Genomic DNA, 54,686 nt, shown 5'->3' on the forward strand with positions numbered 1-54,686 from the left:
CAGGGCGTGATCTTCGTGCTTTGCGTGCTGCTCTTCCGAGAAGGCATCCTCGGCGTCATCGCCAAATGGATCAAGAAACCGCTCTGAGCGGCGGCTTCAACGCGCCAGCAGGAACGCCGCCAACGCCGCCCGGTCAGCCTCGCCGAGGCCGACGGGCGGACTCATCCAGCCTCCGGGCACAACCGCATCGGGATCGGCGAGATAAGCCTTGAGGCGCTCGGCATCCCAGCGCAGGCCCTTCTCGCGCATAGCAGTGAAGCCGGGCGAGTAGTCGAAGCCGGCGGCCGCGCCGAGGAGCCGACCGGAGAGCCCGTCGAGCGTCGGACCGGCCATGCGCACCCTGCCCGGCTCGAGCGCGTGGCAGGAGCGGCAGCCCTGAAACAAGGCCTCGCCGCGCTTCAATTCGTCGGCTGCCGCGCCCGTACCGCCGGCCAGCGCGAGGACGGCCAGAACGGCGAATCCCAGCCTCACGCGGGCTTCACGGTCTGGATCCGGACCAGCCGATCGGTGCCGCTCTCCCCGCCCCAGGCTTCGCCGGAGCGCCCGTCCATCTGGCGGACATTGGCGCCGGCCCGATCGCTCGGGAAGCTGTGGAAGCTCTCGGTCAACGGGTCGAAGCGGAGGATGGCGTTGGCGGCGAAATCGGTGAGCCAGACCTTGTCGGCATCATCGACATAGACCGAATAGGTGCGCGGCCTGTCGCCCGGCAGCTTCCAGACCTTCCAGCTACCGCTCTCGGTATCATAGGAAGAAACCTGGCCGGAATTCCATTCGCTGACCCAGATCCGGTTCTTCGAATCCGACCAGACCCGCCGCGCACCCTGCCCTTCCGTCGGCGGATCGACCACGGTGAAGGACGTGGTCTCGGTATCGACCCGCGCAATGTAGTTGCCGGCGAGCGAAGCGAACCAGATCTCGCCGGAGGGCGTGCGCGTCATGCCATAGGGGCCAGCGCCGCGCGGGGCGTCGAACACCTCCATCTTGCCGGAATTGGGATCGAGCCGGCCGATGATGCCGTTCTGGCCGCTGAACCAGAGAACACCCTTCTTGTCGAAGACCGGGGTGTTGAGATTGGCGCGCTCGCGGCCCGCCGGCAGCGGGAACAGTCGGACCTCATGGCTCTTGTCGTCGATCCGGGCGATGGCGTTCTGTCCGCCCTCGGTGACCCAGGCGGCGCCGTCCGGGCCGCGCACCACGCCATGCGGCGCCGCGCCCTCACCGAGCGAAATCACCTTGATCTGGCTGTTGCGCGGGTCGAAGCGCCCCAGCGTGCCGTTGCGCTGGCCACAAACCCAGAGCGTGCCGTCACCGGCATCGGTGACATCGCGCGAGCCCTTGATCCCGGGCACGTCGAAATAGGTCACGATGAAGGGATTGCCCGGCCGAGGCTGCTCGGTTGCCTGCGCGCGCAGGATCAGGCCGGGAGCAGCGAGGCCAGCAAGACCGACTTTCAGGAACGAACGGCGCAGCATCGGCTTCTCCTTTCGTCGGCGGCAGGCCGGAGCATCCGGCCATCGGCCCTTGGCCTAAACCGACAAGTTGGTGAAACTTGGCTCGCCGCGCCGCGGTTCCCTCAGAGCTGCCGCTGGACCGAGGCCGGCAAGGTCGAGACCCGCGCCATCTCGCCGCCGAGGAACGCCTCGGGCGCCGCGAGATAGTCGCAGGCCATCGCCATGGCATCGACGCCCCAGAAGATCTCACCGTCGATCAGCAGGCTCGGCACGCCGAATATGCCCGCCGCGACCGCCTCCTCGGTATTCTGGCGCAGGCTGTCCTTGACGTTCTGGTAGCCGATCGCCTGGACGGCGTCGGGCTGACCGCCGGCAATCGCGACCAGACCGAGCACTTGCGGGGCGTTGGCGTCGCGCCCCTCGGCCCAGACCAGCCGGAAGGCCTCCGCGACCGCGTGCTCGTCCCCCTCGAGCGCGGTCAGCAGGCGCAGCATGGCGAGCGGGTTGAACGGATGGCTCGGCGGGAAGCGGAAGGGCACGCCCATGGCCTCGGCGAGATGGGTGGCGAGACGATAGGTGTGTACGCGCTTGGGCGCGATCTCGGCCGGACCGAGCTGGCCCCAGGCCTTGAGCACCGCGCCGAAGACGATCGGCTTCAGCACGACCGGGCGGTAGGCACGGATGTCGTCGAGCTTCGTCAACGCAAGATGCGCGAAGGGCGAGATGATGTCGAAGTACCAGATGGCGGGCTTGGTCACGGGGCTCACTTGATCAGCTTGGCTGCGGCACGGAAATGCGGATGCTCGGCGGTGCGCAGCCATTCGAACACCACCATCTCGGTGGTGACGATCTCGGCGCCATGGCGCTCCATGCGGCGCAGCGCCACCTCCTTGCTCTCGGGTGCGCGCGAGCCGATCGCATCCTGCACCACGACGACGCGGCGCTTGCGGGCCAGCAGGGAGAGCACGGTCTGGCCGACGCAGACATGGGCCTCGCAGCCGCAGATTATCAGTTCCTCCTCGCCTGCAAGGGTCGCGAGAAAGGCCGGCGCGCCACAGGAATCGAAGCTCATCTTGGCGATCACGGGACCTGCCCCGGCGAGCTCGGGGACGGTCGTCCCGAGGCCGGCCGGGTTCTGCTCGGTCATCAGCACGGGCACGCCGAGCAGGCCGGCGGCGTCGACGAGGCGGCGGGCATTGGCGACGAGGCGGGCCCCGTCATGGATCGCCGGCATCAGCCTTGCCTGGAAATCGACGATAACGAGGCGGGAACGGCCGGCATCGATCAGGCTCATCGTCATCGGGCTCCACGCTGGAGCCGGTCCAGCTCCGTTTCGACATGGCGCTCCATCAGCGCGCGCGGCGGCGTTCCAAACATCCGGATGCGCCGCGTATGCGCCAGGAGGAGCACGCCGGAAGCATGGGCGAAGGCATCGGCCATGATCAAGTCTGCAAGCTCCGGATTCGCACCGAGCTCGCGCGCCGCCTCACGGATCGGCGCCAGGCTCGCCTCCAACGCCTCGTTCAGCGTCCGATCGCGTTCGCGGCCGAGGCCGTGCGGGCGCATGCCGCCGCGAAACAGGTAGAAGCCGAGATCGAGATCGCGCGGGTTCTCGGCATAGAAATCGAAGAAGGCGAGCGCGGCCGCGCGGAAACGCTGCGGCAGGGTCGCCGCGCCTGCGACCGCGGCGTCGACGAAGGCGGTCAGCGCCGCAAGCGACTGGCCGAGCACCTCGGCATAGAGCGCCTCCTTCGAGTCGAAATGGAAATACAGTGCCGCCGGGGTGTAGCCGGCTTCGGCCGCGATCGCCCGCAGGGACGCACCGTCGAGACCGTCACGCTCGAAGATCGTCCTCGCTGCGGTCAGGATCAGGCCGCGCTTGAGATCGGTCGCGGCATAGCGGCCGCGCTTTCGTCCCGTCGCCTCCTCCCCCACCCTGGAACTCCTCAAAAAGACCGCTTGACGAAAATCTAACACCGTTCAATTTTGTCGGCAACAACCTGCTGGAGGACGACGCCATGCTGATGGATGCAGCCGCCTATCGCGAGTCGCTGCGCAGCTACCGCCCGCGGGTCTTCGTCAGCGGGCAGAGCGTGAGCTCCGTCGCCGACGAGCCCATGCTGGCACCGGGAATCAACGCGGTCGGCGTCACCTACGACCTCGCCCATGACGAGACCCACCGGCCGATCATGACCGCGCTGCAGCCGAGCTCGGGCAAGACCGTCAACCGCATGCTGCATGTCGACGCCTCGTCCAGCGATCTGCTCGCCAAGCTCGAGGCGGTGCGCCTGGTCTGCAAGATCTCCGGCTGCGCCCAGCGCTATCTGACGCATGACGCCTTCGGCGGCATCCTGCAGGCGACGACGCGGGCCGACGCCAACCACGGCACGGATTACGGCCAGCGCTTCCTCGCCTATCTGCACGATACGCAGAACCGCGACCTGACGATCGGCGTCGCCATGACCGACGCCAAGGGCGACCGCTCGAAGCGGCCGGGCGCGCAGGCGAACCGCGATGCCTACGTCCACATCAAGGAACGGCGGAAGGACGGCATCGTCATCCGCGGCACCAAGGCGATCGTCACCGGCGCGCCGTATATGCACGAATTCCTGGTGATGCCCTGCCGGACCCATGCCCCGGGCGACGAGGCTTTCGCGCTGTGCTGCGCCGTGCCCTGCGATGCGGAAGGCGTCACCATCGTCGCCCGCCCGGCAGGCAGGCCGGGCGATCCGGCCGCGAAATTCTCGGCGAAATACGGACAGTCGACAGGCGCGGTGATGTTCGACGACGTCTTCGTGCCGTGGGACCGGGTCTTCATGGCCGGCGAGATCGAGGAGGCCGGCTATCTCACCACCAGCTATGCCAGCCATCATCGCCATAGCTGCATCGGGGCGCGCGCCGGCTTCGGCGACCTGCTGATCGGCGCCGGAGCGCTGATGATCGAGGCGAACGGGCTCGATGCCGACCGCCATTCCCATATCCGCGAGCAGATGGTCGAGCTGATCACCATCACCGAGAGCTTTTTCGCCTGTGGCGTTGCGGCATCCGTCTACTGCCAGAAGGACGCGTCGGGCGTCGCCATGCCGGACGCCGTGTTCTCGAACATCGGCAAGCTGCTGCTGGCCACCAAGATCTACGACATGCACCGCATCGCCCATTACGTCTCGGGCGGGCTGATCGTCGCCCTGCCCGGGCCGGACGAGGACCACAACCCCGAGACGGCCGGCTCCCTCGCCGCCGTGCTGACCGGACGGCCGGACGTGCCCTATGAGCAGCGGGCGGAGGTGGCGCGCTTCATCGAGGACCTGACCGTCTCGAAGGAGGCCGGCTGGTATTCGGTGATCTCGCTGCATGGCGGCGGCTCGCCCGAGGCGATGAAGCGCGAGATCTGGCGCAATTATCCCGTCATGGAAAAGGTCGAGCTGGTCGAAAGCCTGCTCGACCGCGGCGCCCTCGCCGACGGCTCGCGCACCTCCAAGCAGCCCGGCCGCTGCTGCGTCACGGGCTGCGAGGTGCCGGAACGCATGACGACGCAGGAGGCGGCGGAATAGCGCCCGTACCGTCATGGTCGGGCCTGTCCCGACCATCCCCGTCTTCCCTTCATCCGCGTCGCAAGACGTGGATGCTCGGCACGAGGCCGAGCAGGACGAAAGAGCCCTTCATGACCGCTCACAGCAGCGCCACCCATCAGGTCCTCAACCAGGCCCGGCCGGCGACCGGCTGGAACGCCTTCTCCGGCGATACGGTGCTGCAGGGCGTCGTCGCGCGTCTGGTGCCCTGGGCCACGGGCAAGGCCGGCGCTCTCGGCGCCCTCGCCGGCGATGCCGATACGCAGGATCTCGCACGTCTCGCCAATCGGCACGGGCCGGAACTCAGGACCCATGACCGCTACGGCAACCGCATCGACTGGATCGAGTTCCACCCGGCCTGGCACGAGTTGATGGGTCTCGCCTTCGCCCATGAGGTGCCTTCGCTCGCCTGGACGACGAAGCAGGCCAATGGCCACACCGCGCGGGCGGTGATGTCCTATCTCTGGAACCAGGTCGAGCACGGCGTCGGCTGCCCGACCGGCATGACCTATGCCGCCTATCCCGGCCTCGCCCAGCCGGAATTCGCGCTCTGGCGCGAGAAGATCACCTCGGGCCGCTATGACGAGCGCCCACTCCCGGTGGCGCAGAAGGCCGGCGCCAGCATCGGCTACGCGATGACCGAGAAGCAGGGCGGCTCGGATCTGCGCCAGACCCAGACGACCGCGCGCTTTCTCGAAGACACGCCGGAGGGCCGGGTCTATCTGATCACCGGGCACAAATGGTTCTTCTCGGTGCCGCAATCGGACGGGTTCTTCACCCTGGCGCAGACCGAGAGCGGCGTCTCCTGCCTGTTCTGCCCGGGCTTCCTGCCCGATGGCAGCCGCAACCGGCTGCAGATCCAGCGCCTGAAGGACAAGGCCGGAAACCGCTCGAACGCCTCCTCCGAGGTCGAATTCCGCGAGTGCCTCGGCTGGCTGGTCGGCGCGGAAGGCGCCGGCATCAAGGAGATCCTCTCCCACGCCCATCTCACCCGGCTCGACTTCGCCGTCGGCTCGGCCGGGCTGATGCGGCAGGCGCTGACTTTGGCGCTGAACCACACCCAGTCCCGCCGGGGCTTCGGCTCCTCGCTCGCCGAGCAGCCGATGATGAGCAATATCCTCGCCGATCTCGCCATCGACTCTGAGGCCTCGACGCTGATGGCCTTCCGCATCGCCGCCGCGACCGATGCGATGGAGACGAACGAGCAGGAACGCCATCTCGCCCGCGTCTCGACGCCGCTGGCAAAATTCTGGAACTGCAAGCGCGCCGCCGCCTTCGTCGTCGAGGCGCTGGAATGCCATGGCGGCAACGGCTTCATCGAGGAGAACCCGATGGCGCGGCTCTATCGCGAGGCGCCGCTGAACGCGATCTGGGAGGGCACCTCGAACATGATGTGCATGGACGTGCTGCGCTCCTTCAACCGCGACCCGCGCACCAAGGAGGCCTTCATGGAAGAGGTCGGCAGCGCGCGGGGCGCCGATCGCGCGCTCGACCGCTGGCTCGACCGGCTCGGCACGGAAGTCGCCAAGCCACGCAATGATGACGGCCATGGCCGCCGGCTCGCCAATCTGATGGCCTATGCGCTGCAGGCCTCCGAACTGAGGAAACATGCCGACGAGGCGGTGTTCGAGACCTTCTGCCGCTCACGACTCGACGCCGACTGGGGCTATGTCTTCGGCACGCTAGAGCCCTCGCCGGAACTGGCGGGCATCGTCCAGCGCGCGACGGTGGCGCGGATGTAGCGCGACGGCCGCCCTGTCATTGCGAGCGGAGCGAAGCAATCCAGCCGACGCATCGCGACCCCTGGATTGCTTCGGAGCTTCACTCCCCGCAGTGACGGCAGCGACCGTCACAGCTTTCGAAAATCGCGCGCCCCAAGTCCATCCTCACGAGGAGGCGGACACCCTACCAACCCTATGCGCGCGTTCCGTGGAGCGCCGTCCTCAGGCGGCGCAGCAGGCGTGGGCCCGTGCCGGCTCCTCGTATTCGTCATGGCGCTTGACGAAGCTGAGCGTCGACGTCTCGTTGCGGCCCCTGGGCGCGCGGTCGAGTATCATCAGCGTCGAGACCAGATCCTCGAGGCCGCGGGCATAGGAGGAGTAGGTGTGGAACACCTCTCCCTGCTCGCCGCGACTGAAGGCGCTCATGCCCGGCAGCTCGTCGAAGGCCTGCTCCGAGGGCGTCTGCGTGAAATTGTACGCGACGCTGCCGCTCGCCAATTCCTCCTTGGTGAAGGAGACGTGGAAATCGGCATTGAAGTCGCCGCCGAAAGACGAGACCCAGGGGAAATTCCAGCCCATCCGCTTCTCATAGGCCTCGATCCTGGCGAGCGGCGCCCGCGAGACCGCGACCAGCGTGACATCATGATTGTTGAGATGCGGCAGGGTCCCGTCGAAATGATCGGCCATGAAGGAGCAACCCGGGCAGCCGGCCTCCCAGTCCGGCCCGAACATGAAATGGTAGATCATGAGCTGACTGCGGCCATCGAACAGTTCCGCCAGGCTGCGCCGTCCGGAAGGCGTGTCGAAGGCGTAGTCCTTCTCGACCCTGACCCAGGGCAGAGCCAAGCGCTCGGCATTGATCGCGTCGCGCAGCCGGGTGAACTCCTTCTCTCGCCGCAGAAGCGCGCGGCGGGCTTCCAGCCATTCGGCCTTAGAGGCAAGCTGATGATGCTGCACGGTTTTCTCCCTTCAGCGCTGCGCCCCTGTTCTTGACTTAAAGAGTTGATATCAACATAATTGCACAATGTCAAAATCAGCCCTCATGCCAGCGGAATCGCCGGTCCCGTTCACGACCACGCTGCATGTGCGCGATCACTGCCTGTGCCTGCATATGCAGCGCGCAGCGCGGGCGCTGGCCCGGCTGTTCGACGAGGCCCTGCGGCCACTTGGGCTGACCAACCAGCAATTTTCCCTGCTGATGTCGCTGAACCGGCCGGAACCACCGCCGATCGGCCCCGTCGCCAGCTTGCTCGGCATGGACCGCACGACCCTGACCGCTGCACTGAAGCCGCTCGAGCGGCGCGGCCTCGTGACGATCTCTCCCGGTGACAAAGACCGCCGCAGCCGCCTTCTGGCAATTACCCCGGAGGGACTTGCGCTGCTGGCAGAGGCGATGCCGATCTGGCAGCGCACGCATGATACCGTCGATGCCCGCCTCACCGAGATCGAACCGGCCAAGCTCCGACAGGCGCTTATCGCCGTGTCATAGCCGCGCCACATCGCCCCGCCCCACTGGCCGTTCCCGCCGACGCCGGTCCCGAACCCAGAACGAAGCCGCCAAGGAGCACGCAATGCCTCAGATGATCTTCGTCAACCTGCCAGTGAAGGACCTCGCCAAGTCGATGGCCTTCTTCGAAGCACTCGGCTTCTCGTTCAACCCGCAGTTCAGCGACGAGACCGGCGCCTGCATGGTGATCAGCGACACCATCTTCGCCATGCTGCTGAGCCATGAAAAATTCGCCGGCTTCTCGCCGAAGCCGATCGCCGACACGGACAAGACGACGGAGGTGCTGATCGCGCTTTCACGCGACGATCGCGAGGCTGTCGACGCCATCGTCGAGGCGGCGCTCGCGGCCGGTGGCAGCACTTTCAGCGAGCCGCAGGATCACGGTTTCATGTATGGCCGCGCCTTCCGCGACCTCGATGGCCATGTCTGGGAGGCGTTCTGGATGGATCCAGCCGCAGTAAAGGCCGAGTAGCGCCCTTCGACGAGCGCCGCCGGCCTCACCCCTGCGCGGCCAGCACGGGCGCGGCGCTATGCTGCGACGCCATGTAGTCGTCGAGCGCCCGGCGCTGCTCGGCCGAGAGCCGCAGGCCGAGCTTGCTGCGCCGGAACAGCACGTCCTCGGCGGTTACCGCCCATTCCTGCGCCATCAGCCAATCGACCTCGCGTTCCGTCAGCTCGGCGCCGAAATTCCGGCCGAGATCGGCCATCGAGGCGGCACCTTCCAGCAGGCGCTCAGTGCGAGTGCCATAGGCACGCGCCAGTCGGCATGCCAGCGGCCTAGCGAGCCAGGGCCGCGCCGTGCAGCTCCGCTCGACCAAAGCCTCGAAGCCCTGGACCGGGAAATCGCCGCCGGGAAGCGGCGCCCCGGCAGTCCAGGGCGCGGAGCGAAGCGCCGGCACGGCTGCGGCGAGCTTTTCGACCGCCGCCTCTGCCAGGCGGCGCGAGGTCGTGATCTTGCCGCCGAAGACCGAGAGCAGCGGGGCGGAGCCCGCCGGCTCGTCGAGCTTCAGCACATAATCGCGCGTCGCCTCCTGGGCCTTGCTGGCGCCATCATCATAGAGCGGCCGCACCCCGGAATAGGTCCAGACCACGTCCTCGCGCCGGATCTGCTTGCGGAAGTACTCGCCAGCAGCGGCACAGAGATAGGCGATCTCCTCCTCACTGGCGGCGACCTTGGCCGGATCGGCGTGATAATCCCGATCGGTGGTGCCGATCAGGCTGAAATCGCCCTCATAGGGGATCGCGAAGATGATGCGGCCATCGGCATTCTGGAAGATGTAGCAGCGGTCGTGCTCGAACAGGCGCGGCACGACGATATGGCTGCCCTGGACCAGCCTGACCGCGGCAGACTGCTCGCTCGGGGCGATGCCGTTGAGCACCTCGGCCACCCAGGGCCCGGCGGCGTTGACCAGGGTCCGGGCCGCCGTCTGCGCCCTCATTCCATCCGCAGCCTCGGTCTCGACCAGCCAGTGATCGCCCTGGCGGCGCGCGCCGATGACGCGGGTCCGCGTCTGGATCTGCGCACCGTGCTCGGCCGCATCGCGGGCGTTGAGCACGACGAGGCGCGCATCGTCGACCCAGCAATCGGAATATTCGAAGCCGCGGCTGAAGCGCGGCTGCAGCGGCCTGCCGGCCTCGTCTCGCCGCAGATCGAGCGAACGCGTCGCGGGCAGGAGTTTGCGGCCGCCGAGATGGTCGTAAAGGAAGAGGCCGAGCCGCAGCAGCCACCAGGGCCGCAGGCCTTCGTGATGCGGCAGGACGAAGCGTAGCGGGCGCACGATATGCGGTGCGGCGCGCCAGATCACCTCGCGCTCGGTGAGCGCCTCGCGCACCAGCCGGAACTCGTAATGCTCAAGATAGCGCAGGCCGCCATGGATCAGCTTGGTCGAGGCCGAGGAGGTGGCGCCGGCAAGGTCGCCCTGCTCGAACAGGACGACCGAGGCACCGCGGCCAGCAGCATCGCGGGCGATCCCGCAACCATTCACGCCACCGCCGATGATGGCGACATCGCAGACCGGAGTCGACACGATTACCCTCCCGGCAGGGAGCTTCGGACCCCGCCCGCATCAGGATAGATAATGCGCGCTTTGTTTGCGTGCAATGCAAAAGCGAAATCAAAAGCGAAACTTCAACCTTGCGTCTAGAAGCTCTCCGACATGAAGCGCGTTCCGATCAAACCCCAAGATCATTCCGGCCGGAGCCCTCGGGTCCGGCCTCTGGCCAGCCCAAGGATAAACTCCGCGGAATGCCGGAAACCACCGTAAGGCAGCAGCGCTCTATGATGGATTCCGGAGCTGCGCGGCTTCGCAGCTTGTCCTGAATGACGACAGGTCAAGGCGAAGCTTGCTCTAGGACGAGGCCTTGGTGGCAGTCTCGACCAGCTCGACCCCCTCGCTGCGGCAGAGCTCGCGCAGCGGCTCGGCTTCCAGACGGTCGGTGACGAAGACGTCGACATCGCGCAGATGGGCGATGCGAACGGGAGCCGAGCGCTCGAATTTGGTGCTGTCGGCGACGAGCAGGCATTGCCGGGCGTTCTCGATGATCGCCTGCGAAACCCTGACCTCGCGATAGTCGAAATCCAGCAGGGCGCCTTCCTCGTCGATGGCCGAGGTGCCGATCACGGCATAATCGACCTTGAACTGGCGGATCAGGTCGATCGCCGCCGCTCCGATGACCCCGCCATCCGAGCGCCGGACCGGGCCGCCCGCAACGATCACCTCGATGCGCGGATGCGGATAGAGCAGCGTCGCGACATGCAGGTTGTTGGTGATCACGAGGAGGCCCTGATGGTCGGTCAGCGCGCGGGCGACCTCCTCGGTGGTCGTGCCGATATTGATGAAGAGCGAGGCGTCATTGGGGATCAGTGCCGCGGCCGCGCGGCCGATCGCCGCCTTTTCCTCGCCGGCGATGAAGCGGCGCGCCTCATAGGCGAGGTTCTCGACACTGGAGGCGACGACCGCACCGCCATGGACGCGCGACATCACGCGCTGCTCGCAGAGCTGGTTGAGATCCTTGCGGATGGTCTGGACGCTGACCTCGTAGCGCGACGCCAGTTCCTCGACGCTGACCCGGCCCTGGCTGCGCGCCAGCGTCACGATCTCGCGCTGGCGCGGCGTCAGGCTTTCCATGGGCGAGGCTCCTTCGGGATCGCGCCAAGCTGACGGGACCGGGGGCTCGCGTCAATCGCCGCCCCGCCGCCGACGACGAGACGGGAAACCTGTCAAAAGACATGCTGGTTTGACAAGCAATGCTGTAGCGGTCGAACTGGACGAGAATAGCCCCAGCGATTGAAAGCGCGCACGTGCCGACACAGGTAGACAAGGATGCGCGCCTCATGCGCGCGGTGCTCGCGGCATCGGATGACTGCATCAAGGTGCTCGATCTCGAGGGCAGGCTCACCTTCATGAGCGAAGGCGGTCAGCGTGTCATGGAGGTCACGGACTTCGAGGCGATCCGCGGCTGCGCCTGGCCAGACTTCTGGGACGATGCCGGTGCGGCCGAGACCAGGGCGGCGATCGCAGCGGCGCGCGGCGGCAAGAGTTATCGCTTCCAGGGCCCGGCGAACACCGCCGCCGGCAATCTGCGCTATTGGGACGTCCAAGTCTCGCCGATCATCGGGCCGGACGGCAGACCGGAGGCCATTCTCTCGGTCTCGCGCGACATCACCGAACTCAGGGCCAGCGAAGAGCGCTATCGCTTGCTCGCCGGCGAACTCAACCACCGCATCAAGAACTTGCTCGCCATGGTGCAGAGCATCGTCAACCAGACCTTGCGCCAGGGCGACGAGCCGATCGAGACCGCCAAGCCCCGCCTGCTCGACCGCCTGCGAGCGCTGGGCACGGCGCAGGACCTCTTGCTGTCGGCGAGCCGGCATGGCGCCGACCTGAAACAGCTCGTCGAAGTCGTGCTGGCGCCCCATCGCTTCGGCGCGCGCATCGCGATTGCCGGCCCGGCCGTCGCGTTGTCGCCGAAATGCGCCCTGGCCATGGCGCTGGCCACCCACGAGCTTGGCACCAACGCCATCAAATACGGCGCGCTATCCCATGAAGCCGGCCGCGTCGAGATAGCCTGGCAGCTCGAGGCCGGAGACATGCTGTTTCGCTGGCAGGAGCGCGGCGGCCCGCTGGTCGCACCGCCGACCCGGCGCGGCTTCGGCTCGCAGATGATCGAGAAGGCACTCGGCAGCTATCTTGGCGGCACGGCCCAGACCGATTATGCGGCCGAAGGCATCGTGTTGTCGCTGCGGGCGCCGCTTTCTGGCCTGGCGGAAACCTAGCGCCGCCACGGCAGCCGCGAGCCCGTGCAGCCGCACCGCAAAGCCGCTATCCTCGCCTCGCCGGAAACTGGCCCGGTGGGAGGATGGTGGAAGAACGATGACGGGAACGCGGCGCCGCAGCATCACCCTCCTGTCGGCAGTCGCGCTGTTCGGCCTTGCCTGCGTGCTCTCCTCGCTCTTGCTGCGCCAGCAGGCCGCGGCCGAACTCGCCAAAGCTGGGCAGACCCTGCATCGCCTGATCTCGCAGCGGGCCGACCAGCACGACGCGCATCTGACCAGCCTCTCCGCCCTGGTCCAGGCCGCCGACCCCGCGCCGATCGCGACGGTCGAGCAGGTCGCCGCCAGCATCACGCGCTTCTATCCGCGCATCGTCGGGATCGACGTCGTCGATCTCGCCACCACGCCGCCGGCTTCGCTGCTCGATGTGACCGACCCGGCCATCGTCGCAGCCGAAGCGGCACAGGCCTCCGGCGCGACAGTGCGGACCCGCGCCATCGACGACGGGACGAAGCTGCTCCTGGTCAAGCGCGCCCTGACGGATGGCGTCGGTCACTATGCCATCGCGCTCGTCATCGACATCGCCCGGCTTGCAGCCAGCGACGTGGCACTGCCGGAGGGCACCAGCGCCGAGCTCGGGCTCGCGGAGCACGCGCAGGCAGGCAGGAAGGCCGCCTTCAGCGCCGATATTGCCAGCCGGACCCAGCCACTGCGGCTCAGCCTGGCTACCACGGCGCCGAGATGGCCGACACCGCCGCCGGCCTTTCTCATCGTCGCGGCCCTGCTGACCGCGCTCGGCGCGCTGCTCGTCGACCGGCTGCTCGAAGCCCGGGCCCGGGCGAGCGAAGCCGCGCGCAAAGCCGCCCTGGCAGCTCAGGATGCAAGGCTCGCCCATGCCGGCCGGGTCAACGCCATGGGCGAGCTCGCCTCCGGCATCGCCCATGAGCTGACACAACCGCTGACCGCGATCCTGAGCCATGCCCAGGCCGGCCAGCGCCTCGTCCAGCGTCCCGGGGTCGAGCCCGCCACGCTCGCGCCGGCCCTCGACGCGATTGCGCGCAACGCCAAGCGCGCGGGTGAGATCCTCGGGCGGCTGCGGGCCTGGATCAGCAAGTCCGAGCCCGATCTCGAAATCGTCGATCTCGCCGAGCTTGCGCGCGAGGTCGCCCATCTGCTGACGACAGGAGCCTTGCCGGCCGGCAGCTCGCTCAAGGTCGAGAGCGATGGCAGCCGCCCACTGGTCCGGGCCGACCGGGTCCAGCTCGAACAGGTCGTCTTCAATCTCGGCCGCAACGGGCTCGATGCTGTCGCGGAGGCGAAGGGCGAGCGGGTCGTCACGATCACCGTGGCGACGGAAGCGGGACAGGCCGTGCTCAGCGTCGCCGATAGCGGCCCCGGGCTCTCTCCGGAGGCGCAGGCGCGGCTGTTCGAGCCCTTCTTCACCACCAAGCCCGGCGGGCTCGGGCTCGGCCTTGCGCTCTGCAACCGGCTGATCGAGCGCTTCGGCGGAACGCTGGACGGCGGCAACGCTGCCGCAAGCGGCGCCGTGTTCAGCTTCCACCTGCTTTTGGCGGCCGAAGCGGTTCGCCAAGAGGCCGCCGAATGAGCCTGCGCCTCGTCCATCTGATCGACGATGATTGGGAGGTGCGGGAGGCGCTCGGCTTCCTGCTGCGCACCGTCGGGCTGGACGTCCGGGGCTATCAGGATGCGCTCGCCTTCCTGGACGCCCTGCCCGGCCTGCCGCCCGGCTGCATCGTTACCGATATCCGGATGCCGCGCCTGACCGGGCTGAAGCTGCAGGAGCGCCTGGCGGCGAGCCGCTGCCGCTGGCCGGTGATCGTGATCACCGGCCATGGCGATGTCGAGGCCTGCCGCGTCGCCTTCCGCAATGGCGCGGCCGATTTCCTGACCAAGCCGATCGACGAACAAGTGCTGATCGACACGGTCCAGGCTGCCCTCGCCCGGCTGGAGGCGATGCTCGCGGCGGAAGCGGATGCCTCTTCCGCGCGGCAGCGGCTGGAGCGGCTTTCCGAACGCGAGCGCGAAATCCTCGCCCTGATCGCCGAGGGCCATTCGAGCAAGGAGGCGGCGCGCCGGCTCGGCATCTCGCCGCGGACGGTCGACACGCATCGCGCCCATCTCGCCGAAAAGCTCGAAACCAGCTCGCTCGCCGAGATGGTCCGGCTGCATCTGCAGGGCGCCGATCGGTAGAACTACCGATGCCGCGCGTCGATCACCCTGATGCACGGGGCCGGGCGGCTTCGCCATTCTCCTTTCACGCCGCCACCCTCGGTGGCCGTCAGAGGAGTTCGCCATGTCCTTCGCCCGTCTCATCCTGATTTCCGCCGCCGTCGCCCTGCCGGCCCTCGCCCAGGCCCAGGTGCCGCAGGAGCGCGTCCTACCCTCCGCCATCGCCGTCGAACTGGCCCAGGCGACCGTCGCGGCCTGCGCCGCCAAGAACTTCAATGTCACCGCGACCGTGGTCGACCGCCAGGGCGTCGTGCGCGCCATGGTCCGCGCCGACCGCGCCGGCCCGCACACCCTCGAAGCCAGCCGCGCAAAGGCGTTCACCTCGGCCTCGGCCCGCTCGAACACCGGCGCGATGGCGGAAGCCGCCGCCAACAATGCCGGCGCGCGCAATCTCGTGCACATCCCCGGCTTCCTGCTGCTCGGCGGCGGCGTGCCGGTCAAGGTCGGCGACGATGTCGTCGGCGCGGTCGGCGTCGGCGGCGCTCCCGGCGGCCATCTCGACGAGGAATGCGCCAATGCCGGCCTGCAGGCGATCGCGGCCAAGCTGAAGTAATCTCACGAACGATGCCCGACCGGGCCGCGCCCTCGCCCCCGCGATGGCGCGGCTCTTTGCCGTTCAGGTCCCGGTCAACGCGGCAGGTCGAGCTCGGCCGGCTCGGCCCGGGGCAGCTTCGCCCGATAGACCGGCGCCCAGGCCTGGTCGCCGAGGGCGAAATCGCGACATCTGAGATGACTCCGCCGTCCGCCCTGCGTCACGACGAGGCCGTCGCGATCGCCCTGTCCTTTCACCGTCAGCGAATAGAGCGTGTAGGTGGCATCGCCACGCGAGAAGCGAACAATGTCGCCGGCTGACCCGGCATCGCCGACGACAGCGGTGCTGAAGGCGGAGCCGGGTGGGCGCGGCGGATCGGGATAGACCAGTTCCAGCGCGCCCTTGCGCCCGAAGCGGTAGACGAGCGTGCCCTGGCCCGGGCCGATATCGGCAGAGGCGCAGAGCGAGACGATCCGGCTGCCGATGGCGCAGGAGAATACCGCCTTCTCCTCGCGCAGACAGAGCGTCGGCCGCCGGTCCTCTGCCGCGACCCTCCCCACGACAAGCGCGTCGACGAACAAGGCCGGGAGGAGGCAACGCCGGATCGCCTGCCTCATTTCGACCAGAGCCTTAGCGGGATCTTGCCGCTCCTGCCGCAATCGGCGAAGGCGACCCTATCCTCGTTGAGTACACCGGCGACCTCGCAGCTGTCCTCGCCGACGACCAGCTTCGCGACATAGCTCGCGCCGGTGCGGCTCAAGCGGAGCGTACCAGTCTTCTCGGAAACCTCTCCCGGCCCGCAGATGGCGAGGTGCTTCAGCTGCACCGGCCCGGCGAATTCGCGCTTGCGCCAGAGCCCGGGGACCGTGCCCTCGGTCAGCGTCGCGGAGACGGCCCACTCTCCGGCAAAACCATAGCGGCCTTCAAGCTCGAGTCCGAAGGCCGGCGCCGCGCCGAGCATCACGACTATCGGCAGCACCACCGCCCGCATCGCAGCCCCCTTCCCGGCGTCGTACCGCGCCTGCCGATATTGTGCATTGCCTGCCGGCGTCCGCAACGGCAGCGTGATCGCAACGCCGATCGGCCCTGCGCGCCCGCGCATGGCGCATGGCCTGCCAGCGCATTAAGGTCCGCCATTCCCAATTCACAGGACGGGCGCAGTGCCGATGGACAAGCGGGTCGAGACCGAGGCGCCGGCGGCTGCGCTCAGCCATGCCGATATCCGCTCGATCCTGATCGGCATCATGCTCGCCATGTTCCTGGCGGCGCTCGACCAGACCATCGTCGCGACCGCGATGCCGACGATCGGGCGCGAACTCGGCGACGTCACCCATCTGCCCTGGGTGGTGACCTCCTATCTGCTCGCCTCGACCGCCGTGACCCCGCTCTACGGCAAGCTCGCCGACATCCATGGCCGGCGCGTGACACTGCTCGGCGGTATCGTGATCTTCATCGTCGGTTCGGTCGCCTGCGCGCTCTCCTCCTCGATCTGGCTGCTGGTGGTCGCCCGCTTCATCCAGGGCCTCGGCGGCGGCGGGCTGATCGCGCTGGCCCAGACGATCATCGGCGACATGGTGCCGCCGAAGGAGCGCGGGAAGTATCAGGTCTACATCGCCAGCGTGTTCTTCTCCTCCTCGCTGCTCGGGCCGGTGCTCGGCGGCGTGATCTCGGAGGCGCTGCACTGGTCGGTGATCTTCTGGATCAACCTGCCGCTCGGGCTCGCCGCCTATTGGATGACCGACAAGGCGCTGCGCCGCCTGCCGCGCCATGAGCGGCCGCACCGGCTCGACCTGCTCGGCGCCCTGCTGATGACCAGCGCGACCATGACGCTGCTGCTCGCCTTGTCCTGGGGCGGCGTGCTCTATCCGTGGTTCTCGGCGCCGATCCTCGGGCTGGTCCTGCTCTCGCTCGCGCTCTGGCTCTGCTTCGCCTGGCGACTGCGGGTCGCGAAGGAGCCGCTGATTCCACTCGCCATCCTCGCCAATCCGGTGGTGCGCGACGGCACCATCGCCGCCGGCTTCGGCATGGGGACCTTCATCGGCCTGACGATCTATCTGCCGCTCTATTTCGAGACCGTGGCCGGCCTGTCCGCGGCCCATTCCGGGCTCGGACTGATCCCGCTGACCTGCGGCACGGTCGTCGGCGCGACCGCCTCCGGCCGGGCGATGACCAAGCTGACGCACTACAAGCGCGTGCCGCTCGCCGGCCTTGTCGTGGCGCTCGCCGGTACGGCAATCCTCGCGATCTTCGCCGGAAGACTGCCGCTCGTGCCCTTCGGAGCCGTGCTCGCAGTCATCAGCCTCGGCTTCGGCACGCTGCTCCCGGTCGCGACCGTCGCGATCCAGAACGCCGTCGCCATGCACCAGCTCGGCACGGCGACCGCCACCGCCAACTTCTTCCGGCAGATCGGTGGCGCGCTGATCGTCGCCGTGTTCGGCGCGATCGTGCTCGGTGGCATGGGCGCGAGCGGCGCCGGGCTCTCGGCCGAAACACTCAGGGCCGGCGCGGTCGACCGCGAGGTCATGGTCCGGCTCTTCGCCTATGTATTCGCCGCGACCTTCGTCGGCTTTGCCCTGTCATTGCTGTTCCTGGCGCGGATGAAGGAGCTGCCTCTGCGCGGCGCGGCGAAGGAAACCGCCAGGGAGCTGGCAACCGAATAGGCGGGAAGCCGGTGCGGGAAGCAGAGGTGGGGAGCCCTGCTTGCCTTGATTTGAATCATGGCTTTCGCCGCAAGCCTGTCACAAGTTATCGTCAGCTTGGCATTCCCGCCTTACTAGGAGTTCCCCCATGTCTGATCTCGTCGTCATCGTCTATCCGACCGAGGCAAAGGCCGAGGAAATGCGCCAGAAGCTCTTCGGGCTGCAGAAGGAATACCTGATCCAGATCAGCGATGCCGCCATCGCCGTGATGCATGAGGGCGGCAAGATCAAGCTCAACCAGTTGCTCAACACCACGGCGCTCGGCGCCGCTTCGGGCGGTTTCTGGGGCCTGCTGATCGGCGCGATCTTCCTGATGCCGGTGTTCGGCGCGGCGATCGGCGCCGCCTCGGGTGCGCTGGGCGGCGCGCTGTCCGATTACGGCGTCAACGACAATTTCATGAAGGAGCTGTCGACGACCCTGCAGCCCGGCAATGCGGCGCTGTTCGTGCTGATCCAGAAGATGACCGGCGACAAGGTTCTCGAGGCGATCAAGGGCACCGGCGGCTTGGTGCTGAAGACCTCACTCGACCATACCCGCGAGCAGGCCTTGCGCGATGCGCTGGCCGCCTCCCCGGCCGCCCAGCCGGTGCCCACGGGGCCCGGCCCTGAGGCGACCACGAACCCTGCCCCGGCCGCCTGAGGCGCTCGCCCGCTCGGGCCACCTTCAAACTCCGTCATTCCGGCGCTCGGCTTTGCAGGGCTCGGAATGATGGAGTGATCGATATTGCTCGGCGCGACAGAAGCTCGAGCCGGCGCGATCAGCGCGAAAGCGGCGAGAGGGCCGGCATCCAATGCCGAACGGACCCTCTCGCCATCTCCTTGTCGTAGATAATCAGTCCCGCAGCAGATCGTTGATGCCGGTCTTGGCCCGCGTCTGGGCGTCGACCGTCTTGACGATCACCGCGCAGTAGAGCGCCGGGCCAGGCGTGCCGTCATTCATCGGCTTGCCCGGCAGCGAACCGGAGACCACCACCGAATAGGGCGGCACCTTGCCGATATGGACCTGGCCGGTGGCGCGGTCGACGATCTTGGTCGAGGCCGAGATGAAGACGCCCATGGCGAGCACCGCGCCCTCGCCGACGACGACGCCCTCGACCACCTCGGAACGGGCGCCGATGAAGCAGTTATCCTCGATGATGGTCGGGTTGGCCTGCAGCGGCTCGAGCACGCCGCCGATGCCGACGCCGCCCGAGAGATGGACGTTCTTGCCGATCTGGGCGCAGGAGCCGACGGTCGCCCAGGTGTCGACCATGGTGCCGGAATCGACATAGGCGCCGATATTGACGAAGGACGGCATCAGGATGACGTTCGGGGCGATGAAGGAGCCCTTGCGCGCCGCGGCCGGCGGCACGACGCGGAAGCCGGCGGCGCGGAAGCGGTTCTCGCCCCAGCCCTCGAACTTCGACGGCACCTTGTCCCAGAACACGCCCTCACCCGGGCCGTTCGCCATGATCTGGTTGTCGGTCAGCCGGAAGGAGAGCAGCACCGCCTTCTTCAGCCACTGATGCGTGACCCATTCGCCGTCGATCTTCTCGGCGACGCGGGCCTTGCCGGCGTCGAGCATCTCGATCGCCTGCTCGACGGCCTCGCGCACGGCGCCCTTGGTCGAGATGCCGATCTCGGCCCGGTTCTCCCAGGCGGCATCGATGGTGGCGGCGAGATCGGTCAGCGACATGAGACAGCTCCGGCAGTCATGAGGGCGCCCGGAGCGATGGCCGATGCAGGCAGCAACGTCAAGGCTGAGGGAACGTCGGCCGGCCAGACGTGTTATGATGGAAAGGCTCGCCACGCGGAAAAGCCCGATGAAACGGATCGCCCTGTCGCTCCTCCTGACGCTGGCTTTCACCAGTGCAACCCTGGCCCAGGGACGGCCGTCGACGCTGTCGCGCAGTTGCGCCGCCAACCAGCAGAGCGTGCGCGCCAATGGCGCGATCGTGCTCGGCACTGGCGGCTATACCTATGACCGCTTCGTCGCCCATCGCGGCTTCTGCCAGTTCGACGAATATGCCGATCCGGCCTGGGTGCCGGCACGCGACACGCCGCAATGCTTCATCGGCTATCGCTGCAAGAGCGGCCCGTTCTGGGACGATTGAACCACCGTGAAATGACTACCCGGGCTGGCCTTCGACCAATGTCCCACCTATGCGGAACGATCGACTGAATCGCTGCCTTTATACCCGGACACATCATGCGCCTCTGGATCAGAAATCCGCTCGCCATTCTCGCTGAAAACGCCGGCGGCGGGGTGGTGATCGAGGACGGCGTCATCGTCGAGCTCGTCACGCTCGGCGGCTTCCCCTCGCGGCCCGTGACCGAGAGCTTCGACGCCTCCGACCATGTCGTGCTGCCCGGCCTCGTCAACACGCACCATCATTTCTACCAGACGCTGACTCGCGCCCATCCGGCGGCGATCGACCGCGAGCTCTTTCCCTGGCTGAAGGCGCTCTATCCACTCTGGGCGCGGCTGCGGCCCGAGGATCTGCGGATCGCGGTGCGGGCCGCCCTGGTCGAGCTGCTCCTTTCCGGCTGCACCACCGCAGCCGACCACCACTACCTTTACCCGGCTGGGCTCGAGAACGCGGTCGACATCGCCGTCGAGGAAGCCCGCGCGCTCGGCATCCGCGTCACCATCTCGCGCGGCTCGATGAACCTGTCGCAGAAGGATGGCGGCCTGCCCCCGGATGAGGTCGTGCAGGACGAGGAGACGATCCTTTCCGACAGCGAGCGCGTACTGAAGCTGTTCCACGATCCTGCCCCCGGCAGCATGGTCCAGATCGCGCTCGCCCCCTGTTCGCCCTTCTCGGTGACGCCGTCGCTGATGGCGAAATCCGCCGAGCTCGCCGCCCGCTTCGATGCCCCGCTGCATACCCATCTCGCCGAGACCGAGGACGAGGACGCCTATTGCCTGGAAGTCTATGGCAAGCGCCCGCTCGACCTGCTCGAGGACGCCGGCTGGATGCGACCGAAGACCTGGCTGGCGCACGGCATCCATTTCTCCTGCGAGGAATGCGAGCGACTGGGCAAGGCCGGCGTCGGAATCTGTCATTGCCCGACCTCGAACGGGGTGCTCGCCTCCGGCTTCTGCAAGACCCGCGAGCTCGAAGCGGCCGGCGCCCCGCTCGGCCTCGGCGTCGACGGCTCGGCCTCCAATGACGGCTCCAATCTGATGGAGGAGCTGCGCCATGCGCTCTTGGTCAACCGGCTGCACTATAAGAGCGCCGGCGCGGTGACGGCGCGCGACACGATCCGCTGGGCGACGGAAGGCTCGGCCCGCTGCCTCGGGCGCGACGATATCGGCAAGATCGCGCCCGGCCTGCAGGGCGACCTTGCGCTCTACAAGCTCGACGAGCTGCGTTTCTCCGGCGCGCATGACCCGATCGCCGCGCTGGTGCTGTGCGGCGCCAGCAGGGCCGACCGGGTGCTGGTCGGCGGGCGCTGGCGGGTGATCGACGGCGAGATTCCCGGGCTCGACCTGTCCGGCCTGCGCCGCTCGCATAATCTCGCCTCGCGGCGCTTTGCCTGAGCTCCTGCAATATCATCCCGGACAAGCCGCGAAGCGGCGCTGATCCGGGATGACCCAGAGCTATTTCGAAACAGGAAGCGGAGGGAGCTCCGCCCGCGTCAGCGGCCCGAGGAAGCCGGTCAGATCGTTCGTGACGAAATGCACATGGCCGGCCTCGACCGCCGCCTGCTCCCAGGCCTCGCGGAAGGGATCGGGCGTGCGCGGCACGATCAGCACCGTCTTCATGCCGAGCGCGCTCGGCACGATCAGGTTCTTCTCGATATCCTCGAACATCGCCGCCCGGCCGGGATCGACGCCGTGCTTGGCGAGAAAATTCTCGTAGGTCGCGCGCTCGGGCTTCGGGGTGAAGCCGGCATTGACGATGTCGAAAATGTCCTCGAAGTGATGGAGGATGCCGAGCTTGCCGGCGACGTTCTCGGCATGGCCGCGCGAGCCATTGGTCAGGATCAGCTTGCGGCCGGGCAATGCCGCGATCGCAGCCCCGAGCGCAGGATTGGGATCGAGCAGGGTCAGGTCGATCTCATGGGCGAAGTCGAGGAAGTCGGCTGGGTCGATGCCGTGCTCCTCCATCAGCCCCTTCAGCGTCGTGCCGTAGCGCTGGTAATAATATTTCTGCAGCGCCCGCGACGACATGCCGTCGAGGCCGAACAGCTCTGCCAGGAAGAGCGTGATGCGCTCGTCGACCTGCGGCCAGACCTTCGCCTCATGCGAATAGAGCGTGTTGTCGAGGTCGAAGACCCAATGGTCGACATGGCCGAAAGCGTCCATGTCGGGCAGGAGCGGCAGGGTGGCGGCGATGTCAGCGTTCTGTTTCATTGGATCATGTCATGTGGGACGTGACAGCATGACATACAAGGTTCTTGCAAAGTCCTTGCGATGGGGAAGTCCTACGTTCCCGGGCTTCGCGCAGCGAAGAGCCCGGAACCCATGAACATCGGCATCCTTCGGAGATGCCCTGACCTCACGGCGGGCCTGCCGGCAGATTCGGTGTTCATGAGGTGCGAGCTCGCTGCCACGCAGCTCCCCGGAATGACGGCCAGGTTCGGCCCTCACTTCCTGATGATGGTGCCCGAGCCGGTATCGGTGAAGAGCTCGATCAGCACGGCATGAGGCACCTTGCCGTCGAGGATGACGACGGCCTCGACGCCCTTTTCCAGAGCGTAGATGCAGGTCTCGATCTTCGGGATCATGCCGCCGGAAATGGTGCCGTCGGCGATCAGGCGCCGGCACTGCTCGACGGTCAGCTCCGGGATCAGCTTCTTGTCCTTGTCGAGCACGCCCGGCACGTCGGTCAGGAGCAGCAGGCGCTTGGCGTTGAGCGCCCCGGCGATCGCGCCGGCGAAAGTGTCGGCGTTGACATTGTAGGTCTGGCCGTCCGCGGCGGCGCAGACCGGCGCCAGAACCGGGATCAGCTCGGCCTTGAGGGTCGCGTCGAGCACGGTGGTGTCGACCGTGTCGGGCTCGCCGACGAAACCGAGATCGAGGATCTGCTCGATCTTCGAATCGGGGTCGACGATGGTGCGGGTCGCCTTCTTGGCGATCACCATGTTGCCGTCCTTGCCGCAAAGCCCGATCGCCTTGCCGCCCTCGCGCGAGATGTAGCCGACGATCTCCTTGTTGACCGAGCCGGCGAGCACCATCTCGACGACGTCGACGGTCGCCGCATCAGTGACGCGCAGGCCCTGCTTGAACTCGGATTTCAGGCCGAGCTTGTCGAGCATGCGGGCGATCTGTGGGCCGCCGCCATGGCAGACCACCGGCTTCAGCCCGGATTGCTCGAGCAGGACCACGTCCTCGGCGAAATCCTCGGCGGTGGCGGCGTCGCCCATGGCGTTGCCGCCATATTTGATCACGATCACCTCCTGGTCGTAGCGCTGCATATGCGGCAGCGCCTGGACGAGGAGCTCGGCCGCTTGCGATGGCGTCAGATGGGCGGCAGGGTTGATCATCATGCAGGCTCCGCGACGGCGCGCCGGATCCGCGCCGGGCCGCCTTCTAGCTGAAAGTGCCGTGCCGCGGAAGCGCCGCGACGCGGCTCAGACCCGCCTTGCGAACAAGGCCGAGCCGGCGAGGCCGAGCCAGCCACCGAGCATCATGAAGCCACCGGCAGGGGCGGCGCCCATGAACAGGCGCTCGCCATGGAAGCCGCGCCTGGCGAGATCGGCCGCGAACAGCGCGACGCCGAGGATCAGCAGCGAGATCGCCAGACGCGCGCCGATATCGGCGAGCAGGCCGGCACGACGCGCGACGCAGGCTCCGATCACGGCCGAGGCGTGAAAGAGCAGCATCTGGCCAGCGATCTGCAAGCTGTCGGCCGCTCCCGAATGGGTCGCGGCGGCGAGCAGCGTGACACCGAAGAGCCCCATCAGCATGGCGATGGTCAGATGGATCTTGGTCGCGGTGATCATGACGAGCCTCCGGCAGCGCGCCGGGGCCGACGCCAGGCTGCAGCGTGCAGGAAAGACGATGCCGCCGAGGCGCCGTCAAGCCGGCCGGCCGCGACGCGGTGAAGCGGCGCGGATCGCACCGGAGACTAGCTGCGCTCGGCCAGCACGCGTGCGATCGCGGCGCGCAATTCGGGAATGCCGAGACCCTTTTCGCTCGAGGTCACCAGCACCTCGGGATAGGCCGCCGGGCGGCGCTTGATCTCGTCGAAGGTCGCCTCGGCCATGAAGGTCTGGTCGGCCTGCTTGATGGCGTCGCCCTTGGTCAGGACGATCTGGTAGCTGACCGCCGCCTTGTCGAGCGTCTCGAGCACCGCGCCGTCGACATCCTTCAGCCCATGGCGGGCGTCGATCAGCACATAGACGCGCATCAGGTTGGAGCGCCCGCGCAGATAGTCGTGGATCAGCCGGGTCCAGGCCGCGACCTTCTCCTTGCCGACGGCGGCATAGCCATAGCCCGGCATGTCGACGATGGTCAGGCGCTCGTCATGGCCGACCTGACGAAAGAAGTTGAGCTGCTGGGTACGGCCCGGCGTATGCGAAGTGCGAGCGAGCGCATTGCGCCGCGTCAGCGCGTTGATCAGACTCGACTTGCCGACATTGGAGCGCCCGGCAAAGGCGATCTCCTGGCCGACCATGGGCGGCAGGTCGTCGATCTTGGTCGAGGCCCAGACGAAATCCCAGGGCCCTTCAAAGAGCTTGCGGGCAGCCTCGATCTCGTCGGCGTCGTAAGGTGTGGTCGTGCTTGCGGTCATCTGCCTTGCCTACACCGCCCGGCGCAGCGCGTCGATGTCGGCGCCGGCGATCAAGGGCAGGTTGCGGGCGATCTTTTCAGCATCCCAGTCCCACCAGCGAATTTCCAGCAGCGCTTCGACCACCTCCGGCGGAAAACGCAGCTTCACCACCTTGCCGGGATTGCCGACCACCACCGCATAGGGCGGCACGTCGCGCGAGACCTGCGCCCGCGTCCCGATGATGGCGCCGTCGCCGATGGCGACGCCGGGCATGATCACCGCCTCGCGACCGATCCAGACATCGTTGCCGATCACGGTATCGCCGCGATGGCCAGGACCGTCCGGCGTTACGGGAGGCGCGCCCTCGAAGCCGAACATCTGGAAGGGAAAGGTCGAGAAGCCGCCCATCGGATGGTTAGCGCCGTTCATGATGAACTGCGCCGCCTGGGCGATGGCGACGAATTTGCCGATGATCAGCCGGTCGCCGATGAAGTCGAAATGATAGCGCACGCAGCGGGCGAGGAAATGCTCGGGCCCGCGCGAGTCGTCGTAATAGCTGTAGTCGCCAACCTCGACGAACGGGTGGTCGACGATCGCCTTGAGGAAGGCCGTGCCCTTCCAGCCGAGAATCGGATGCCGGGTTTTCGGATCGGGAAGGGGCATGCCGGTCTCCTCGCCCTCGGGCCGGTCGCAGATGAAATACGGGCCGGGCCTTTGCCCAGCGATCGTGCGGGGCTCTTAAAGCGGACATCCCGGGTCGGCTCGCGCCGCCCGGGATGAGATCGTCGGAAACCGGGGGCGAGGCGCCCCCGCCATCCTCACTTCTTGTTGCTGTTCGCCGGCTTGGGCACGCCCGCCGCAGCCGCAGGGGCAGGCTTCTTGCCGAACATGCCCTTGAGATTGTCCCAGAGCTCGATCTTGACGCCGTGCTTGCGCATGATGAAGCCCTGCTGGAGGATCGAAAGAAGGTTGTTCCAGGTCCAGTAGATTACCAGGCCGGCCGGGAACGAGCCGAGCAGGAAGGTGAAGAACACCGGCATCCAGGTGAACATCATCTTCTGGACCGGATCCGGCGGCTCCGGGTTCATCTTCATCTGCACGAACATCGTCACGCCCATCAGGATCGGCCAGATGCCGAGATGCAGCATGGCGGGCGGCGTGAACGGCAGCAGGCCGAACAGGTTGAAGAGATTGGTCGGATCCGGCGCCGCAAGGTCCTTGATCCAGCCATAGAACGGCGCGTGCCGCATCTCGATGGTGATGAACAGGATCTTGTAGAGCGCGAAGAAGACCGGGATCTGGACCAGTACCGGCCAGCAGCCGGCGAGCGGGTTGATCTTGTTGGTCTTGTACAGCTCCATCAGCGCCTGCTGCTGCTTCATCTTGTCGTCAGCATAGCGCTCGCGGATCGCCATCATTTCCGGCTGCACCGCCTTCATCTTCGCCATCGAGGCGTAAGATTTGTTGGCGAGCGGGAAGAACAGCAGCTTCAGCAGGACGGTGACGACCAGGATGGCGATGCCGAAATTGCCGACATGCTTGTAGACCCAGTCCATCAGGTAGAACATCGGCTTGGTGATGAAATAGAACCATCCCCAATCGATCATCAGCTCGAAGCGCTTGATGCCCTGGTTCTTCTCGTAGCCGTCGATCGCCGCGACCTCCTTGGCTCCGGCGAACAGGCGCGAGGAGGCTACGGCCGAAGCTCCCGGCGCAACGGTGACGGCCTCGCCGAGGAAGTCGGCCTGATAGGTCCGCACCGGACCGGTCTGCACCGACGAGTAGCGGCCCTCGTACTTCTTGGTCTGGTCGGGGATGGCTGCCGCCGCCCAGTACTTGTCGGTGATCCCGACAAAACCGCCGACAGCGTCCTTCCAGGCCTTGCCATGCGTCGCCGCGCCGAGAGCCGGCTCCTTGTCGATGGCGTCGTAGGTGTATTCCTGCAGGCCCTGCTCGCCGAGGGCGCCGATCATGCCTTCATGCAGGACGTAGTAGCCCAGCGTCGTCGGCTTTCCGACGCGGACGACCTGGCCATAAGGGTAGAGCGAGATGGCGCTCGCGCCCTTGTTGTCGACCTCGTCGCGGATCGAGAACAAGGCGTTGTCGTCGACCGAGATGATGCGGCGGAACAGCAGGCCCTGGCCGTTGTCCCAGGTCAGCGTCACCGGCTTCGCCGGGGTCAGGACCTGGCTGTCGGCGCTCCAGACCGTGCTGGCGTTCGGCAGGGGTACATTGACGCCAGGCCCCGCGACCCAGCCGAAATCGGAATAATAGGCGTTCGGGCCGCCGGCCGGCGAGAGCAGCACGATGATCGGGCTCTTCGGGTCGACCGTCTCGTGATAGGCCTTGAGCGAAACGTCGTCGATGCGCGCGCCGGTCAGCGAGAGCGAGCCGGCGATCTTCGGCGTCTCGATTCGGATGCGCGGGCCGGCGGCGAGCGCGGCCTCGCGGGTCGCGAGCGCCGCAGCGGCGGCAGGCTGCGCCGGAGCGGCGCCAGTGGCCGGGGCAGCGCCCGGCGTCGGCACGCTTCCCGGGGCCGGGGGCTGCTGGCTGTGCGTCTGCTGGTTCTGCTGCGCGACCTGCTTCTGCTTCTCCATCTGCGGCACGGCGAAGAAGAACTGCCAGCCTAACAGCACGACCACGGAGAGCGTGATCGCCAGGAGCAGATTACGGTTTTCTTCTTTCATCTTCATGGTCGAAAACGGGTCTCGCTGTCGGCCCTGGCGGGCTTCTCGGGAAGGGGGCGTTTGCCGGAAGGCGGGCCGCGACGGTTGCCGCCGGGACGGGCGCGGTCGAGCGCGACCGAGAGGTCGGCGACCATGGCGCTGAAACCGGCGGTGATCGTTTCGGGACGGGCGACGACCACGACATCGCAGGGGCGCTCGAGTTGCCCGGCCAGCGCGAGCTTGGCAGCGGCGCGCAGGCGCCGGCGGATACGATTGCGCTCGACCGCGCCGCCGACCTTGCGGGAGGCGGTGAGGCCGAGTCTGAGCCCGGATTCGGCGGCATCGCGCCGCTGATCGTTGACCTGCACGGTGAAGGCAGGCGAACGAAAACGGCGGCCATGCTCGGCCGCCGCGAGAAAGTCCCTGCGTTGCGTCAGACGGGCGATGCGCATGGCGTTTGGCCAGTCTTCACGAAACCGGCGCGCCGGGAGCGCGCGCCCCACCTCATCAGGCCGACAGGCGCTTGCGGCCGTGGGCGCGACGGGCAGCGATGACCTTGCGGCCACCCTTGGTCGCCATGCGGGCACGATAGCCGTGGCGACGCTTGCGAACCAGCTTGCTGGGTTGATAGGTTCTCTTCACGGTCCGTCTCCGGGGCCTTGTCTCGGCGCAGCGACCGCAGCTCTCGAAGAGAAAGCCAAGGCCAGCCAAGCCTGTCATGCAAAAGGTTCCGCGCCGCCGCTTGGGCTGCACAGGTCGCGGGCTTATGGCGGAAGGCATGACCCAAGTCAATGCCGAAACGCCTGTGTCGCAGCAGCGCAGGCGGGTTTTCACAGGCGACGTCTTTGCACAGGCGACTTGCGCTCGCGCCTCTCTTCACCGATATAGCCGGCGGGAGGTTGGCGAGGGACGTCTCACTCGCCAACCCGGTCAGGTCCGGAAGGAAGCAGCCGTAACGAGACCGAACGGGTCTTCGTCCAGCCTCCCACCTGCCGCCCCGCGCGGCGATGCATCCGCGATGTCGCTCCTGTCACGGCCGGACCGTCCGGATGCATGGCGGCGTTGACCGCCGCGCCGCGAACGGCGAAAGCAATGGCATGACCGACGCGACCGTCCCCGCCGACGAGCCGGGCTTCCCCGGCCTTGCCCCCGCGCCCGCCCCGGCGGCGAACCAGCCGGCCGGCTATCGTGTCCTCGCCCGGAAATACCGCCCTGCGCATTTCGGCGACCTGATCGGCCAGGACGCCATGGTCCGGACGCTGACCAACGCCTTCGCGGCGGGGCGCATCCCGCAGGCCTGGATGCTGACCGGCGTGCGCGGCGTCGGCAAGACGACCACCGCCCGCATCCTGGCGCGCGCCCTGAACTACCAGAATGCCGACGGCAAGGGCGCGCCGACCACCGACCTCTCGCGTTTCGGCGTGCATTGCCAGGCGATCGTCGAGGGCCGGCATATCGACGTCATGGAGATCGACGCCGCCTCGAACAACGGCGTCGACAATGTCCGCCAGATCAACGACGCCGTGCGCTACGCGCCGACCAGCGCGCGCTACAAGGTCTACATCATCGACGAGGTCCACATGCTCTCGGGGGGTGCCTTCAACGCCTTCCTGAAGACGCTGGAGGAGCCGCCGCCGCACGCCAAGTTCATCTTCGCCACCACGGAGATCCGCAAGGTCCCGGTGACGGTGCTGTCGCGCTGCCAGCGCTTCGACCTGCGCCGCGTCGATGCCGGCGTCCTGGTCGGGCACCTCGCCGGCATCTGCAAGGCGGAAGGCATCGAGGCCGAGGACGAGGCGCTCGCCGCCATCTCGCGCGCAGCCGAAGGATCGGTGCGCGATTCGCTGTCGATCCTCGACCAGGCCATCGCCCATGCCGGCGGCAAGATCACGCTCGAAGAAGTCCGCACCATGCTCGGTCTGTCAGACCGCGCGCGGGTGATCGACCTGTTCGAGCAGGTGATGAAGGGCGACATCGCGGCAGCCCTCGGGGAATTGCGGGCACAATACGATGCCGGCGCCGACCCGGCCGTGGTGCTCTCCGACCTCGCCGAGTTCAGCCATCTGGTGACGCGCCTCAAGCTCGTGCCGGATGCGGTCAAGGACAACAGCCTGAGCCAGGCCGAGCGGACGCGCGGCGCCGACTTCGCCGAGCGCCTGTCGATCCGGGTCTTGGCCCGTGCCTGGCAGATGCTGCTCAAGGCGATCGCCGAGGTGCGCCAGGCCGACCGGCCGGTGATGGCGGCCGAGATGGCGCTGGTGCGCCTCGCCCATGCCGCCGACCTGCCGACGCCGGACGAGGCGCTGCGCATGCTGCGCGACGGCAGCGGCAGCGTCTCGGGCAATGGTTCGCCTGCCCCGCGCCCGCCATCGGGCGGCGGCGCGACGGCGCTGGCGGCGAGGCCGGTACTCGCCGCCGCCAATCCGGCCCCTGCCGTCGCTGCGACGCCCCGCGCCATGGCGAACGGCCTGCCCCAGCCCCAGAGCCTGGAAGACCTCGTCACACTCGCCTCGCGCCAGCGCGACATCACCATGAAGCTGGCACTGGAGCGCGATGTCAGGCTGGTCAAGTTCGAGCCCGGCCGCATCGAATTCGCGCTGGCCAATGCGAACAACCGCCATTTCGCCACCGACCTGTCGAAGCGCCTGAAGGACTGGACCGGCCAGACCTGGCTTGTCGCGCTCGCCAATACCGAAGGCGCGCCGACCCTGCGCGAGCAGGCCGAGGCGGCCCGCGACAAGCGCGAGAGCGACGCCGCGAATCATCCGGTGGTGCGCGCCGTCCTGGAGCATTTCCCGGGCGCCCGCATCGTCGATGTCCGCGACCCGCGTGCCGCCGAGGCCGAACAGGCACCGAGCGCGACGGCCGGCGACGACTATCTGCCCGAAGCCGAGCCGCTGTTCGACGACAGCGAGCCGGATTTCGAGGGTGTCGAATTCTGGACGGACAACTGAGCGAAAGGGAGCGCGGCGATGCGCGACATGATGGGCCTGATGAAGCAGGCGCAGGACATGCAGAAGAAGATGGCCGAGATGCAGGCCCAGCTCGACACGCTCGAATTCGAGGGCTCGGCCGGCGGCTGTCTGGTCACGGTGGTGATGACCGCCAAGAACGTGCTGAAATCGGTGAAGATCGATCCGAGCCTGATGGTCGCCGGCGAGCAGGAGATCCTCGAGGACCTCGTGATCTCCGCCTGCAACGACGCCCGCAACAAGGCCGAGCGCGCCGTCGCCGACCGGATGGCCGAGGTGACGCGCGGCCTGCCGATCCCGCCGGGCATGAAGCTGTTCTGATAATCCATATTCCCGTGTCATCCCGGGCGACCGCAGGTCGACCCGGGATCCATGCCTGAACCGTTCCGGAATGGATCCCGGCTCTCCGCTTCGCTACGGCCGGGATGACGGCGCGGGAACGGCAAAGCCGATATCGAGACCCATGTCCCGCACCATTGCCGGCCCCGAAATCGAGCGCCTGATCCAGCTCCTGGCCAAGTTGCCGGGCCTGGGGCCGCGCTCGGCCAGGCGCGCGGCGCTGCATCTCGTCAAGAAGCGCGAGCAATTGCTCGGCCCTCTGGCCGAAGCCATGACGGTGGCGCGCGAGCGGATCGTCGTCTGCACCAGTTGCGGCAATGTCGACACCAGCGACCCGTGCGGGCTCTGCCGCGATCCGCGCCGCGACGACAGTCTCATCGTCGTCGTCGCCGACATCGCCGATCTCTGGGCTCTGGAGCGTTCAGGCGCGGTCTCAGGCCGCTACCACGTCCTCGGCGGTGTGCTCTCGGCGCTCGATGGCATCAGGCCCGAAAATCTCTCGCTCGATGCGCTCGTCGCCCGAGCCTCGGACCCCATGGTCAAGGAAGTCATTCTGGCGCTCAATGCCACGGTCGAGGGCCAGACCACGGCGCATTTCATCACCGACCTCCTGGCGCATCTCGACGTCAAGGTAACCAAGCTCGCCCATGGCGTGCCCGTCGGCGGCGAGCTCGACTATCTTGACGACGGCACGCTGGCGGCGGCGATCCGCCAGCGCACGGGCTTCTGACCGGCCGGCGAGCGTCATTCTCGGCCGGAGCGAAGCGCAGAGCCGAGAATCTCATGACGAGAAGCCGCTGGCCGGAGCCCCATCCGGGCCGTCATGGTCGGCTCAAGGCCGACCATGACGCCAAGACCATTCCCAGACCAGACCGTCGCTCAGACCGAGCGCATCAGCCCGCCATCGACGCGCAGATTCTGGCCGGTGATGTAGCCGGCGCCCTCCGAGACGAGGAAGGCGACCGTCGCGGCGATCTCCGCGCTGGTGCCATAGCGCTGCATCGGCACGCCGGCGCGGCGCTCCTCGGTCTGCGGGAGCGAATCGATCCAGCCTGGCAGGACGTTGTTCATCCGGACATTGTGCTCGGCGTACTGGTCGGCGAAGAGCTTGGTGTAGGCGGCGAGCCCGGCGCGGAACACCGCCGAGGTCGGGAAGGTCGCCGCGGGCTCGAAGGCCCAGGCCGTCGAGATGTTGACGATCGCGCCGGATTTCTGTGCCGTCATCACCGGGGCGACGAGCCGGGTCGAGCGGATGACGTTCATCAGATAGACGTCGAGCCCGGTATGCCATTGCTCGTCGGTGATCTCGGTGATCGGCGCGCGCGGGCCGTGTCCGGCGCTGTTGACCAGTGCGTCGATCCGGCCCCAGCGTGCCATGGTCGCGTCGACGAGACGCTGGAGGTCATCGTTCGACTGATTTGAACCGGTGATGCCGAGGCCGCCGAGCTCGGCAGCCAGCTTCTCGCCCTTGCCCGAGGAGGACAGGATCGCGACCTTGAAACCGTCCTGCGCCAAACGGCGCGCCGCGGCGGCGCCCATGCCGCTGCCGCCCGCCGTGACGATCGCTACTTTTTCTGCTGCCATCGCGTCCACCATTCGTTTTACAAACGGCCCCATGCACGAAGCTGGCGCCATGCACAGCTGTTCTTGGCAGCGGGCACAAGTCTTGGCCAGTTAGTTCGCCGCCGCTCGATCTGTAGAAAATCTACTGGCTGATGGAAACTTCACGCCGCCTGCCCTCGCTCAATGCCCTGCGCGCCTTCGAGGCTGCCGCGCGCCACCTCAACTTCCGGCTCGCCGCCGAGGAGCTCGGCGTGACGCAAGGCGCCGTCGCACAGCAGGTCCGCGGCCTCGAGCGGGATCTCGCCATGCAATTATTCGAGCGGCTGCCGGGCGGGCTCGCCCTGACCAGCGTCGGCCGGGGCTATGCCGCGTAGCTTGCCCGCGCCTTCGCTGTGATCGCCGAGGCGACCACAGCCTTGCGCCCGCAGCCGCTGCGGCTGACGATCAGCGTGACGCCGAGCTTCGCCTCGAAATGGCTGATTCCGCGCCTGCCGGCTTTCACCGCCGCCCATCCACAGCTCGACCTGCGCATCCTCGCCAGCGACAGCCTGGCCAATTTCCAGTCCGACGGGGTCGACATCGCGGTGCGGCAGGGCCGGCCGCCCTTCGGAGCCGGGCTGGTGACCGATCTGCTGTTCCCCCAGGATATCGTTGCGGTCTGCAGTCCCAGGCTCCGAGCCGCCGCCACCGCTGCACTCGACGATGCCGAGCTGGCGCAGCTGGTTCTGCTGCATGACGGACATGACCTCTGGCCGGAATTCATCGAGCGCGCTTTGGCTCGGTCGATGCCGCCGGGCATGCGGAGCATGCGCTTCAACCAGACAGCGCTGGCGCTCGATGCCGCCCTCGCCGGCCAGGGCCTGGCGCTCGCCAGCCGCTTCCTCGTCGAGCCCGACCTTGCCGCCGGCCGGCTGATCCAGACCTTCCCCGCAACGATGCGCGGCAGCCTCGACTTTCATGTCGTCTCGGCGCGCAAGCCGCGCCATCCGGAGCCGACCGCGATGGTCCGGTCCTGGCTGCTGGCGCAGCGCGGCCGAAGCGCCGGGCCTTGAGGCCGGCGCGATCAGGCGGCGGCGCGGCAGACAAAAAAAGGCCGCGCCTTTGGCGCGGCCTCGTCGATCGCCGGAATGCGTGGCGGTTCAGAACTTGTAGGCGACGCTCGCCCGCACGGCATGCGAACTCGGCTCATGCTCGGCGTTCAGGCCGAGATAGGCGCTGCGGGCGACGAAATCGAAGCTGCCATAGTCGGTATAGCGATAGTCGAGCCCGAAGATGAGATTGTCGGTCCAAGCGAAGTTGACGCCGCCGCCGACCGTCCAGCCGGTTCGGGAGAATTTGCCGCTCTCGCCAAGACCGGCAGCCGGGTTGAAATAGCCGTATTCGAAACGGCTGAAGGCCGCGCCCGCGGCACCATAGATCATGAAGCGGTCGAAGGAATAGCCGATGCGGCCGCGCACGGAGCCCTGCCAGTCCTGCTGGACCCGGAACAGTCCGCCATGCGTATCCCGGGCATTGATCCCCTCGATATCGCCCTCGACGCCGAGGACGACCGAGCCCATCTGGTAGTTGAAGCCGGCATGGACACCGCCCATGAAGGCGGAGGGGCTGTAATCGAAGGAGACACCGACCGGCGCGCGCCCGGCGGTGGTGTACAGGCTCTGCCGATCCGAGCCCCAGGAATAGCCGAGCTGGCCGCCGAGATAGAAGCCGGTCCAGCTATAGAGCGGCGGCAGGGCCGGGGCGAGCGGCAGGAACTTGCTCGACGCCAGATCGGCCGAGAGAGCAGCGCCGCTGCCAAGCAGGAGGAAGGTCGCGACGGTGGCTTTGAGGAGCGTCTTCATCGGGCTCTCTGGTCGTGGAAGGAGATGGGGCGAATGCCCCGCATCTGGCGCCCTGGCAGGACGCATTGGCCTGTCACGATAAGAAACCGTTAAGGTTAACAAAGCTCTAAGCGGCCTGTTCGCGCGTCAGGGATTGGAACGATCCGGAGCGCCCGGCGTTCCCGGCAGGCGGGCCGCATCGATCCGGCGGAGAGGGGCATGGCGTATCTGAAACGAATCACCGGCGCTGCCGGTCTGGCGGCGCTGGCGCTCGGCTATGTCCATGGCGCGTTCACACGGCGCGTCCGCGATCCCTTGCGACAGGCGCGCCGCGGCCGTGGCGCCGCCTCGCCGGTCGCCCTGCCCTGGCGCGGCTGGAAGGACGTGCTCGGCCGTTTCATCGTCCGTATCCAGGAGGCGCGCCTGCTCTCGCTCGCCGGCGCGGTCGCCTTCTTCACCCTGCTCTCTCTGGTGCCGGCGCTGTCGCTGCTGGTCACGATCTATGGCGGAATGACCGACCCTGCGACCATCGCCGCGCAGCTCGACGATCTGACGCTCGTCTTCCCGGAAGCGGCGCGCGAGCTGATCCGCGAGCAGGCGATGCGGCTTTCGGGCCGCGATGCGGCAAGCCTGTCGCTGACTTTCCTGATCAGCTTCGCGGTCGCCGCCTGGAGCGCGAACGCGGCGGTGAAGGCGATCTTCGACGCACTCAACATCATCTATGGCGCACGCGAGCGGCGGGGCTTCCTGAAGCTCAACCTGATCTCGCTGGCGACGACGCTGAGCGGGCTCCTGCTGCTCATCCTGGCACTGGCCGCGATCGCCAGCCTGCCGGTAGTGACGGCGCTCTTCCCCTTCGGCCACGAGCTGGAGACGCTGGTGCGCCTCGCCCGCTGGCCCGTGTTCTTCGTGATCGGAACGGTCGCGATCGGCTGCCTCTACTGGGTCGGGCCCGACCGCAAGCCGCCGCGCTTCGCCTGGGTGCTGCCCGGCGCCGTGGTCGCGGCGCTGCTCTGGGCGGCGACGTCGAGCGCCTTCTCCTGGTATGTCAGCACGCTCGGCAATTACACCGCGACCTATGGCTCGCTGGCGACCGTGGTGGTCTTCATGACCTGGCTCTGGCTCTCGGCGACGATCGTGCTGGCGGGCGCCGAGCTCAATGCGGAACTCGAGCAGCAGAGCCGTCATGGCGCCGCAATCCCGCCGACGGCGCGACTGCTCGCCGGGCGCCGCCGCTGAAGGCTCCGGAGCGGGCCGCGCACCGGCGACCGACACCACAGGCGCAAGCCGCGATTGCAGTCGCACAATCTCGGATTTGCCCCAGCCGGGGACGACAAGAGGCGGCCGAGATCCCATTTTAACGGCAAGCGGCCGCGGCCGCACCCATTCCGGAGTCCGCCATGGCCACCGCCACAACCACCCAGCCCCGCACCAACGAGTCCCTCGACAGCCCCGTCCATATCGGCACCGTCAGCCTGCGCGTGCGCGATCTGCCGGGCCTCACCGCCTTCTATCGCGACGCGATCGGCCTTTCGACGATCAGCGAGAGTGCGCAGGAAAGCGTGCTCGGCGCCGGCGGCGTGCCGCTGGTCAGGCTCGAAGCCGGCGCGCAGGCGCCCTCCTCCGCTGCCGGTCTGTTCCACCTTGCGCTGCTCCTGCCGTCCCGCACCGATCTCGCCAACTGGCTCGGCCATGCCGCCCGCCTGCGCCTGCCGCTCGAAGGCGCCTCGGATCATCTGGTCAGCGAGGCGCTCTACCTTTCCGACCCTGAGGGCAACGGCATCGAGATCTATCGCGACCGCAGCCGGGCGGAATGGCCACGCGGGCCGGGCGGCGAGATCAAGATGGCGACCGACCGGCTCGATCTCGACGCCTTGCTGCGCGAGGCCGACGGGCGCGATTATGCCGGCATGCCCGCCGGCACGGTGATGGGGCATATCCATCTGCGCGTCGGCGATGTCGCGGGCGCGGAGGCCTTCTATAGCGACAAGCTCGGCTTCGAAGTGATGGTGCACTATCCCGGCGCGGCTTTCATGGCGACCGGCGGCTACCACCACCATATCGCGGCGAATATCTGGCACAGCCGGGGTGCCGGGCCGCGCCGCGCGAACGAGGCCGGGCTCTCGCGTTTCGAGCTCGTGGCGCGGGACGATGCCGCCTATGCCGCCTTGCGCGAGCGCATGCTGGCAGCCGGCGGCGACGAGGCCGGCGGCGCGCCGGAGATCGCCGACCCCTGGGGCAACCGGATCGCGCTTCGCCGCTGACGAAAAAAGGGCGCCTTCCCTGCCCGGGAAAGCGCCCTGCTTTGATTCGGAAGCGCCTCAGAGACCTTCGAACAGCGCGCTCGAAATATAGCGCTCGGCGAAGGAGGGGACGATCACGACGATCTTCTTGCCTACATTCTCCGGGCGAGCACCGATCTCGAGCGCCGCGGCGATCGCCGCGCCCGAGGAGATGCCGGCCGGAATGCCTTCGCTCCTGGCGAGGGCCCGCGCCGTCTCGAAGGCGGTCTGGTTGCCGACGGTGACGACCTCGTCGATGACGCCGCGGTCGAGGATGCCGGGCACGAAGCCGGCGCCGATGCCCTGGATCTTGTGCGGTCCGGGCTGGCCGCCGGAAAGCACCGGCGAATCCTCGGGCTCGACCGCGACGATCTTCACGCCGGGCTTGCGCGCCTTCAGCACCTGGCCAACGCCGGTGATGGTTCCGCCCGTGCCGACACCAGAGACGAAGATGTCGACCTCGCCATGGGTGTCGTTCCAGACCTCCTCGGCCGTGGTCTTGCGATGGATCGCCGGATTGGCCGGGTTCTCGAACTGCTGCGGGATGATCGCGCCGGGGATCTCGGCCTTGAGCTCCTCGGCCTTGGCGATGGCGCCGCGCATGCCGCCGGGACCGGGCGTCAGCACCAGCTCGGCACCGAGCAGAGCGAGCATCTTGCGGCGCTCGATCGACATGGTCTCCGGCATGACCAGGATCAGCCGGTAGCCCCGCGCGGCGGCGACGAAGGCGAGCGCGATGCCGGTATTGCCGGAGGTCGGCTCGATCAGCGTGCCGCCCGGCTTCAGCGCACCGGACGCCTCGAGCGCATCGACCATGCTGACGCCGATACGGTCCTTGACGCTGGAGATCGGGTTGAAGAATTCGAGCTTGGCGAGGATCGTCGCCTTGACGCCGCGCTCGGCCGGAAGCCGGTTCAAGCGCACCAGCGGCGTATCGCCGATCGTGTCGGTGATCGAATCGTAGACCCGGCCACGGCCGGGAGTCTGGGCGGGGGTGAGCTTCTGCGCGGCGTCGGCCATGGCGGCCTCCCTGAGTGGTGATCAATCGGTTCGACGACAGGCTAGCATCAAATTACAGAATCTGTCGAGAAACAGATAATTTCACGCTCTATATCGTAAAATCAGCGTCAGCATCCTTTCCAGCCACGGCCGCCAGGCTTTCCGCCTGCTGGCAGAGCTCGGCCACGGTGACCGAGTCCAGCGTCGCCAGGCATGCGTCGAGGGCCGTCTGGACGGCCGGGCCGACGACGTTCTCGACCAAAGGCGAGCGCGGCAGCGGCGGCAGGTTCTCCTCCGAATTGGCCTGCATTGCGGCGCGTACGATCGCGCCGGCGGTGATGCGGCGGCGCTCGCGGGCGAGCTCATATCCCCCGCGCGGACCGCGGACACCTTTGAGGATGCCGGCCTTGACCAGCGCCTGCAGCATGGTCTCGAGATGACGTGGCGGCAGCTCGTGGCGGGCGGCGAGCGCTTTTGCCGCGACCGGGGCCGGGCGGGCGTGCAGGGCGATGTCGACCACCGCGGCGATGGCGAGCAGGCTGCGGCGCGAGAGCTGGATCATGAACGGGCCTCCCGGACAGAGGAGGCCACGGAATCGGCCATCCCGGTCGAGCCGAAGCCGCCGGCGCCACGGACGGTATCGTCGAGCGAATGCACCTCGACGAGCCTGGCCTGCGCTACCGGCGCGACGATGAGCTGGGCGATGCGGTCGCCATGGCGGATGGTGAAGGGCTGCTGCCCGAGATTGACGAGCAGGACCTGGACCTCGCCGCGGTAATCGGCATCGATCGTGCCGGGCGCATTGAGCACGGTCACGCCATGGCGCAGCGCCAGCCCCGAACGCGGCCTGACCTGCCCCTCGCTGCCCGGCGGCAGTGCCAGAAGGAGCCCGGTCGGCACGAGGCAGCGTGCGCCCGGCACCAATTCCAGATCACGCTCCGGCAGGGCGGCCCGCAGATCGAGCCCGGCGGCCCCCGCCGTCTCATAGGCAGGCAGAGGCAGATCCTGCGCATGCGGCAGGCGCTTGATGCGAACCGGCTCCATCATCGCTCAGCCCTTCTCGGCAAGCAGGGTGGCGAGATGGGTGACGAGTCGCGCCGCGACCTCGGCCTTGGGCAGGGTCGGCCAGGTCTCGACGGCATCGGCCGTGACGAGATGCACGGTGTTGTCCTCACCGCCCATGACCCCGGTCCCGCCGACATCATTGGCGACGATCAGGTCGCAGCCCTTCTTCGCCAGCTTGGCGCGGGCATATTCGACGACGTTCTGCGTCTCGGCGGCGAAGCCGACGACCAGTTGCGGGCGATCGATCTCGCGGGCGGCGATGGTCGCGAGGATGTCCGGATTCTCGACGAGGGTGAGGCTCGGCGTACCGTGCTCGCCCTTCTTCATCTTCTGGCCAGCCGCACCGGCGACGCGCCAATCGGCGACGGCGGCCGCGAAGACCGCGATATCGACCGGCAGCGCCTGCTCTGTGGCGTCGAGCATGTCGCGGGCACTCTCGACATGGATGGTGGTGACGCCGGCGGGATCGGGAATGCCGACAGGACCGGAAATCAGCGTAACCTCGGCCCCGGCCGCCGCCGCAGCAGCAGCAATCGCGTGCCCCTGCTTGCCCGAGGAGCGGTTGGCGATATAGCGCACCGGATCGATCGGCTCATGGGTTGGCCCGGAGGTGACCAGCACGCGCTTGCCGGCGAGCGCCTGACCGACGACCTGGCCCGGCAATCGGCCGAGGAAGCCGATAGAGGCCGGCTTGCGCTGCTCGCCGGCCAACGCCAGCTCGATCGCCGCCAGGAGCTCCTGCGGCTCGGCCATCCGGCCCGGCCCGCTCTCCCCGCGCTCGGCCATGGCACCAGAGTTCGGGCCGACGACGAGGACACCGTCCTTCTGCAGCAGCGCCATGTTGCGACGCGTCGCCGGATGCTGCCACATCCGCGGATTCATCGCCGGGGCGATCAGGATGCGCTTATCCGTGGCGAGAAGCGCCGTGGAAGCGAGATCGTCGGCATGGCCGTTCGCCATCTTGGCGATCAGATCGGCCGTGGCGGGGGCGACGACCAGGAGGTCGGTCGAGCGCGACAGCGCGATATGGCCGATATCGGCCTCGTCGGTCAGCGAGAACAGGTCGGTGAAGCAGCGCTCGCCGGCGAGCGTGCCGACTGCGAGCGGCGTGACGAACTGCTCGCCGGCCCGCGTCAGGATGCAACGGCTGGCGATGCCGCGATCCTTCAGCCGCCGGATCAGTTCGAGACACTTATAGGCGGCGATGCCGCCGCCAATGATCAGCAGGATGGAGCGGGAAGCGGACAAGAGCGGGCTCCTGGGTCGGGACGGCCCGTTTGGTAGCATCCGGCAGGCCGGGATGTCATCGGGGCGCCCGGATGGGCAGGGTCGATACGGCCGCAGCCTGGGCTGATTCCGGCTGCGGAATCTCGGCGAAGTCATCGGCGACCGCCCGGTCCCGGCCGAGCGCCTTGGCCTGGTAAAGGCGCCGATCGGCGCGGGAGACGAGCTCGGACAGCGCGTCACCGGGCCGGCGCTCCGCAATCCCGAAGCTCGCCGTCACCGCGCCTCCACCCGGCGCGAAGGTGAAGACCAGGCCGAAAAGCCCGGCTCGCACCCTTTCGGCCAGCACCAGGCCGGCCGCCTGTGTCGCGCCCGGCAGCAGGATCGCGAATTCCTCGCCGCCGATCCGTGCGACCAGATCCTTCTCGCGGCTGACACGGCGCAAGAGCCTGCCGAAAGCGCTCAGCACCTCATCGCCGGCGGCATGGCCATGACTGTCATTGACCCGCTTGAAATGGTCGAGATCGCAGATGAGCAGCACGCAGGGCGTGTCATCGGCGATCGCAAGCACAGCACCCGCACGCTGCTCGAAGGCACGTCGGTTGAGCAGGCCGGTCAGGCCGTCGCTGTCGCGCTCGCGGCGTAGATCGTCGATCACGTCGGAGAGCGTCGCCGCCAGCAACGCCGTCGCCAGGGCCGCACCGAGCACGGCCAGGGACAAATGCAGCGCCTGCCAGAACAGCGAATCCTGGAAGACCCTGAGATCGCCCGGCGCCTCCAGCCCGATCGTCAGGATGGTACGCGGGAAAAAATGCAGGGCGAAGGCGAACAGCACCCAGAACAGTACCCGGTCGACCGGGCGGCCACGCATCAGGGGCGTGATATGCAGGCTGGCGACGAGAAGGACGAGGCCATAGCCGAAATTCTGGAGATAGACGCGGGCCAGGAGGTTGGGTGCGACATAGGCGAAGTACCACAGACCGCCCATGACGGCGATGAAGGCGCAGGCATGCCAGCCCCGGCCGAGCCGCTTGCCCGAACGACGCAACACCGCCTCAGCCGCGATCTGGACCGCGACGGCATAGAACAGGCCCGAGAGCAGGGCGTTCGCCGGCACCGATGCCGGCCAGAAGAACACCTGGACCGCCACCGCGATCGCGAACAGCGCCGGAGCCGCCGCCAGCAGTAGGAGATAGTCGCGCCTGCGCTCGATCATCCAGGCCCAGAGGAAGGCGAGACCGAAAATGCATAATACGGCCGGCCCGATCAGGGCCATCGTCACTCCGGACTCCAATTCCCCGGCGATCCTTCCTGCAAGCGGCCCGTGTCGAGACTGCTATGGCGTGCATCGTCGGAAATGCCCAGCGATGACGATGCGCGGCAGCCCTGCGTCTCGCGCCGGCTCAGCGGAAGGGCGGCTCGTCGAAGCTCCTGAGCTTGCGCGAATGGATCGAGGAGCCGGCTTCCTTCAGCCTTTCGAGCGCGGCGAGGCCGATCTTCAGATGCTCGCTCACCGCCCGCTCATAAAAGGCGTTGGCGGCGCCCGGCAGCTTGATCTCGCCGTGCAGAGGCTTGTCGGAGACGCAGAGCAAGGTGCCGTAGGGCACGCGCAGCCGGTAGCCCTGCGCGGCGATCGTGCCCGATTCCATGTCGACGCCGATGGCGCGTGAGAGGTTGATGCGCTTGCGCTCCTTGGTCCAGCGCAGCTCCCAGTTGCGATCGTCCTGCGTCACCACGGTGCCGGTGCGCAGGCGCTGCTTCAGCCGGTCGCCCTTCTCGCCGGTGACGTCGGCGGCCGCCTGCTGCAGCGCGACCTGGACCTCGGCCAGAGCCGGGATCGGGATGTCGGGCGGCACATGCTCGTCGAGAATGCCGTCCTGACGGAGATAGGCGTGGGCGAGAACATAGTCGCCGATGATCTGGGTCTGACGCAGACCGCCGCAATGGCCGACCATCAGCCAGCAATTCGGCCTGAGCACCGCGAGATGGTCGGTGATGTTCTTGGCGTTGGAGGGGCCGACGCCGATGTTGACGAGCGTCACCCCTTCCCCCTTCGCCCGGATCAGGTGATAGGCCGGCATCTGGAAACGGTGCCAGGGCGCCGACATCACCCGCTCGGCGGCGCTGACATCGAGGCCTTCGCGCTCGATGCGGACGCCGCCCGGCGCGACCAGCGCCAGCGCCGTGCCCGCCTCGATCTCGGCCAGAGCCAGGCGGACGAACTGGTCGACATAGCGATGATAATTGGTCAGCAGCACCCAGGGCTGGACGGCGCGCCAATCGGTGCCGGTGTAGTGTACCAGCCGGCGCAGCGAATAATCGACACGCACGGCATCGAACAGCGAGAGCGGGCGCGGCTCACCCTCGATGATGTCGAAGGTGCCGTCGGCGACCTCGTCGCCGACCAGCGACAAAAGTGGCGTCGGGAAGTGACGGGCCAGCTCGGCCGGGCTGACCTTGCCCCGCCCGAGCTCGTCGCCGCCGTCGAGCGCGTAGGGATAGGGAATCTCCTGGGCGCTGACCCCGGTCTCGATGGTCGCGCCGTAATCCCGAACGAGCGGCCGCAGCTGGTCGAGCAGATAGGCGCGGAACTCCGCCGGATGCGTCACCGTCGTCGAATAGACGCCGGGCACGGCGAACTTGGCATAGCCGCGCCGCGTCGCGGCCGGCAGCTTCGACGGCTCATAGGTGACGCGCAGCATCGGATAGCGATAGAGCGCACGCTGCTCCAGCGTCGGCGGCTGGCGCGTGGTGAAGAAGCGCTGAAGGTCATCGCCCAATGCCTGCCGCGCCTGGGCGTACAGGGCCTCCAGCCGGTCGACGGCTGCTTCCGGCGTGGCGGCGATCTCGAAAGTCATGTCGCGCAATGGTCTCCGGTTCGATTCGCCTCAGGGTCACCCTGCTGACGATGGCTGTCGAGCGATCCTGCCATGCTCTTGGTCTCGCAGCCATGCCGGCGATGCGCGCCGGTACAACAATGCAGCGGAGGATCGATGATGAAGCTCGCACCCTATCTTTTCTTCGACGGCCAGTGTGAAGCCGCCTTCACCGACTATCAGCGGATTCTCGGCGGCCGGATCGAGGCGATGCTGCGCTATGAAGGCTCGCCGGTCGACATCGCGCCGGAGTGGCGCTCCAAGATCATGCATGCCTGCCTCGAACTCGACGATGGCCAGATGCTGATGGCCTCGGACGCGCCGCCGGAGCAGAGCACCGGGCCGATGCAGAGCGTCCATGTCAGCGTGACCGTGAAGGAGCCGGCCGAAGCCGAGCGCATCTTCGCCGCGCTGGCCGAAGGCGGCACCGTGACGATGCCGATGGCCGAGACCTTCTGGGCGCCGCGCTTCGGCATGCTTAGCGACCGTTACGGGGCATTCTGGATGGTGGGCTGCGAGCCCGCGGCCGGCTGAGCTGAATCGACGGGCGCGGTCCGCCTGCGGCAAGAGGCTCCAGGCTCCGGGCCGGATACGGTTGCAGATATCGTATAATTGGATACAATTATACGATGAGCATTCCATCACTCGCCGCCACGACGACCGCCACCGCCCTCGCCACGCGCCTGCGTCAGGAGATCGACCAGGGCCGCTGGCAGGCCGGTGAGTTGCTGCGTCAGGAGCAGCTCGCCAGCGAGTTCGGCGTCAGCCGCATCCCGGTCCGCGAAGCGCTGGCCCAGCTGCAGAGCGAGGGTCTTCTCAGGATCGAGCATTATCGCGGGGCACGGGTGAGCTGGCCGACGCCCGCCGAGATCGACGAGATCTTCGATCTGCGCCACCTGGTCGAGAGCGACCTCATCGCCCGCGCCCTGCCCCGGCATGACGAACGGTCCTGCCGCGAGCTGGCGAGGCTGCAAGGCCAGCTAGAGGACGCGCAGGACCGTCTCCGCTGGATCGGCGGCGACATCGCCTTCCATGAAGCGCTCTACCGGCCGGCCGAGCGCCCGCGCAGCCTGGCGCTCTATCGCCAGCTGCGCGCGCCGATCGACCGTTTCAGCGTTCAGCAGCTCGGCCCGGAAGCCCGCAAGCAAGGCTGGGCCGAAGAGCACCGGCTGCTGATCACGGCCGCGGCCTCCGGCGACGTCCCGGCCGCGCTGGCGACACTGGCAGCACATCTCGACGCAACGCGCATGGTCGTGCTGGCGGCCTGCGCCGATCTCGGAGACGGATGATGGCGAACCACGGCGCGACGATCGAATGGCAGCGCGGCGACCAGGATTTCCTAGACCGGCGCTACAGCCGCGCGCATCTCTGGCACTTCGACGGCGGGGCGGACGTCGCGGCGTCGAGCTCGCCGCATGTGGTGCGCGAGCCCTTCTCGAACCCGGCCAATGTCGATCCCGAAGAAGCCTATGTCGCGGCGCTGTCGAGCTGTCACATGCTCTGGTTCCTCGACCTCGCCGCGCGGGCCGGCTTTCGCATCGACGGCTATCGCGACGCCGCCGTGGGCGAGATGGCGAGGAATGCGGACGGGAAGGAATGGATCGCACGCGTGGTTCTGCGGCCACATATCCAGTTCAGCGGCGCGCTGGCGCCCGACGACGCCATGGTCGACGGGCTACACCATGCGGCGCATGAAAACTGCTTCCTCGCCAATTCGGTACGCAGCGCGGTCGAAACGCGAGGCAGCTGGGAGTATCGCCTCGGCGGCTGACGCCAAGAGCCGAGTGGTTGCGGCTGCGGGCCGGATTCCGCCGCAGCCCTGCAGCAGCCTGACGGTGACGATGGCGGCGCACCGGGAAGGGCTTTCGCGGATCGACGGAGGCGCCTTCCGGCCCTCGCCCATCGCCCGCGCTCGCCGGATCGTCGCAGCCGTCTGTGCTTCGACGGGAATACGTTTCCATACGAAGTAAAGCACACCCGCCGAGATTAACCCGTAAGGGATATTGAACCCGCCCGGCCGGGTCTTCACTATTGCGCAACGTCTCCAAGGGCCGACCGCCGCAGCTGAACAGAACCGGATCTGCAATGCCCTCGGCCGAGCTGGGATCAGTCAAGTCCGCAATGCGCGTGCTCGACCTGTTCGAGTACCTGCGCCGCTGGAATGCCGGCCAGACCCATGCCCGGATCGCGACCCAGCTCGGCATTCCCAAGAGCAGCCTGACGCAGTTGCTCAAGACCCTGGTCTGCCGTGGCTATCTCGAATACGACCCGATCAGCAAAGGCTATTTCCTCGGCCCGGCCGTGGTCGCGCTCGGCCAGCGCAGCGTCGAGACGCGCGATCTCGTCAGCGTCGCCGAAGACGTGCTGGCCGACACTGCGCGTGCGACCCGCGAGACCTGCGCGCTCAACCTGCTGAAGGGCGACCTCTCCGAGGTGGTGGCGACCGCAAGCGGCTCGCACCGCCTGCATTACACGATGCGGAAAGGCGATGTCGCGCCGCTCTACGCGACCTCGGGTGGCAAGGCACTGCTCGCCCATCTGCCCGAGGAGATGCGCCGCGACTATCTCGCGCGCGTCAGCCTCGAAAAGATCACGCCGCGGACGGTCGACTCGGTGCCGGCACTGGAGGCGGAACTGGCCGAGATCGCCCGGACCGGCATCGCCTTCGTGGTCGAGGAGTTCATGCCGGGCATCGTCGGAATGGCGCGCCCGATCCTCGGCCGCTCCGGCTTTCCGCTGGCGGCCGTCAACATCGCCCTGCCGATCGCGCGCTATGACGCCGCGCTGAAGCGGCGCTGCCTCAACGCGCTTGAGGACGCGGTGCTGATGCTGCGGGAACGCGCCAATCTCGGCTGAGCGCCACGCCCTCTTCCCGGTCGAACGCCGCCCGGCCTCCTGGCCTAGATCGGCTTGCCTTCAAGGAAGTCGACGATCAGTTCACGCTGCGCCAGGAACATGTTGAGGCCGGTCTGGGTCTTGCAGCCTAGGCTGCGACCGGCCTCCAGCAAGGGCGAGACCTCGGGCGCCGTGATGACGTCGCCGATGAACATATCCGGCGCGAGCTTGTCGACCGCGACCGGCAAGGGGTCGCCCGCGCGCATGCCCAGCGGCGTGGCATTGGCGATGATCCCGAAGCCGCCCGGGTCGGCCGAGCCCGCCCGCACGCGCCCGGGATAAGCTGCTGAGAGCCGGGAGATCAGCGCATCGCGCCGGCCGGCATCCATATCGTGGATCGCGAGCTCGGACACCCCGGAGTCGAGCAGTTGCAGGCCGATCGCGCTGCCCGCCCCGCCGGCCCCGATCAGCAAGGCACGCTTGCCCTCCGCTACGCCGCCAGCCTGGCGCATGGCGCGCACGAAGCCGACTCCGTCGAGCATGTCGCCGTGCCAGGCGCGATCGGGCCCGCGGCGCAGGACATTCGCCGATTCCAGCAGCCGGGCGCGGTCGGACAGCGTCGTGCAGTGCTGCTGGGCGGCGAATTTGTGCGGGATCGTCACGACGATACCGTCGACATTCAACACCGGGCCGAGCGCGGCGATGAAGCCGTCGACATCCTCGGGCAGGACATGGATCGGGATCAGCGCCGCATTGATGCCGCGCTCGACGAAGCCCCTGGTGATGCCGGCCGGCGACTTCACCTGGGCGATTGGGTGGCCGATGATCACGAAGATCCGGGTCTCGCCGTTCAGCATGTCCAGCACCTCATCCTCCATCCGGCTCCTGCGCGCCGGCGCGATACCCGTACCCTGTCCTGCTCTCGACCTTCGCCCTCAGCCTGTTCGGCCGACCGGCCTATCCAAGAGCCATCGCGGCATCGCGATGGAAAGCGATGGTGCGCGCCAAGCCCTCCGCAAGTCCGGTTCGTGGCAACGTTCCGAGCACCGAAGGCAGGCTGGCGTCGGGGGCGAGTTCCGGGGCCGTCGGCAGGCCCGGCCCGGCAGCACTCAGGCGCGCATCCGGGACCTGACGTCGGATCTCGGCGATGACCTCGTCGACGGTCGCGACCTCGCCGACCAGATTGAAGGCATGGGCACCGGCGATATCGCGCGCCACCGCCGCCGCGAAGGCGGCGGCGAGATCCTCGACATAAAGCAGGTCGGACTGGCCGGTGTAGATGAACTCATAGGCCTCGCCCTTCGCGGCCGCCTCGGCGGCGAGGCTCGGGCCGGCGGTGAGGCCGAGCTCGCGGCCGGGCCCGTAGACCACGAAGGGGCGGAAGCCGACGCTGGCGATGCCGTGATCGAGCCAATAAGCGCGGGCGCTGCCTTCGGTGGCGAGCTTGAAAGCGCCGTAATGAGTGATCGGCAGCGGTCTCGCCCCGTCCTCCGGGCCGAAGACACCGGCCGAGCTGGCATAGACGACCTTGGCGATGCCACGCCGACGCGCCGCCTCGAAGACGTTGAGCGTACCGATGACGATGACCTCCGCGCCGAGAACGGGCTGCTCGCGGCAGGCCGGGGTCAGCAGCGCGGCGAGATGGACGATGCTGTCGCAGCCCTTGGCGGCAGCATGGACGGCCTCGCCGTCGCGGATGTCGCCGAGACGCCAGTCGATCTCGGCGGCAGCCTCTCCGGCCAGCGCCCGCACGAGCCGGCTGTCATCCTTGATGTCGAAGATGCGGACCTTGTGGCCAGCGGCGAGCAGGCTGCGGACGATCCAGGCGCCGATGAAGCCGGTGCCGCCGGTGACGAGTATCTGCATGGGAATTCCCGGTCCTGTTGCGAAGGAAAGGACGATGCTCGTGATGTCGGAGCTTCGCCCCGCACCCGTCAATCCGTCGGCGCGTCGCGTTCCGTTTCAGCGTGCGGTTTCGGCCGCCTTCCGGCCAGATGCAGCGAGATCAGCCCGCCGGCGACGATCAGCGCCGCGCCGACGACGGTGAAGATGTCGGGCACCTCGCCGAAGATGGCGAAGCCGAGCAGGGTGGCGGTCAGGAGCTGGGCGTAGGAATAAGGTGCGAGGCGCGAGGCGGTCGCGCGGGCATAGGCCGCGATCATGGCGAACTGGCCGGCCGCCTGGCAGATCCCGGACAGGCCGAACAGCAGCCATTGCTCGCCCGTCGGGGCCTGCCAGAAGAAGGGCAGAGGCAGCGAGGACAGAACCAGCGCCACCAGCATGGTGTAGAACAGCACCGTGCGGGGCGCCGCCCGTTGCGCGACGATCCGGGTCATGACCTGGCCGAAGGCGGCGAGCAGGCCGGCGAGCGCCGGGATCAGCAGGGTCCAGGAAAAATCACCGCCGAAAGGCCGCATGATCGTCAGCACGCCGAGGAAGCCGGACAGCACCGCAAGCCAGCCCCAGCGGTTCACCGTTTCGCCGAGCAGGAGCTTGCCGAGCGCCATGCTTAGCAGCGGCGAGATGAACAGAATCGTGGTGAGCTGGGCCAGCGGCACATAGGCCATCGCGAAGATGACGCAGCTGCCGGCGAGGAAGGGGAAGATCGAACGCAGCAGCAGGAGCTTGACGGGGCCGTGCGTCAGCGCCGTCCGCCACTCCCCCGGCCGAAGGATGAACAGGAAGAGGGCGGCGAAGACGACGCTGCGCCCCCACATCGCGACGACGGCGTTCGATTCGATGACGATGAGCTTGGAAGCGGCGTCGCCGATGGCGAACAGGCTGAAGGCGGTCAGGGCCAGCGCGAGCGTGGCCAGCCCGCCATCGGACTGCGGAGCTTTTGGTAGCGGCTGGCTCACCTGGCGCGTTCGCCCCCGAGCCCAGGCGGGCGTCTTGCTTCGTCGCTGCCGAACATCGCCTCCCCCCGGGGGCCGGGGCCCGTCCCGTTGCGCGCCGGCTGGCACGAGGCGGAAGGCTTCCGACAGCCGCCGCGACAGGCGCGACGACGATCCGGCTATAGGCAACGCAGCGTCAGGCGACAATCAGGCGCGCCCTGCGGCCAGTGCAGGGCCACCCTCCATGCGGGGTCGGTCTCAGTAGCTGATCTGCGCCACCGCCCGCAGATTGTCCGGCGTCGTCGTCGGGAAGCCGAAGAATTCGAGATAGGCCGGGATCTGCTCGAACAGCATGTCGGTGCCGATCTGCGTCTGGCAGCCTCTCGCCCGGGCGGCGGCCAGGAAGGGCGTGACCTCGCTCTTCAGCACGACTTCGCCGACGAAACTCTCCGGGGCGATGCGCGAGACATCCATCGGCAGGGGATCGCCCTCGTTCATGCCGAGCGGCGTCGCATTGACGACGATGTCGTAGCCCTCGGGATCGCGTATGCCGAGCTCCAGCGCGAGCGCGGGATAATGCGCGCGCAGGCGACGGGCGAGCCCTTCCACGGCGGCGCTGTTGAGGTCGAACAGGCCGAGCGCGGCCGCCCCCGCTCCCGCCAGCGAAGCGGCGATCGCCGCGCCGACACCGCCGCTGCCGACGACCAGCGCCCGCGCACCCGCCACCTGCCGGCCCTTGCGCAGAACGCCGCGCACGAAGCCTTCGCCGTCGAACATGTCGCCGCGCAGCGTACCGTCCGGCCGCAGGAGCACGGCGTTGCAGGAGCCGGCGATGCTGGCCGCCGTCGAAAGCTCGTCGACGAGGCCGGTCGTCGTCACCTTGTGCGGCATCGTCACCAGCGCACCGCGGATGTTCTTCAGCCGGAAGAGCGCGGCGAGCACCTCAGGATACACATCGGCCTCGACCGCCATCGGCATCACCACCGCATTGACGCCGCTCGACTCGAAATAAGGATTGTAGATCAGCGGCGCCTTGAAGGTCGTCGTCGGGTAGCCGAGATGGGCGATCAGGATGGTGTTGCCGTCGATCATGATCAGCCGATCGTGACGACGGCGCCGGTGCTGGCCGCCTGCTTAACGGCCTCGATCACCCTCAGCGTCTCCAGCCCCTCGCGACCGGAGACGATGGGCTTGGCCTCGCCACGGATGACCTCGCCGAAATGGCGGACCTGAACGCGCAGCGGATCCTCGGCGACGAAGGGCACGCGCTCGCGGCGCAGCGGCTCCCACCAGCTGCGCTTGCCCGGATTGTACCAGAGTTCGAGCTGCGGCACGGTCAGCGAGCCATGCGTGCCGCCGAGCTGGTAGCAGGACTGGTCCTGCTGCTGCGGATAGACCGGATTCTCGCCGGTGGTCATCTCCCAGCTCCAGGGCGCGACCACCGAGTCGGAGACGTTGACCGTGCCGAGCGCACCATTGACGAAGCGCAGGATGATCACCGCCGTCTCCTCGACGGCATTGCCGCGCACGATGTTCGATTCCTGCGCCTGCACCGAGGCGATCTCGCCGCAGAGATAGCGGAACAGATCGACGTCATGGCTGAGATTCATCATGATCGGGCCGGCGCCCTTCTCACGCCGCCAGGCCACGTCGAAATAATCGTCCGGCTTCATCAGCCAGAAGCTGCCATGCAGCGTCAGGAGGCGGCCGAGCCGCCCGGCCTCGACGATCTCCTTGGCCTTGCGGATCATCGGGTTGTAGCGCCGGTGATGGCCGGCGAGCAGCGGGATCCCGGCCTTCTCGAACGTCTCGACCAGTTGCTGCGCGGCTGCGACGCTGTCGGCGAGCGGCTTCTCGATGATCGCCGGCAGGCCGGCGGCGGCGGCTTCGAGGCCATTGGCCAGATGCAGGCTGTTCGGCGTCGCGATGACGACGCCGTCCGGCCGGGCACGCGCCAGCATCTCGGCGAAGCTCGGAAACCAGTTCGTCCCGAGCGACGAGGCCAGCGAGGTCGCGCTCGGCGAGGGGTCGACGATGGCGGCGAGCTCGAGACTCGGCTCGGCCGCGATGTGCTGAGCGTGGCGGTTGCCGATCAGACCGGCACCGATGACTGCGAGTCTGACCGGCTTCATCGGCTTTCCCCTATTTCTCGTCGATCAGCGTGGCGAGGCGCCGCAGGGCCAGCGCGTAACCCTGGGTGCCGAAGCCGGCGATGACACCGTCCGCCCGCAGCGAGACATAGGAATGATGCCTGAAAGCCTCGCGCTTGTGGACATTGGAGATGTGGACCTCGAAGACCGGTCCGTCAAAGGCATTGAGCGCGTCGAGCACCGCGACCGAAGTGTGGGTGAAGGCGGCCGGGTTGATGACTATGCCGCCGGCGGTCTCGCGGGCCTCGTGAACCCAGTCGATGATCTCATATTCACGGTTGCTCTGGTGGAAGCGCAGTTCGAGCTTCAGCTCGCCCGCCAGCGCCCGGCACTCCGCCTCGACATCGGCCAGGGTGGTGTGACCGTAGATGTGGGGCTGGCGCTTGCCGAGCAGATTGAGGTTCGGACCGTTCAGGACGTAGACGAGGCGGCTCACGGCAGGTTTCCCGGGCTGGCGGATGGCGGTTCGCGGTTGTGCGGCCACAGGCGGCGGCAGCGCCTTTAATCCCTAGAGCATCGGACCGAAAAGTGGAATCCACTTTTCGGGCGAATCCGATGCGTAAACAAAGAGATAGATCGCCAACTCGCGCCCGACCGGACGCGCGCTGGCGATCTATCCTTGCGAGAGTGCTTGGTGAAGGGCCGAGAAAGAACCGCGCCGGTCCGAAGCCGGACCGGCGCGCAGTTTGGGGAGTGGAGGCGGCCCAGCGCCGGCGTGGTCAGGAGGTGAGCGCCCCCGCCGTCATGCCCTGGACCATGTAGCGCTGCAGGAAGATGAAGGCGACGACCAGCGGCAGGCTCGCCAGCACCGAGAAGGCCATCATGGCGTTCCAGTCGGTGACGAACTCGGCCATCAGGCTGTAGATCGCCATGGTCAGCACGCGGTTCTCCCAGGACTCGATCAGCACGACCGCGAAGAGGAACTCGTTCCAGGCGAGCAGGAAAGTGTACAGCCCGGCGCCGACGAAGGCCGGATAGGAGATCGGCACCAGCGTCCGGAAGATCGCACCGAGCCGCGAGCAACCGTCGACCATCGCGGCCTCCTCGATGTCGCGGGGAATGTTGATGAAATAGCTGCGCAGCATGAGGATGCAGAACGGCAGGGTGAAGGTCAGGTAGACGATCACCAGCGAGGTTCGGGTGTCGTAGAGCCCGAAGGTGATGAAGATCCGGAAATAGGGGATGCAGAGCAGCACCAGCGGGAACATCTGCGTGGTGATCAGGAACATCAGCACGGCGCGCTGTCCGGCGAAGTTGAAGCGCGCCAGCGCATAGGCCGCCATCGCGCCGAGGACGAGCGAGAGCAGGGTGACGACGAGCGAGATCACCATGGTGTTGGCGAAGACGACGAGATAGCGCGGCGTCGTGAAGATCTTCTTGTAGCCGTCGAGCGTGAAGACCTGCGGCAGCCAGTCCGGCGGCATCTGCATCACCTCGATGTTCGGCCGGAAGGAGACCGACAGCATCCAGGCGAGCGGGAAGAAGACGATCAGGATCGCCAGGATGAGGAGGGCATAGGCCGCGGCATTGAGCAGGCGCTCGCGCCCCCGCTGGCCCAGCTTGCCCGAAATGACCATAGGCATCGCTTTTTCCCGTAACGCTTAGACGTTGCGCATCGTACGGCGCACATAGATGGCGCTGACGATGAAGAGCACGACGAACATCACCACGGCCTGTGCCGAGGCGTAGCCGAACTTCAGCTTCTGGAAGCCGTCGAAATAGATCGCCGTCGCCAGTACTTCCGAGGAATGGGCCGGGCCGCCACCGGTCATCACATAGACCGGGTCGAAGGCGCGGAAGGTCCAGATCGAATCGAGCAGCACGATCGTCGCCATGACGCCGCGCAGCTGCGGCAGGGTGATGTGCCAGAACTGCTCCCACAGCGTCGCGCCATCGATCTCGGCGGCTTCGTAGAGCTGCCGCGGGATCGCCTGCAGGCCGGCAAGCAGCATCACCATGAAGAAGGGGAAGGCGCGCCAGACATTCATCGCCGTGACAGAGCCGAGCGCGGTCGAGGGGTCGCCGAGCCAGGAGATCGTACCGTTGGGATCGAGCAGGCCGAGCGAGACCAGAAAACCGTTGAAGACGCCGAAGGGCTGCAGCATCAGCACCCAGATCATGCCGGCGACGGTCGGCGCCAGCAGCCAGGGCACGATCAGAAGGCCGCGCGCCAGGCTGCGGAAAGTGGCGTCGAGGTGCATGTTGAGCAGCAGCGCGAGCGCCAGCCCGATCACCAGATGCAGCACCACGCTGAAGAAGGTGAAGACGACCGTCTGGATGAAGGCCTTCCAGAACAGCGGGTCGTTGAACAGCGCGACATAGTTGCCGAGCCCGATCCAGACCTCGCGCTGGAGATTGCTGTCGTAGAAGCTCAGGCGGATGACGTCGCCGAGCGGATAGAGCAGCAGCGCGACCAGGATCAGCAGCGCCGGCCACAGGAATGAGAATGCGAGGAGTTCCTCGCGATACTTCTGCTTGAAAGTCATGGCACGCCGCTCATGCGGGGCCGCCGCCCTTTCGGGGGACGGCCCCTATACGATGGGAGAGGGGCGTGCTCGCCCCTCCCGGGCAGACGGGAACTATTTCGCAGCCGCGGCGAAGATCTTGTTCCACTCGGCGGCGGCGTCATCCAGAGCCTGTTTTGCGGTCTTCTTGCCCTGCACGACGTTCTGGATTTCCGTGCTCATGATCTTGTTCATCTGCACGGCGTTGGGCATCACTAGGAATGGCGAGTTGGCGTTGGCCGCCGCCATCTGGGTGACGAAGGCCTGGAAGAGCTTGCGCTCCTTGAACCAGTCCTGGCTCGAGACGTCGGTGCGGGCCGGGAAGGCGCCAGTGCCCTTGGCCCACATCTCGATGCCCTTCGGACCGGACATCCAGCGCATGAAGGTCCAGGCCGCATCCTTGTCCTGAGCCTGAGACGAGATGGTGTTCAGCGAGCCGCGCACCATCGTGCCGCTGGTCTTGCCGACCGGCAGCGGAGCGATGTCGTAGTTCAGCTTGGGATTGAGCTGCTTCTGGATCGCGATGCCCCAGGGCCCCTCGAACATCATGGCGACGTTGCCGGAGGCGAAGTTGGCACGTTTCTCCTTCTCGCCATTGCTGAGCACGCCGGGAACGGAGACCTTGTCCTTGTTGATGCGATCGACATACCACTCGATGGCCGCAACACCCTCCGGGCTGTTGAACACCGCCTTGTTGGTCTCGGCATCGATGATCTTGGCGCCGGCCTGCAGCAGCAGCGGGTAGATCTCATAGGTCATGTTGGTCGGCGGCTCGCCCTGCAGCGTGCCGGTGATCGCGAACTGGCGCTTGTCAGGGTTGGTCAGCTTGCGCGCATACTCCGCGAACTCGTCCCAGGTCTTGGGCGCGCCGGAGAGGCCGGCGGCCTTGAACAGGTCGGTGTTGTAGAACAGCGCCACCGCGCCGCTCTCGATCGGCAGGTAGTACTGCTTGCCGCGCCATTTCTGGTGGAAGGTCACGGGGATGTTGCCGAAGAACTCTTTCGGCTCCTTGGCGATGCGCTCGTCCAAAGGCTCGATCATGCCGAGATCGGCGAACTCCGCCACCCAGTCGACCTGCACGAGCAGCACGTCGGGCAGCTTCTTGGCCTGATGCAGGACGATGGCGCGGTCGTGGAAGCCGGAGAATGGGGAATCGACCGGCGTCAGCTTGATGTCGGGATGGTCCTTCTCGAAGGCGGCCTTGAGCTCGCCCATGAACTTCTCGCCGACCTCGGTGCCCTTCCACTGGCCCCAGCGCACTTCCTTCTGCTGGGCGAGTGCCAGCGTCGGCAGGCTGATCATCGAGGCGAGCGACAGCGCCGCGAACTTCAGCAAGGAAGACCTACGTTGCAGATCCATGATCGTTTCCTCCCGGGTTGATTATCATTGTCCGCGAGCGCCGTTCGGCGCTTTCGGGTAGCGGGCGCGCCCGTCGTTGCGGGCGCGCCGTAGTCCATCGTCCTCCTTCAGGCCGCGCGCGCCTTGCGCAGCGCCTCAGGCACGGCCGGCGCGACCTTCACGAGCGTCGTGTTGTCGGTGACGAGCTTGCTTGTCGCGCCGACATTCATCCAGGTGAACATGTTGCGGAACATGTCCTGGAGCGACGCCATGATGTCGGCCTGGGCCTGGGCCGGCATCTCCCAGAACGGCTTCTTCATCACCTTCCAGGACTTCTTGCGGGTGTTGTAGAAGAACTGCGCGTCGGTCTCGCCCTGCCCCCGCTCATTGGCGTGGTTGGCGAAGGTGTATTCGCGGATCTGGTCGCGCAGCGCCTGCGGCAGGCTCGGATGGTCGAAGATCAGGTTGTTGAAGCCGAGCGCGAGGTGGACCTCGACGGTTTCCGCTTTCGGCAGC

General features: G+C 67.5%; 58 protein-coding genes, 1 other RNA gene and 1 pseudogene (1 of these 60 running past the window's edge). 23 read left to right on the forward strand and 37 right to left on the reverse strand.

What is annotated here, in order from left to right; translation table 11 throughout:
* Positions 1–96: 96 nt before the first annotated feature.
* From ACWGRX_RS20030 to ACWGRX_RS20050, 5 genes are all read right to left on the reverse strand, one after another.
* Positions 97–471 carry a c-type cytochrome gene (locus tag ACWGRX_RS20030; protein WP_452118966.1) on the reverse strand — a complete coding sequence of 125 codons (375 nt, stop codon included), beginning with the start codon at positions 469–471 and terminating at the stop codon, positions 97–99.
* The gene (locus ACWGRX_RS20035; RefSeq protein WP_452118967.1) at positions 468–1,472 is read right to left on the reverse strand and encodes a Vgb family protein; all 1,005 of its coding nucleotides are present in this window, start codon (positions 1,470–1,472) and stop codon (positions 468–470) included. The genes ACWGRX_RS20030 and ACWGRX_RS20035 overlap by 4 nt, the downstream gene beginning before the upstream one ends.
* A 101-nt stretch (positions 1,473–1,573) precedes the next feature.
* Positions 1,574–2,209 carry a 2-hydroxychromene-2-carboxylate isomerase gene (locus tag ACWGRX_RS20040; protein WP_452118968.1) on the reverse strand — a complete coding sequence of 212 codons (636 nt, stop codon included), beginning with the start codon at positions 2,207–2,209 and terminating at the stop codon, positions 1,574–1,576.
* A gap of 5 nt (positions 2,210–2,214) precedes the next feature.
* A complete protein-coding gene (locus ACWGRX_RS20045; protein ID WP_452118969.1) occupies positions 2,215–2,745 on the reverse strand; it encodes an isochorismatase family protein in 531 nt (176 codons plus the stop codon).
* Between the two features lie 2 nt (positions 2,746–2,747).
* On the reverse strand, positions 2,748–3,386 hold the full coding sequence (locus ACWGRX_RS20050) for a TetR/AcrR family transcriptional regulator (RefSeq protein ID WP_452118970.1): 639 nt from the start codon (positions 3,384–3,386) through the stop codon (positions 2,748–2,750).
* Positions 3,387–3,469: 83 nt separating this feature from the next.
* Here ACWGRX_RS20050 and ACWGRX_RS20055 point away from each other — a divergent pair, with 83 nt between their 5' ends.
* On the forward strand, positions 3,470–5,002 hold the full coding sequence (locus ACWGRX_RS20055) for a 4-hydroxyphenylacetate 3-hydroxylase family protein (protein ID WP_452118971.1): 1,533 nt from the start codon (positions 3,470–3,472) through the stop codon (positions 5,000–5,002).
* A gap of 110 nt (positions 5,003–5,112) precedes the next feature.
* Complete coding sequence (locus ACWGRX_RS20060) at positions 5,113–6,762, forward strand: acyl-CoA dehydrogenase family protein (protein ID WP_452118972.1); 1,650 nt, start codon at positions 5,113–5,115, stop codon at positions 6,760–6,762.
* Positions 6,763–6,963: 201 nt separating this feature from the next.
* On the opposite strand, the gene ACWGRX_RS20065 is transcribed toward ACWGRX_RS20060, so the two are convergent.
* A complete protein-coding gene (locus tag ACWGRX_RS20065) occupies positions 6,964–7,698 on the reverse strand; it encodes a DUF899 domain-containing protein (protein WP_452118973.1) in 735 nt (244 codons plus the stop codon).
* Positions 7,699–7,783: 85 nt separating this feature from the next.
* Between ACWGRX_RS20065 and ACWGRX_RS20070 the strand changes: the two genes are divergently transcribed.
* Complete coding sequence (locus ACWGRX_RS20070) at positions 7,784–8,230, forward strand: MarR family winged helix-turn-helix transcriptional regulator (protein ID WP_452118974.1); 447 nt, start codon at positions 7,784–7,786, stop codon at positions 8,228–8,230.
* 82 nt (positions 8,231–8,312) lie between these two features.
* Positions 8,313–8,720 (forward strand): VOC family protein, encoded by a 408-nt coding sequence (locus ACWGRX_RS20075; protein ID WP_452118975.1) that lies wholly within the window; start codon positions 8,313–8,315, stop codon positions 8,718–8,720.
* A gap of 25 nt (positions 8,721–8,745) precedes the next feature.
* On the opposite strand, the gene glpD is transcribed toward ACWGRX_RS20075, so the two are convergent.
* Together glpD and ACWGRX_RS20085 are read right to left on the reverse strand one after the other, a co-directional pair.
* Complete coding sequence (gene glpD, locus ACWGRX_RS20080) at positions 8,746–10,275, reverse strand: glycerol-3-phosphate dehydrogenase (RefSeq protein ID WP_452118976.1); 1,530 nt, start codon at positions 10,273–10,275, stop codon at positions 8,746–8,748.
* 321 nt (positions 10,276–10,596) lie between these two features.
* Positions 10,597–11,376 carry a DeoR/GlpR family DNA-binding transcription regulator gene (locus ACWGRX_RS20085; RefSeq protein ID WP_452118977.1) on the reverse strand — a complete coding sequence of 260 codons (780 nt, stop codon included), beginning with the start codon at positions 11,374–11,376 and terminating at the stop codon, positions 10,597–10,599.
* Positions 11,377–11,582: 206 nt separating this feature from the next.
* On the opposite strand from ACWGRX_RS20085, the gene ACWGRX_RS20090 reads away from it, so the two are divergent.
* The 4 genes from ACWGRX_RS20090 to ACWGRX_RS20105 all read left to right on the forward strand — a co-directional run bounded on the left by ACWGRX_RS20090 (position 11,583) and on the right by ACWGRX_RS20105 (position 15,324).
* On the forward strand, positions 11,583–12,524 hold the full coding sequence (locus tag ACWGRX_RS20090; protein ID WP_452118978.1) for an HWE histidine kinase domain-containing protein: 942 nt from the start codon (positions 11,583–11,585) through the stop codon (positions 12,522–12,524).
* A gap of 97 nt (positions 12,525–12,621) precedes the next feature.
* Positions 12,622–14,127: a sensor histidine kinase gene (locus tag ACWGRX_RS20095; RefSeq protein ID WP_452118979.1), complete on the forward strand. Its 1,506-nt coding sequence runs from the start codon at positions 12,622–12,624 to the stop codon at positions 14,125–14,127.
* A complete protein-coding gene (locus ACWGRX_RS20100) occupies positions 14,124–14,732 on the forward strand; it encodes a response regulator transcription factor (RefSeq protein ID WP_452118980.1) in 609 nt (202 codons plus the stop codon). The genes ACWGRX_RS20095 and ACWGRX_RS20100 overlap by 4 nt, the downstream gene beginning before the upstream one ends.
* A 103-nt stretch (positions 14,733–14,835) precedes the next feature.
* On the forward strand, positions 14,836–15,324 hold the full coding sequence (locus ACWGRX_RS20105) for a GlcG/HbpS family heme-binding protein (protein ID WP_452118981.1): 489 nt from the start codon (positions 14,836–14,838) through the stop codon (positions 15,322–15,324).
* Between the two features lie 74 nt (positions 15,325–15,398).
* Here ACWGRX_RS20105 and ACWGRX_RS20110 read toward each other — a convergent pair whose 3' ends face one another.
* Together ACWGRX_RS20110 and ACWGRX_RS20115 are read right to left on the reverse strand one after the other, a co-directional pair.
* The gene (locus tag ACWGRX_RS20110) at positions 15,399–15,920 is read right to left on the reverse strand and encodes a hypothetical protein (RefSeq protein WP_452118982.1); all 522 of its coding nucleotides are present in this window, start codon (positions 15,918–15,920) and stop codon (positions 15,399–15,401) included.
* Complete coding sequence (locus ACWGRX_RS20115) at positions 15,917–16,405, reverse strand: hypothetical protein (RefSeq protein ID WP_452118983.1); 489 nt, start codon at positions 16,403–16,405, stop codon at positions 15,917–15,919. The genes ACWGRX_RS20110 and ACWGRX_RS20115 overlap by 4 nt, the downstream gene beginning before the upstream one ends.
* A gap of 64 nt (positions 16,406–16,469) precedes the next feature.
* Between ACWGRX_RS20115 and ACWGRX_RS20120 the strand changes: the two genes are divergently transcribed.
* Both ACWGRX_RS20120 and ACWGRX_RS20125 read left to right on the forward strand, forming a co-directional pair.
* Complete coding sequence (locus ACWGRX_RS20120; RefSeq protein ID WP_452119075.1) at positions 16,470–17,963, forward strand: MDR family MFS transporter; 1,494 nt, start codon at positions 16,470–16,472, stop codon at positions 17,961–17,963.
* 127 nt (positions 17,964–18,090) lie between these two features.
* On the forward strand, positions 18,091–18,642 hold the full coding sequence (locus ACWGRX_RS20125) for a DUF1269 domain-containing protein (protein ID WP_291633644.1): 552 nt from the start codon (positions 18,091–18,093) through the stop codon (positions 18,640–18,642).
* Between the two features lie 192 nt (positions 18,643–18,834).
* Here ACWGRX_RS20125 and dapD read toward each other — a convergent pair whose 3' ends face one another.
* On the reverse strand, positions 18,835–19,677 hold the full coding sequence (dapD, locus tag ACWGRX_RS20130) for a 2,3,4,5-tetrahydropyridine-2,6-dicarboxylate N-succinyltransferase (RefSeq protein ID WP_291633642.1): 843 nt from the start codon (positions 19,675–19,677) through the stop codon (positions 18,835–18,837).
* 127 nt (positions 19,678–19,804) lie between these two features.
* Between dapD and ACWGRX_RS20135 the strand changes: the two genes are divergently transcribed.
* Both ACWGRX_RS20135 and ACWGRX_RS20140 read left to right on the forward strand, forming a co-directional pair.
* Positions 19,805–20,095, forward strand: a complete 291-nt coding sequence (locus ACWGRX_RS20135; RefSeq protein ID WP_452118984.1) for a hypothetical protein — start codon at positions 19,805–19,807, stop codon at positions 20,093–20,095.
* Between the two features lie 95 nt (positions 20,096–20,190).
* Positions 20,191–21,525, forward strand: a complete 1,335-nt coding sequence (locus ACWGRX_RS20140) for an 8-oxoguanine deaminase (RefSeq protein ID WP_291646335.1) — start codon at positions 20,191–20,193, stop codon at positions 21,523–21,525.
* Between the two features lie 60 nt (positions 21,526–21,585).
* Here ACWGRX_RS20140 and ACWGRX_RS20145 read toward each other — a convergent pair whose 3' ends face one another.
* The 8 genes from ACWGRX_RS20145 to rpmH all read right to left on the reverse strand — a co-directional run bounded on the left by ACWGRX_RS20145 (position 21,586) and on the right by rpmH (position 28,011).
* Positions 21,586–22,341, reverse strand: a complete 756-nt coding sequence (locus ACWGRX_RS20145; protein ID WP_452118985.1) for a pyrimidine 5'-nucleotidase — start codon at positions 22,339–22,341, stop codon at positions 21,586–21,588.
* 233 nt (positions 22,342–22,574) lie between these two features.
* Positions 22,575–23,477, reverse strand: coding sequence for an acetylglutamate kinase (gene argB, locus ACWGRX_RS20150; protein ID WP_291646334.1), 903 nt, complete (start codon positions 23,475–23,477; stop codon positions 22,575–22,577).
* Between the two features lie 84 nt (positions 23,478–23,561).
* Positions 23,562–23,933, reverse strand: a complete 372-nt coding sequence (locus ACWGRX_RS20155; protein WP_452118986.1) for a DUF423 domain-containing protein — start codon at positions 23,931–23,933, stop codon at positions 23,562–23,564.
* Positions 23,934–24,058: 125 nt separating this feature from the next.
* Positions 24,059–24,724 (reverse strand): ribosome biogenesis GTP-binding protein YihA/YsxC, encoded by a 666-nt coding sequence (gene yihA, locus ACWGRX_RS20160; protein ID WP_452118987.1) that lies wholly within the window; start codon positions 24,722–24,724, stop codon positions 24,059–24,061.
* A gap of 9 nt (positions 24,725–24,733) precedes the next feature.
* Positions 24,734–25,366, reverse strand: coding sequence for a CatB-related O-acetyltransferase (locus ACWGRX_RS20165; RefSeq protein WP_452118988.1), 633 nt, complete (start codon positions 25,364–25,366; stop codon positions 24,734–24,736).
* 155 nt (positions 25,367–25,521) lie between these two features.
* Positions 25,522–27,390, reverse strand: a complete 1,869-nt coding sequence (gene yidC, locus ACWGRX_RS20170; protein WP_452119076.1) for a membrane protein insertase YidC — start codon at positions 27,388–27,390, stop codon at positions 25,522–25,524.
* Between the two features lie 2 nt (positions 27,391–27,392).
* Positions 27,393–27,821, reverse strand: a complete 429-nt coding sequence (gene rnpA / locus ACWGRX_RS20175; RefSeq protein ID WP_452118989.1) for a ribonuclease P protein component — start codon at positions 27,819–27,821, stop codon at positions 27,393–27,395.
* 55 nt (positions 27,822–27,876) lie between these two features.
* Entirely contained in the window at positions 27,877–28,011 is a 135-nt protein-coding gene (gene rpmH / locus ACWGRX_RS20180) for a 50S ribosomal protein L34 (protein ID WP_038364779.1), read from the reverse strand.
* A 251-nt stretch (positions 28,012–28,262) separates the two neighbouring features.
* Here rpmH and ffs point away from each other — a divergent pair.
* The 4 genes from ffs to recR all read left to right on the forward strand — a co-directional run bounded on the left by ffs (position 28,263) and on the right by recR (position 31,410).
* Positions 28,263–28,359, forward strand: an RNA gene (gene ffs / locus ACWGRX_RS20185) — signal recognition particle sRNA small type.
* A gap of 107 nt (positions 28,360–28,466) precedes the next feature.
* Positions 28,467–30,323, forward strand: coding sequence for a DNA polymerase III subunit gamma/tau (locus tag ACWGRX_RS20190; protein WP_452118990.1), 1,857 nt, complete (start codon positions 28,467–28,469; stop codon positions 30,321–30,323).
* An 18-nt stretch (positions 30,324–30,341) separates the two neighbouring features.
* A complete protein-coding gene (locus tag ACWGRX_RS20195) occupies positions 30,342–30,662 on the forward strand; it encodes a YbaB/EbfC family nucleoid-associated protein (protein WP_452118991.1) in 321 nt (106 codons plus the stop codon).
* Positions 30,663–30,804: 142 nt separating this feature from the next.
* The gene (gene recR / locus ACWGRX_RS20200; protein ID WP_291633603.1) at positions 30,805–31,410 is read left to right on the forward strand and encodes a recombination mediator RecR; all 606 of its coding nucleotides are present in this window, start codon (positions 30,805–30,807) and stop codon (positions 31,408–31,410) included.
* A 149-nt stretch (positions 31,411–31,559) separates the two neighbouring features.
* Here recR and ACWGRX_RS20205 read toward each other — a convergent pair whose 3' ends face one another.
* Positions 31,560–32,264, reverse strand: a complete 705-nt coding sequence (locus ACWGRX_RS20205) for an SDR family oxidoreductase (protein WP_452118992.1) — start codon at positions 32,262–32,264, stop codon at positions 31,560–31,562.
* Positions 32,265–32,395: 131 nt separating this feature from the next.
* Here ACWGRX_RS20205 and ACWGRX_RS20210 point away from each other — a divergent pair.
* Positions 32,396–33,295 (forward strand): annotated as a pseudogene (locus ACWGRX_RS20210) (LysR substrate-binding domain-containing protein).
* An 87-nt stretch (positions 33,296–33,382) separates the two neighbouring features.
* On the opposite strand, the gene ACWGRX_RS20215 reads toward ACWGRX_RS20210, so the two are convergent.
* Positions 33,383–34,084, reverse strand: a complete 702-nt coding sequence (locus tag ACWGRX_RS20215) for an outer membrane protein (RefSeq protein WP_452118993.1) — start codon at positions 34,082–34,084, stop codon at positions 33,383–33,385.
* 198 nt (positions 34,085–34,282) lie between these two features.
* Here ACWGRX_RS20215 and ACWGRX_RS20220 point away from each other — a divergent pair, with 198 nt between their 5' ends.
* A complete protein-coding gene (locus tag ACWGRX_RS20220; RefSeq protein WP_452118994.1) occupies positions 34,283–35,302 on the forward strand; it encodes a YihY/virulence factor BrkB family protein in 1,020 nt (339 codons plus the stop codon).
* A gap of 161 nt (positions 35,303–35,463) precedes the next feature.
* A complete protein-coding gene (locus ACWGRX_RS20225) occupies positions 35,464–36,327 on the forward strand; it encodes a VOC family protein (RefSeq protein ID WP_452118995.1) in 864 nt (287 codons plus the stop codon).
* Positions 36,328–36,384: 57 nt separating this feature from the next.
* Here ACWGRX_RS20225 and cysK read toward each other — a convergent pair whose 3' ends face one another.
* The 6 genes from cysK to ACWGRX_RS20255 form a co-directional block, all read right to left on the reverse strand.
* Positions 36,385–37,365 (reverse strand): cysteine synthase A, encoded by a 981-nt coding sequence (cysK, locus tag ACWGRX_RS20230; protein WP_452118996.1) that lies wholly within the window; start codon positions 37,363–37,365, stop codon positions 36,385–36,387.
* 88 nt (positions 37,366–37,453) lie between these two features.
* Entirely contained in the window at positions 37,454–37,906 is a 453-nt protein-coding gene (locus ACWGRX_RS20235) for an RrF2 family transcriptional regulator (protein WP_452118997.1), read from the reverse strand.
* Positions 37,903–38,391 (reverse strand): dUTP diphosphatase, encoded by a 489-nt coding sequence (gene dut / locus ACWGRX_RS20240; RefSeq protein WP_452118998.1) that lies wholly within the window; start codon positions 38,389–38,391, stop codon positions 37,903–37,905. Before dut ends, ACWGRX_RS20235 begins: the two co-directional genes overlap by 4 nt.
* 3 nt (positions 38,392–38,394) lie before the next feature.
* Complete coding sequence (coaBC, locus tag ACWGRX_RS20245; protein ID WP_452118999.1) at positions 38,395–39,657, reverse strand: bifunctional phosphopantothenoylcysteine decarboxylase/phosphopantothenate--cysteine ligase CoaBC; 1,263 nt, start codon at positions 39,655–39,657, stop codon at positions 38,395–38,397.
* 55 nt (positions 39,658–39,712) lie between these two features.
* Complete coding sequence (locus ACWGRX_RS20250) at positions 39,713–40,909, reverse strand: GGDEF domain-containing protein (protein WP_452119077.1); 1,197 nt, start codon at positions 40,907–40,909, stop codon at positions 39,713–39,715.
* A gap of 127 nt (positions 40,910–41,036) precedes the next feature.
* Entirely contained in the window at positions 41,037–42,491 is a 1,455-nt protein-coding gene (locus tag ACWGRX_RS20255; protein WP_291633586.1) for an AMP nucleosidase, read from the reverse strand.
* 138 nt (positions 42,492–42,629) lie between these two features.
* On the opposite strand from ACWGRX_RS20255, the gene ACWGRX_RS20260 reads away from it, so the two are divergent.
* From ACWGRX_RS20260 to ACWGRX_RS20275, 4 genes are all read left to right on the forward strand, one after another.
* On the forward strand, positions 42,630–43,043 hold the full coding sequence (locus tag ACWGRX_RS20260) for a VOC family protein (protein WP_452119078.1): 414 nt from the start codon (positions 42,630–42,632) through the stop codon (positions 43,041–43,043).
* Positions 43,044–43,138: 95 nt separating this feature from the next.
* Positions 43,139–43,798: a GntR family transcriptional regulator gene (locus ACWGRX_RS20265; RefSeq protein ID WP_452119000.1), complete on the forward strand. Its 660-nt coding sequence runs from the start codon at positions 43,139–43,141 to the stop codon at positions 43,796–43,798.
* On the forward strand, positions 43,798–44,280 hold the full coding sequence (locus ACWGRX_RS20270; RefSeq protein WP_452119001.1) for an OsmC family protein: 483 nt from the start codon (positions 43,798–43,800) through the stop codon (positions 44,278–44,280). Before ACWGRX_RS20265 ends, ACWGRX_RS20270 begins: the two co-directional genes overlap by 1 nt.
* A gap of 314 nt (positions 44,281–44,594) precedes the next feature.
* Entirely contained in the window at positions 44,595–45,365 is a 771-nt protein-coding gene (locus tag ACWGRX_RS20275) for an IclR family transcriptional regulator (protein WP_452119002.1), read from the forward strand.
* A 44-nt stretch (positions 45,366–45,409) separates the two neighbouring features.
* Here ACWGRX_RS20275 and ACWGRX_RS20280 read toward each other — a convergent pair whose 3' ends face one another.
* From ACWGRX_RS20280 to ACWGRX_RS20325, 10 genes are all read right to left on the reverse strand, one after another.
* Positions 45,410–46,201, reverse strand: a complete 792-nt coding sequence (locus ACWGRX_RS20280; protein WP_452119079.1) for a shikimate dehydrogenase family protein — start codon at positions 46,199–46,201, stop codon at positions 45,410–45,412.
* A 100-nt stretch (positions 46,202–46,301) separates the two neighbouring features.
* Positions 46,302–47,210: an NAD-dependent epimerase/dehydratase family protein gene (locus ACWGRX_RS20285; protein ID WP_452119003.1), complete on the reverse strand. Its 909-nt coding sequence runs from the start codon at positions 47,208–47,210 to the stop codon at positions 46,302–46,304.
* A gap of 68 nt (positions 47,211–47,278) precedes the next feature.
* Complete coding sequence (locus ACWGRX_RS20290; protein ID WP_452119004.1) at positions 47,279–48,202, reverse strand: DMT family transporter; 924 nt, start codon at positions 48,200–48,202, stop codon at positions 47,279–47,281.
* Between the two features lie 234 nt (positions 48,203–48,436).
* A complete protein-coding gene (locus ACWGRX_RS20295) occupies positions 48,437–49,270 on the reverse strand; it encodes a shikimate dehydrogenase family protein (protein ID WP_452119005.1) in 834 nt (277 codons plus the stop codon).
* Between the two features lie 2 nt (positions 49,271–49,272).
* Positions 49,273–50,310, reverse strand: a complete 1,038-nt coding sequence (locus ACWGRX_RS20300) for a Gfo/Idh/MocA family protein (protein WP_291646313.1) — start codon at positions 50,308–50,310, stop codon at positions 49,273–49,275.
* A gap of 10 nt (positions 50,311–50,320) precedes the next feature.
* A complete protein-coding gene (gene aroQ, locus ACWGRX_RS20305) occupies positions 50,321–50,764 on the reverse strand; it encodes a type II 3-dehydroquinate dehydratase (protein ID WP_291633568.1) in 444 nt (147 codons plus the stop codon).
* 283 nt (positions 50,765–51,047) lie between these two features.
* Positions 51,048–51,911, reverse strand: coding sequence for a carbohydrate ABC transporter permease (locus ACWGRX_RS20310; protein ID WP_291633566.1), 864 nt, complete (start codon positions 51,909–51,911; stop codon positions 51,048–51,050).
* 18 nt (positions 51,912–51,929) lie between these two features.
* Positions 51,930–52,814: a carbohydrate ABC transporter permease gene (locus tag ACWGRX_RS20315; protein WP_452119006.1), complete on the reverse strand. Its 885-nt coding sequence runs from the start codon at positions 52,812–52,814 to the stop codon at positions 51,930–51,932.
* A 93-nt stretch (positions 52,815–52,907) separates the two neighbouring features.
* Positions 52,908–54,191 carry an ABC transporter substrate-binding protein gene (locus tag ACWGRX_RS20320; RefSeq protein WP_291633562.1) on the reverse strand — a complete coding sequence of 428 codons (1,284 nt, stop codon included), beginning with the start codon at positions 54,189–54,191 and terminating at the stop codon, positions 52,908–52,910.
* 107 nt (positions 54,192–54,298) lie between these two features.
* Positions 54,299–54,686, reverse strand: the 3' portion of a protein-coding gene (locus ACWGRX_RS20325; protein ID WP_452119007.1) for a hypothetical protein. 1,019 nt of this gene lie beyond the right edge of the window; the window shows 388 of its 1,407 coding nt (coding positions 1,020–1,407); its start codon lies beyond the right edge, outside the window — the gene reads right to left on this strand; its stop codon occupies positions 54,299–54,301.

It is taken from the genome of Allobosea sp. NPDC055594, assembly GCF_053618995.1.

Coding starts and splice junctions, on each gene's coding strand:
- ACWGRX_RS20035 (WP_452118967.1), bottom strand. CDS start 1,472: ATGCTGCGCCGTTCGTTCCTGAAAGTCGGTCTTGCTGGCCTCGCTGCT.
- ACWGRX_RS20045 (WP_452118969.1), bottom strand. CDS start 2,745: ATGAGCCTGATCGATGCCGGCCGTTCCCGCCTCGTTATCGTCGATTTC.
- ACWGRX_RS20055 (WP_452118971.1), top strand. CDS start 3,470: ATGCTGATGGATGCAGCCGCCTATCGCGAGTCGCTGCGCAGCTACCGC.
- ACWGRX_RS20060 (WP_452118972.1), top strand. CDS start 5,113: ATGACCGCTCACAGCAGCGCCACCCATCAGGTCCTCAACCAGGCCCGG.
- ACWGRX_RS20070 (WP_452118974.1), top strand. CDS start 7,784: ATGCCAGCGGAATCGCCGGTCCCGTTCACGACCACGCTGCATGTGCGC.
- ACWGRX_RS20075 (WP_452118975.1), top strand. CDS start 8,313: ATGCCTCAGATGATCTTCGTCAACCTGCCAGTGAAGGACCTCGCCAAG.
- ACWGRX_RS20085 (WP_452118977.1), bottom strand. CDS start 11,376: ATGGAAAGCCTGACGCCGCGCCAGCGCGAGATCGTGACGCTGGCGCGC.
- ACWGRX_RS20090 (WP_452118978.1), top strand. CDS start 11,583: ATGCGCGCGGTGCTCGCGGCATCGGATGACTGCATCAAGGTGCTCGAT.
- ACWGRX_RS20095 (WP_452118979.1), top strand. CDS start 12,622: ATGACGGGAACGCGGCGCCGCAGCATCACCCTCCTGTCGGCAGTCGCG.
- ACWGRX_RS20100 (WP_452118980.1), top strand. CDS start 14,124: ATGAGCCTGCGCCTCGTCCATCTGATCGACGATGATTGGGAGGTGCGG.
- ACWGRX_RS20105 (WP_452118981.1), top strand. CDS start 14,836: ATGTCCTTCGCCCGTCTCATCCTGATTTCCGCCGCCGTCGCCCTGCCG.
- ACWGRX_RS20110 (WP_452118982.1), bottom strand. CDS start 15,920: ATGAGGCAGGCGATCCGGCGTTGCCTCCTCCCGGCCTTGTTCGTCGAC.
- ACWGRX_RS20115 (WP_452118983.1), bottom strand. CDS start 16,405: ATGCGCGGGCGCGCAGGGCCGATCGGCGTTGCGATCACGCTGCCGTTG.
- ACWGRX_RS20120 (WP_452119075.1), top strand. CDS start 16,470: ATGGACAAGCGGGTCGAGACCGAGGCGCCGGCGGCTGCGCTCAGCCAT.
- ACWGRX_RS20125 (WP_291633644.1), top strand. CDS start 18,091: ATGTCTGATCTCGTCGTCATCGTCTATCCGACCGAGGCAAAGGCCGAG.
- dapD (WP_291633642.1), bottom strand. CDS start 19,677: ATGTCGCTGACCGATCTCGCCGCCACCATCGATGCCGCCTGGGAGAAC.
- ACWGRX_RS20135 (WP_452118984.1), top strand. CDS start 19,805: ATGAAACGGATCGCCCTGTCGCTCCTCCTGACGCTGGCTTTCACCAGT.
- ACWGRX_RS20140 (WP_291646335.1), top strand. CDS start 20,191: ATGCGCCTCTGGATCAGAAATCCGCTCGCCATTCTCGCTGAAAACGCC.
- ACWGRX_RS20145 (WP_452118985.1), bottom strand. CDS start 22,341: ATGAAACAGAACGCTGACATCGCCGCCACCCTGCCGCTCCTGCCCGAC.
- argB (WP_291646334.1), bottom strand. CDS start 23,477: ATGATGATCAACCCTGCCGCCCATCTGACGCCATCGCAAGCGGCCGAG.
- ACWGRX_RS20155 (WP_452118986.1), bottom strand. CDS start 23,933: ATGATCACCGCGACCAAGATCCATCTGACCATCGCCATGCTGATGGGG.
- yihA (WP_452118987.1), bottom strand. CDS start 24,724: ATGACCGCAAGCACGACCACACCTTACGACGCCGACGAGATCGAGGCT.
- ACWGRX_RS20165 (WP_452118988.1), bottom strand. CDS start 25,366: ATGCCCCTTCCCGATCCGAAAACCCGGCATCCGATTCTCGGCTGGAAG.
- yidC (WP_452119076.1), bottom strand. CDS start 27,390: ATGAAAGAAGAAAACCGTAATCTGCTCCTGGCGATCACGCTCTCCGTG.
- rnpA (WP_452118989.1), bottom strand. CDS start 27,821: ATGCGCATCGCCCGTCTGACGCAACGCAGGGACTTTCTCGCGGCGGCC.
- ACWGRX_RS20190 (WP_452118990.1), top strand. CDS start 28,467: ATGACCGACGCGACCGTCCCCGCCGACGAGCCGGGCTTCCCCGGCCTT.
- ACWGRX_RS20195 (WP_452118991.1), top strand. CDS start 30,342: ATGCGCGACATGATGGGCCTGATGAAGCAGGCGCAGGACATGCAGAAG.
- recR (WP_291633603.1), top strand. CDS start 30,805: ATGTCCCGCACCATTGCCGGCCCCGAAATCGAGCGCCTGATCCAGCTC.
- ACWGRX_RS20205 (WP_452118992.1), bottom strand. CDS start 32,264: ATGGCAGCAGAAAAAGTAGCGATCGTCACGGCGGGCGGCAGCGGCATG.
- ACWGRX_RS20215 (WP_452118993.1), bottom strand. CDS start 34,084: ATGAAGACGCTCCTCAAAGCCACCGTCGCGACCTTCCTCCTGCTTGGC.
- ACWGRX_RS20220 (WP_452118994.1), top strand. CDS start 34,283: ATGGCGTATCTGAAACGAATCACCGGCGCTGCCGGTCTGGCGGCGCTG.
- ACWGRX_RS20225 (WP_452118995.1), top strand. CDS start 35,464: ATGGCCACCGCCACAACCACCCAGCCCCGCACCAACGAGTCCCTCGAC.
- cysK (WP_452118996.1), bottom strand. CDS start 37,365: ATGGCCGACGCCGCGCAGAAGCTCACCCCCGCCCAGACTCCCGGCCGT.
- ACWGRX_RS20235 (WP_452118997.1), bottom strand. CDS start 37,906: ATGATCCAGCTCTCGCGCCGCAGCCTGCTCGCCATCGCCGCGGTGGTC.
- dut (WP_452118998.1), bottom strand. CDS start 38,391: ATGATGGAGCCGGTTCGCATCAAGCGCCTGCCGCATGCGCAGGATCTG.
- ACWGRX_RS20250 (WP_452119077.1), bottom strand. CDS start 40,909: ATGGCCCTGATCGGGCCGGCCGTATTATGCATTTTCGGTCTCGCCTTC.
- ACWGRX_RS20255 (WP_291633586.1), bottom strand. CDS start 42,491: ATGACTTTCGAGATCGCCGCCACGCCGGAAGCAGCCGTCGACCGGCTG.
- ACWGRX_RS20260 (WP_452119078.1), top strand. CDS start 42,630: ATGAAGCTCGCACCCTATCTTTTCTTCGACGGCCAGTGTGAAGCCGCC.
- ACWGRX_RS20265 (WP_452119000.1), top strand. CDS start 43,139: ATGAGCATTCCATCACTCGCCGCCACGACGACCGCCACCGCCCTCGCC.
- ACWGRX_RS20270 (WP_452119001.1), top strand. CDS start 43,798: ATGGCGAACCACGGCGCGACGATCGAATGGCAGCGCGGCGACCAGGAT.
- ACWGRX_RS20275 (WP_452119002.1), top strand. CDS start 44,595: ATGCCCTCGGCCGAGCTGGGATCAGTCAAGTCCGCAATGCGCGTGCTC.
- ACWGRX_RS20280 (WP_452119079.1), bottom strand. CDS start 46,201: ATGCTGAACGGCGAGACCCGGATCTTCGTGATCATCGGCCACCCAATC.
- ACWGRX_RS20285 (WP_452119003.1), bottom strand. CDS start 47,210: ATGCAGATACTCGTCACCGGCGGCACCGGCTTCATCGGCGCCTGGATC.
- ACWGRX_RS20295 (WP_452119005.1), bottom strand. CDS start 49,270: ATGATCGACGGCAACACCATCCTGATCGCCCATCTCGGCTACCCGACG.
- ACWGRX_RS20300 (WP_291646313.1), bottom strand. CDS start 50,310: ATGAAGCCGGTCAGACTCGCAGTCATCGGTGCCGGTCTGATCGGCAAC.
- ACWGRX_RS20310 (WP_291633566.1), bottom strand. CDS start 51,911: ATGCCTATGGTCATTTCGGGCAAGCTGGGCCAGCGGGGGCGCGAGCGC.
- ACWGRX_RS20315 (WP_452119006.1), bottom strand. CDS start 52,814: ATGACTTTCAAGCAGAAGTATCGCGAGGAACTCCTCGCATTCTCATTC.
- ACWGRX_RS20320 (WP_291633562.1), bottom strand. CDS start 54,191: ATGGATCTGCAACGTAGGTCTTCCTTGCTGAAGTTCGCGGCGCTGTCG.